This window comes from Pseudomonas sp. S2_F07 (assembly GCF_054668325.1).
Map to the genome: position 1 here is coordinate 1,372,499 of NZ_CP162758.1, position 57,395 is coordinate 1,429,893.

At 58.4% G+C, this 57,395-nt stretch carries 51 protein-coding genes and 4 pseudogenes (2 of these 55 running past the window's edge); 33 read left to right on the plus strand and 22 right to left on the minus strand.

Going from position 1 to position 57,395, the window contains the following annotated elements; translation table 11 throughout:
• From AB4O40_RS06140 to AB4O40_RS06190, 11 genes and pseudogenes are all read right to left on the minus strand, one after another.
• A protein-coding gene (locus tag AB4O40_RS06140; protein ID WP_056725177.1) for an NTF2 fold immunity protein crosses the window boundary here: on the minus strand, positions 1-9 show its beginning. The gene continues 411 nt to the left of window position 1, outside the view; only the first 9 of its 420 coding nucleotides appear in the window; it begins with the start codon at positions 7-9; its stop codon lies off the left edge, out of view.
• 275 nt (positions 10-284) lie between these two features.
• Entirely contained in the window at positions 285-776 is a 492-nt protein-coding gene (locus AB4O40_RS06145; protein WP_056725175.1) for an SMI1/KNR4 family protein, read from the minus strand.
• Positions 777-833: 57 nt separating this feature from the next.
• Positions 834-1,097, minus strand: a pseudogene (locus tag AB4O40_RS06150) (HNH/ENDO VII family nuclease); the annotation flags it as partial.
• Between the two features lie 47 nt (positions 1,098-1,144).
• On the minus strand, positions 1,145-1,462 hold the full coding sequence (locus tag AB4O40_RS06155; protein WP_056725172.1) for a hypothetical protein: 318 nt from the start codon (positions 1,460-1,462) through the stop codon (positions 1,145-1,147).
• Positions 1,463-1,475: 13 nt separating this feature from the next.
• Positions 1,476-2,621, minus strand: a pseudogene (locus AB4O40_RS06160) (RHS repeat domain-containing protein); the annotation flags it as partial.
• Positions 2,622-2,999: 378 nt separating this feature from the next.
• Positions 3,000-3,596, minus strand: coding sequence for a hypothetical protein (locus tag AB4O40_RS06165; protein ID WP_409079348.1), 597 nt, complete (start codon positions 3,594-3,596; stop codon positions 3,000-3,002).
• Between the two features lie 341 nt (positions 3,597-3,937).
• Positions 3,938-4,549 carry a hypothetical protein gene (locus AB4O40_RS06170; protein ID WP_409079349.1) on the minus strand — a complete coding sequence of 204 codons (612 nt, stop codon included), beginning with the start codon at positions 4,547-4,549 and terminating at the stop codon, positions 3,938-3,940.
• Between the two features lie 8 nt (positions 4,550-4,557).
• On the minus strand, positions 4,558-8,784 hold the full coding sequence (locus AB4O40_RS06175; RefSeq protein WP_460055413.1) for an RHS repeat-associated core domain-containing protein: 4,227 nt from the start codon (positions 8,782-8,784) through the stop codon (positions 4,558-4,560).
• Positions 8,785-8,787: 3 nt separating this feature from the next.
• A complete protein-coding gene (locus AB4O40_RS06180) occupies positions 8,788-9,255 on the minus strand; it encodes a DcrB-related protein (RefSeq protein WP_414917624.1) in 468 nt (155 codons plus the stop codon).
• Between the two features lie 39 nt (positions 9,256-9,294).
• Positions 9,295-9,879, minus strand: a complete 585-nt coding sequence (locus tag AB4O40_RS06185; RefSeq protein ID WP_414917627.1) for a DcrB/PsbP domain-containing protein — start codon at positions 9,877-9,879, stop codon at positions 9,295-9,297.
• 11 nt (positions 9,880-9,890) lie between these two features.
• On the minus strand, positions 9,891-11,741 hold the full coding sequence (locus AB4O40_RS06190) for a type VI secretion system Vgr family protein (protein ID WP_460055410.1): 1,851 nt from the start codon (positions 11,739-11,741) through the stop codon (positions 9,891-9,893).
• A gap of 719 nt (positions 11,742-12,460) precedes the next feature.
• Between AB4O40_RS06190 and AB4O40_RS06195 the strand changes: the two genes are divergently transcribed.
• The 5 genes from AB4O40_RS06195 (at position 12,461) to AB4O40_RS06215 (ending at position 15,779) form a co-directional block, all read left to right on the plus strand.
• Positions 12,461-13,921, plus strand: coding sequence for a DUF6861 domain-containing protein (locus tag AB4O40_RS06195; protein WP_056723996.1), 1,461 nt, complete (start codon positions 12,461-12,463; stop codon positions 13,919-13,921).
• Between the two features lie 8 nt (positions 13,922-13,929).
• Positions 13,930-14,259 carry a hypothetical protein gene (locus AB4O40_RS06200; RefSeq protein WP_046820293.1) on the plus strand — a complete coding sequence of 110 codons (330 nt, stop codon included), beginning with the start codon at positions 13,930-13,932 and terminating at the stop codon, positions 14,257-14,259.
• Positions 14,260-14,321: 62 nt separating this feature from the next.
• Complete coding sequence (locus AB4O40_RS06205; protein ID WP_052760685.1) at positions 14,322-14,552, plus strand: hypothetical protein; 231 nt, start codon at positions 14,322-14,324, stop codon at positions 14,550-14,552.
• Positions 14,539-14,802 (plus strand): hypothetical protein, encoded by a 264-nt coding sequence (locus AB4O40_RS06210; protein WP_056723995.1) that lies wholly within the window; start codon positions 14,539-14,541, stop codon positions 14,800-14,802. The genes AB4O40_RS06205 and AB4O40_RS06210 overlap by 14 nt, the downstream gene beginning before the upstream one ends.
• Before the next feature lie 68 nt (positions 14,803-14,870).
• Entirely contained in the window at positions 14,871-15,779 is a 909-nt protein-coding gene (locus AB4O40_RS06215; protein WP_317850376.1) for an immunity protein Tsi6 family protein, read from the plus strand.
• Positions 15,780-16,204: 425 nt separating this feature from the next.
• Here the strand turns inward: AB4O40_RS06215 and AB4O40_RS06220 are convergent, their stop codons facing one another.
• From AB4O40_RS06220 to AB4O40_RS06235, 4 genes are read right to left on the minus strand one after another with little or no spacing between them, the layout of a single operon-like run.
• Positions 16,205-16,678, minus strand: a complete 474-nt coding sequence (locus tag AB4O40_RS06220) for a hypothetical protein (protein ID WP_056723993.1) — start codon at positions 16,676-16,678, stop codon at positions 16,205-16,207.
• A gap of 39 nt (positions 16,679-16,717) precedes the next feature.
• On the minus strand, positions 16,718-16,996 hold the full coding sequence (locus AB4O40_RS06225; RefSeq protein WP_223542075.1) for a hypothetical protein: 279 nt from the start codon (positions 16,994-16,996) through the stop codon (positions 16,718-16,720).
• Positions 16,997-17,042: 46 nt separating this feature from the next.
• On the minus strand, positions 17,043-17,585 hold the full coding sequence (locus AB4O40_RS06230; RefSeq protein WP_056723989.1) for a CbrC family protein: 543 nt from the start codon (positions 17,583-17,585) through the stop codon (positions 17,043-17,045).
• Between the two features lie 28 nt (positions 17,586-17,613).
• Positions 17,614-18,141: a DUF4303 domain-containing protein gene (locus tag AB4O40_RS06235; protein ID WP_414917618.1), complete on the minus strand. Its 528-nt coding sequence runs from the start codon at positions 18,139-18,141 to the stop codon at positions 17,614-17,616.
• Between the two features lie 125 nt (positions 18,142-18,266).
• On the opposite strand from AB4O40_RS06235, the gene AB4O40_RS06240 reads away from it, so the two are divergent.
• On the plus strand, positions 18,267-18,401 hold the full coding sequence (locus tag AB4O40_RS06240; RefSeq protein WP_409079352.1) for a DUF6966 domain-containing protein: 135 nt from the start codon (positions 18,267-18,269) through the stop codon (positions 18,399-18,401).
• A gap of 35 nt (positions 18,402-18,436) precedes the next feature.
• Here AB4O40_RS06240 and AB4O40_RS06245 read toward each other — a convergent pair whose 3' ends face one another.
• Positions 18,437-20,602 carry a M48 family metallopeptidase gene (locus AB4O40_RS06245; RefSeq protein ID WP_460055402.1) on the minus strand — a complete coding sequence of 722 codons (2,166 nt, stop codon included), beginning with the start codon at positions 20,600-20,602 and terminating at the stop codon, positions 18,437-18,439.
• A 701-nt stretch (positions 20,603-21,303) separates the two neighbouring features.
• On the opposite strand from AB4O40_RS06245, the gene AB4O40_RS06250 reads away from it, so the two are divergent.
• From AB4O40_RS06250 to tssA, 15 genes are all read left to right on the plus strand, one after another.
• Complete coding sequence (locus AB4O40_RS06250; RefSeq protein WP_056723983.1) at positions 21,304-22,056, plus strand: hypothetical protein; 753 nt, start codon at positions 21,304-21,306, stop codon at positions 22,054-22,056.
• 68 nt (positions 22,057-22,124) lie between these two features.
• Positions 22,125-22,658 carry a type VI secretion system contractile sheath small subunit gene (gene tssB / locus AB4O40_RS06255; protein WP_007978739.1) on the plus strand — a complete coding sequence of 178 codons (534 nt, stop codon included), beginning with the start codon at positions 22,125-22,127 and terminating at the stop codon, positions 22,656-22,658.
• A gap of 10 nt (positions 22,659-22,668) precedes the next feature.
• Positions 22,669-24,171, plus strand: coding sequence for a type VI secretion system contractile sheath large subunit (tssC, locus tag AB4O40_RS06260; protein ID WP_056723981.1), 1,503 nt, complete (start codon positions 22,669-22,671; stop codon positions 24,169-24,171).
• A 25-nt stretch (positions 24,172-24,196) separates the two neighbouring features.
• Positions 24,197-24,679 carry a type VI secretion system baseplate subunit TssE gene (gene tssE / locus AB4O40_RS06265; RefSeq protein ID WP_034150988.1) on the plus strand — a complete coding sequence of 161 codons (483 nt, stop codon included), beginning with the start codon at positions 24,197-24,199 and terminating at the stop codon, positions 24,677-24,679.
• Entirely contained in the window at positions 24,679-26,511 is a 1,833-nt protein-coding gene (gene tssF, locus AB4O40_RS06270; RefSeq protein WP_414917616.1) for a type VI secretion system baseplate subunit TssF, read from the plus strand. Before tssE ends, tssF begins: the two co-directional genes overlap by 1 nt.
• Entirely contained in the window at positions 26,475-27,545 is a 1,071-nt protein-coding gene (gene tssG, locus AB4O40_RS06275) for a type VI secretion system baseplate subunit TssG (RefSeq protein ID WP_056723977.1), read from the plus strand. The genes tssF and tssG overlap by 37 nt, the downstream gene beginning before the upstream one ends.
• The gene (gene tssH / locus AB4O40_RS06280; protein ID WP_056723975.1) at positions 27,542-30,145 is read left to right on the plus strand and encodes a type VI secretion system ATPase TssH; all 2,604 of its coding nucleotides are present in this window, start codon (positions 27,542-27,544) and stop codon (positions 30,143-30,145) included. Before tssG ends, tssH begins: the two co-directional genes overlap by 4 nt.
• 23 nt (positions 30,146-30,168) lie before the next feature.
• Positions 30,169-30,924, plus strand: a complete 756-nt coding sequence (gene tssJ / locus AB4O40_RS06285) for a type VI secretion system lipoprotein TssJ (RefSeq protein ID WP_082562940.1) — start codon at positions 30,169-30,171, stop codon at positions 30,922-30,924.
• Positions 30,921-32,264 (plus strand): type VI secretion system baseplate subunit TssK, encoded by a 1,344-nt coding sequence (gene tssK, locus AB4O40_RS06290; RefSeq protein ID WP_046042543.1) that lies wholly within the window; start codon positions 30,921-30,923, stop codon positions 32,262-32,264. The genes tssJ and tssK overlap by 4 nt, the downstream gene beginning before the upstream one ends.
• Positions 32,261-32,974, plus strand: a complete 714-nt coding sequence (gene icmH / locus AB4O40_RS06295) for a type IVB secretion system protein IcmH/DotU (protein ID WP_409079355.1) — start codon at positions 32,261-32,263, stop codon at positions 32,972-32,974. Before tssK ends, icmH begins: the two co-directional genes overlap by 4 nt.
• Positions 32,975-33,004: 30 nt before the next feature.
• Positions 33,005-36,877, plus strand: coding sequence for a type VI secretion protein IcmF/TssM N-terminal domain-containing protein (locus AB4O40_RS06300; RefSeq protein WP_414917615.1), 3,873 nt, complete (start codon positions 33,005-33,007; stop codon positions 36,875-36,877).
• A gap of 31 nt (positions 36,878-36,908) precedes the next feature.
• Complete coding sequence (gene tagF / locus AB4O40_RS06305) at positions 36,909-37,835, plus strand: type VI secretion system-associated protein TagF (RefSeq protein ID WP_056723967.1); 927 nt, start codon at positions 36,909-36,911, stop codon at positions 37,833-37,835.
• Positions 37,832-40,306 carry a type VI secretion system membrane subunit TssM gene (tssM, locus tag AB4O40_RS06310; RefSeq protein WP_460055389.1) on the plus strand — a complete coding sequence of 825 codons (2,475 nt, stop codon included), beginning with the start codon at positions 37,832-37,834 and terminating at the stop codon, positions 40,304-40,306. The genes tagF and tssM overlap by 4 nt, the downstream gene beginning before the upstream one ends.
• Before the next feature lie 163 nt (positions 40,307-40,469).
• Positions 40,470-40,988, plus strand: a complete 519-nt coding sequence (locus AB4O40_RS06315) for an Hcp family type VI secretion system effector (protein ID WP_034150979.1) — start codon at positions 40,470-40,472, stop codon at positions 40,986-40,988.
• A gap of 94 nt (positions 40,989-41,082) precedes the next feature.
• Positions 41,083-42,180: a type VI secretion system protein TssA gene (tssA, locus tag AB4O40_RS06320; protein ID WP_460055386.1), complete on the plus strand. Its 1,098-nt coding sequence runs from the start codon at positions 41,083-41,085 to the stop codon at positions 42,178-42,180.
• 124 nt (positions 42,181-42,304) lie between these two features.
• Here tssA and AB4O40_RS06325 read toward each other — a convergent pair whose 3' ends face one another.
• On the minus strand, positions 42,305-42,664 hold the full coding sequence (locus AB4O40_RS06325; RefSeq protein ID WP_056723962.1) for a DUF6124 family protein: 360 nt from the start codon (positions 42,662-42,664) through the stop codon (positions 42,305-42,307).
• A gap of 653 nt (positions 42,665-43,317) precedes the next feature.
• Between AB4O40_RS06325 and AB4O40_RS06330 the strand changes: the two genes are divergently transcribed.
• From AB4O40_RS06330 to AB4O40_RS06340, 3 genes and pseudogenes are all read left to right on the plus strand, one after another.
• Complete coding sequence (locus AB4O40_RS06330) at positions 43,318-43,434, plus strand: transposase (RefSeq protein WP_162252412.1); 117 nt, start codon at positions 43,318-43,320, stop codon at positions 43,432-43,434.
• A gap of 51 nt (positions 43,435-43,485) precedes the next feature.
• Positions 43,486-43,686: pseudogene (locus tag AB4O40_RS06335) on the plus strand (IS66 family transposase zinc-finger binding domain-containing protein); the annotation flags it as partial.
• Between the two features lie 15 nt (positions 43,687-43,701).
• Positions 43,702-43,825: pseudogene (locus tag AB4O40_RS06340) on the plus strand (IS30 family transposase); the annotation flags it as partial.
• Between the two features lie 835 nt (positions 43,826-44,660).
• Here AB4O40_RS06340 and AB4O40_RS06345 read toward each other — a convergent pair.
• The 3 genes from AB4O40_RS06345 to AB4O40_RS06355 are packed head-to-tail and all read right to left on the minus strand — an operon-like array spanning position 44,661 to position 46,450.
• Positions 44,661-44,975 (minus strand): hypothetical protein, encoded by a 315-nt coding sequence (locus AB4O40_RS06345; protein ID WP_056723957.1) that lies wholly within the window; start codon positions 44,973-44,975, stop codon positions 44,661-44,663.
• Positions 44,976-44,983: 8 nt separating this feature from the next.
• A complete protein-coding gene (locus AB4O40_RS06350) occupies positions 44,984-46,138 on the minus strand; it encodes a DUF6861 domain-containing protein (RefSeq protein WP_409079357.1) in 1,155 nt (384 codons plus the stop codon).
• Positions 46,139-46,147: 9 nt separating this feature from the next.
• Positions 46,148-46,450 carry a hypothetical protein gene (locus tag AB4O40_RS06355; protein WP_409079358.1) on the minus strand — a complete coding sequence of 101 codons (303 nt, stop codon included), beginning with the start codon at positions 46,448-46,450 and terminating at the stop codon, positions 46,148-46,150.
• 936 nt (positions 46,451-47,386) lie between these two features.
• On the opposite strand from AB4O40_RS06355, the gene AB4O40_RS06360 reads away from it, so the two are divergent.
• The 8 genes from AB4O40_RS06360 (at position 47,387) to AB4O40_RS06395 (ending at position 54,169) form a co-directional block, all read left to right on the plus strand.
• On the plus strand, positions 47,387-47,977 hold the full coding sequence (locus tag AB4O40_RS06360) for an amino acid synthesis family protein (protein ID WP_007978708.1): 591 nt from the start codon (positions 47,387-47,389) through the stop codon (positions 47,975-47,977).
• Positions 47,978-48,021: 44 nt separating this feature from the next.
• Complete coding sequence (locus AB4O40_RS06365) at positions 48,022-48,855, plus strand: alpha/beta fold hydrolase (RefSeq protein WP_056723956.1); 834 nt, start codon at positions 48,022-48,024, stop codon at positions 48,853-48,855.
• The gene (locus tag AB4O40_RS06370; protein WP_056723954.1) at positions 48,852-50,333 is read left to right on the plus strand and encodes an aldehyde dehydrogenase; all 1,482 of its coding nucleotides are present in this window, start codon (positions 48,852-48,854) and stop codon (positions 50,331-50,333) included. The genes AB4O40_RS06365 and AB4O40_RS06370 overlap by 4 nt, the downstream gene beginning before the upstream one ends.
• A gap of 12 nt (positions 50,334-50,345) precedes the next feature.
• On the plus strand, positions 50,346-50,831 hold the full coding sequence (locus AB4O40_RS06375) for a flavin reductase family protein (protein ID WP_056723952.1): 486 nt from the start codon (positions 50,346-50,348) through the stop codon (positions 50,829-50,831).
• Between the two features lie 71 nt (positions 50,832-50,902).
• A complete protein-coding gene (locus tag AB4O40_RS06380; protein WP_056723950.1) occupies positions 50,903-52,354 on the plus strand; it encodes an NAD-dependent succinate-semialdehyde dehydrogenase in 1,452 nt (483 codons plus the stop codon).
• Positions 52,355-52,373: 19 nt separating this feature from the next.
• On the plus strand, positions 52,374-52,763 hold the full coding sequence (locus AB4O40_RS06385; protein WP_008059553.1) for a carboxymuconolactone decarboxylase family protein: 390 nt from the start codon (positions 52,374-52,376) through the stop codon (positions 52,761-52,763).
• An 88-nt stretch (positions 52,764-52,851) separates the two neighbouring features.
• Positions 52,852-53,604 (plus strand): GntR family transcriptional regulator, encoded by a 753-nt coding sequence (locus tag AB4O40_RS06390; RefSeq protein WP_046042558.1) that lies wholly within the window; start codon positions 52,852-52,854, stop codon positions 53,602-53,604.
• Position 53,605: 1 nt separating this feature from the next.
• The gene (locus AB4O40_RS06395; RefSeq protein ID WP_056723948.1) at positions 53,606-54,169 is read left to right on the plus strand and encodes an NUDIX hydrolase; all 564 of its coding nucleotides are present in this window, start codon (positions 53,606-53,608) and stop codon (positions 54,167-54,169) included.
• A 791-nt stretch (positions 54,170-54,960) separates the two neighbouring features.
• Here the strand turns inward: AB4O40_RS06395 and AB4O40_RS06400 are convergent.
• Positions 54,961-55,800: an AraC family transcriptional regulator gene (locus AB4O40_RS06400; RefSeq protein WP_056723946.1), complete on the minus strand. Its 840-nt coding sequence runs from the start codon at positions 55,798-55,800 to the stop codon at positions 54,961-54,963.
• Between the two features lie 94 nt (positions 55,801-55,894).
• On the opposite strand from AB4O40_RS06400, the gene AB4O40_RS06405 reads away from it, so the two are divergent.
• A complete protein-coding gene (locus AB4O40_RS06405; protein WP_409079360.1) occupies positions 55,895-56,815 on the plus strand; it encodes a LysR family transcriptional regulator in 921 nt (306 codons plus the stop codon).
• A gap of 132 nt (positions 56,816-56,947) precedes the next feature.
• Here the strand turns inward: AB4O40_RS06405 and AB4O40_RS06410 are convergent, their stop codons facing one another.
• A protein-coding gene (locus AB4O40_RS06410) for a LysR family transcriptional regulator (protein WP_056723942.1) crosses the window boundary here: on the minus strand, positions 56,948-57,395 show its 3' portion. The gene runs 467 nt beyond the window's last position; the window shows 448 of its 915 coding nt (coding positions 468-915); its start codon lies off the right edge, out of view; it ends in the stop codon at positions 56,948-56,950.

Genomic DNA, 57,395 nt, shown 5'->3' on the forward strand with positions numbered 1-57,395 from the left:
TTTTTCCATAACAAACTCCTACCAAGCACAACAATACAATTGCGAACAGCAGAATAAAAACCAGAAATCCTTTGCCGTGACGGAAGGTGGAGATCAGCTGACCTGTCACCGTTGAAGCGGCTGTGGATGATTGCTGCCTGAGATGAGTACTTCCCTAGTGGTTGGTTTTATAAAACATCGTAATCCAGACCGGTGTTAGTGAAAAAAGCGGAAAATGACAATCATTGTCCGCCTCGCTGTGCAGGTCATCGCGATACCTGTCACAGCTCCTCTGGCCTTCGATTTTACAGGTCGATCTCAGATTCGTCCTTTAACCCCTCAACAAAAGCGTCAAACGAACTTGCGAGCCAACGATAGGCCTTTGCATGATTGGCGGCATAACTACTATTCGAATCAAAGGAATCAGTTGCGTAAAAACACACATCACCATCAGTCAAATCCAGACAGAAAAAGTTACCACCATCGTCAGTCGCAAACGGCAGCAATGTTTTAGGTATCACATTTTTAGAGGTCATCACAGCATAACAGCCGCTTAAATATTTTGTCTCTGCAGCATCCAAAGCACCACTAGCTGCAACTGCTTTAAATTTCTTTAATCGAACAGGCTCATATTCATCACCACTATCCCACCAATCTCTATCTGCAACCCCACCACTATGAGTTAAATAAAAATTTTTAAAGCCTTCAGGCAATGTATGCCCTATCTCATCCTCCAGTAAACTGAGATCAGAGCTATTCACTTTCGGATCGGACTTCGACATTTTCAGTACACCCATCATTGTCTCCTTACTAACAAGTTGTAGAGGCAGCTTTCGGAGTCCGCCCATTCAGCCGGCGGCGTCGTAGCGGAATTCGTCGCTGTCGAGCAACTGACCGATGTCGCGGCTGTGCAGTTGGCCGTTGGCTTCGTACTCGTACTTGATCTCGCCGCGCAGTTTGTCGAGGGAGCGGGTCAACTCGCCGGCCGGGTCGTATTGGTGACGGCGGTGGATCGGGTTGTAGGTGTGCTCGACCCGCAGGTCGGGCTGGATGCCGGGGTTGTGCAGGCGCGAGGCGAACTGCCAGCTCTTGCGACCCATGGCGTCGAAGCCGAAGCATCTGAAGCGACTGAGATCAAATTCCCAGCCACTTAATTAGATAAAACTCATGGAATTTTAGCCAACTCCTTTTCAATCTTGCTTGTATTATTAATATCTCCACCTTTATCCACGTAGGCGTGCCAAGCTGGAACTGCCTTCTTGAATAGCTCGAGGCATTGAGAAGTGACATCTGATTTTTTTATAACCAAATCCATCTTCAAATTACCATCACTATCAAATGGCTCCTTATAAATAAGACCACGCACCTTAAGGAAACTCATTAGAACTGTATACCGCACAACTATCTGCCTCTGATATTCGGCGCTTTTATTTCTAGACATTAGCATCGGTATGCTGCACAAAGTAAAATCCAAATCACTCATTACCAAACTCCTATTACCTTGCACGAATCACTGTCGACACATCAGTTACTTCAATCAATTTTTTGGTACCCGGCTCGCGCACAAAAACTCCACCCGCCTCTCGAATTCTCATTTCTTTTTCCAGCTGCGCAAATTTCGAAGCGGTCAAACTTGTAATTTCTTTCGCCGTGCCGGAGCCATCAGCATTCTTAACAACAAAATCAACTCGACGCCCCTCACCGGTTAACGGGTCCTTGACTATTTTCCCCTCAGCATTACGTAGATACCTTTCGCCGAGAACATTTTTCTTACCGTAACGTTTCTCGAATATTGCTTTGGCTCTAGCCTCTCGAGCAGAGCCAGCCACTTTGTTTGGTATGCATTCCCATCCCCACGGATCAGTCCATGCAGTCGTGTTTGGAGCATAGCTGTAGAGATTGTAACCCCCAAACAATCCTATTGGATCCTGCGTTACAAACCGCCCCACCCCCGGATCGTAATACCGAAACGTGTTGTAGTGCAGCCCCGTCTCATCGTCAAAATACTGCCCCTGAAACCGCAGATTCTGCTCGACATCATTGACCGCCAGCCTTTCAACAGCCCCCCAAGCCTTGTACGTCGCCTGCCAGACAATCTGCCCTTCACGGTCAGTCATCTCCAACGGAGTACCAATCTGATCGGTATGGAAGTAATAGAGCTGCTGCTCTTCCCCCTCTGCCTGATCCACCCGGGCCAACGGCGCATAACTCCCCGGCTCATACAGGTACAGACTGCTCTGCCCCGGACGCTCCTCCCGCAGCATGCGCAGGCCTTGCCATAAGAAGTGTTTCTGCTCGGTCACGCCATTAACAACAGACTGTTTGCCAACCCGTCGCCCCAAACTGTCATACCGATACGCACCGGTACTTTCCAGCTTGCCATTAACCAACGTCTCAGCCCGCACCAAGCGATTTTCACAGTCATACACAAACGTCTGCAGCGTGCCCATGCCACTGCGCTTTTCAACCAGGTTGCCCCACGCATCGTAGGCATATTCCTGGTCCCGCCAGCGTTTAAGGCGGTTGTCCTTGACGTGATCAAACTGGCTGGTGTTGAAGTTCAGCCGGTTCGCCGCGGCGTCGTAGCGGAACTCTTCGCTGTCGATCAGCTGCCCGGTGTCGCGGCTGTGCAGTTGGCCTTTGCCGTCGGTGTGCGTCAGTACCTGGCCGAGGGCGTTGTAGGTGAATGATTCGGCGCTGCCGTCCGGATGATTGATGCGCAGCACCTCGCCGTCGGGTTTGCGTTCCAGCGTGGTGGTCTGACCCAGCGCATCAGTAACGGCGACCAGATGCTGGCGCTCGTCGAAGCGGTACGTGGTGTTTTTACCCGAGCAATCCTGGAAACGTTCGACCTGGGCCAGGGTGTTCCACCACAGGTATTTGGACTTGTGGCTGGCGTCCATGATTGCAATAGAGGAAGCGGCTGAGACAACATTGGTAGCCACTTGTTTTGCGTTAGGTTATAAAAGAGCGAGCAACAGCGAGCACTGACGCTGAGAAATTAAGGCAAAAAAACGTACTCAACCGTAAAAATAGTCAAAAAATCTTTCAAAGTTCTCTTCACCTAGTAGAGGAGAGATTTCATCATTCACTCTCGCAACAAATAATGAGCTCAATCCGTCATCATCAGAAATCTCAAAAATATTAAACTCGCCATACACAATCTCAACTAACTTCGCCAACGCAAAAACAAAATCAGCTAGCGAATCTGAAACTTTAAATGGGGCAACCGCACTACAACTTGCATAAACCGGAGTGTTCTTGACATTTGTTACTGCAATAGCTGGCTTTCCGCCACCAGAATCATCCATTATGACTACAAAAGCGTGGCCCCACTCATTGTTTAACTTGACAGCCGACTCCCCACCAACCCACTTATAGCCGACTTGACCTTTCTCAATCGAGTCAAGACTGAAAAGCTTTAACGGGGTAAATCCTGTTTCGATTTTGACATCCACCGGCTCATAATCATTGTAAAAATCCTCCAACTCAACTGAGCGACCAAGAGTTGAAGGCCACTTCGCGCCAACTTGAGCACGCGACTGAAAACCACCTGACAGGTTATATTTATTATGGACTCTCGCCAACTCAGCCGCTGCATGTCCTATACCATTCATAGCCTTCTCCAAAACGTAAATTATTAACCACAGGAACCTAACTTCGCTACATTTTTGACACGATCGATTAAGCGTCCCGCCCCTGCGTTTGTTTAATAAGGGTTGTGGATGGTCAAGAGTTTGTCCTCCGGCAGGCGCGACGCGAACTGCCAACTCCTGCGCCCATGGCGTAGGAGCTGAGGCAACTGGTGAACGCGCCCCTGAGTGCGTAGAACTTCTGCGGTGCGGGTCATAACGCTGCTGTCAGCATTTAGAGCGAAGGCATTAAAAATGCTCATCAGGATGGGCATTTTTCAAGTGCGAAAAAGCCGACTTCATCGTCATCTACACTCACCTCTAAGTCAGTCCAATCCAAAATCATCCCACGGTGCATATACATAACCTTCATCGATAGCCATAAAATTAAGACCGCTAAGCTTCCTAGACTCGAACTCTTGTTTAAATCTTGAAGAACAAACCATCTGTTTGATTTCCTCACAATAGAACAAATCATAGTCAACATTGCTTTTCATGACGAATGAATCAATACGCTCATACACAGGACCGGGAGCTCGATCTTCCTTGGGCCTCAGTAAACCGTCATCCGTCAGGTCATAAACAGATTCTTCTTGACTCAACACCCATGCTCTAGCTTTTATACAAAAAAAACTATATTTTTTCTCAGGGCTCTTTCCATCTTCCAGTATGACTTCCGCGGGAATTGTCAAAAAATCCGTCTCAAGAGACTCACACAACTCTACAAAATCAACTGAAGCCAGATAATCATTTATCAGAACATCGACTTTTAGCTCTTCAGTATCAGCCTTTACGCTGTAGGCTTTGGCGAAGCTTTTAATATCAGGACTAGCAACTGGGAGATCAAAAACAGGTAAATCTGGAGTCCATATCATCTCAAAAAAATAAGGGATATTTTCCCCATTGGCGTCACCACTCACAACATAAAACTTTTTCATAGTTAATCTCACAAAAGCCCGCCAGTCGCAGGATTGACTTTAAAGGTGCCATTTTGCAGGCCGGCCCTAGCCCAATCTTGAACATTTTTAATGCCGAGAACCAATTGAGTATCACTCAAAGATGGTGCCAATTGGCTAAGGCGCTGGAGTTTTTCCCTAACAGCAGTTGTATATACTTTATGGTTGGTCCAATGCCCGGGAAGATCTATATTTTTGACAGCTTCTTTGCCAGGGAGAAATATGCCGTTAGATGCGCCATCTCCATTGAAACCCATAGATTTCAGTCTATTAAACATAGGCTGGAACGATGGGACTTTCATCAGCTCTTCGGGAATCAAGTGGTGATTTGCCATCCCATCGCCAGATCTCGCCCCCATCGACCTTCCTAGAGCGCTGGAGCACCATCCCAGAGGGTCTATCCAAACAGTTGAGTTTATTGCATAACCATACAGATTGACCCCACCCAACAACCCAATCGGATCCTGCGTAACAAACCGCCCCACCTCCGGATCGTAATACCGAAACGTGTTGTAGTGCAGCCATGTCTCATCGTCAAAATACTGCCCTTGAAACCGCAGGTTCTGCTCGACGTCATTAACGTGTAGACGCTCAACCGCCCCCCAAGCCTTGTACGTCGCCTGCCAGACAATGCTCCCGTCCGCGTCCGTCATCTCCAGCGGCGTACCAATCTGATCGGTATGGAAGTAATAGAGCTGCTGCTCTTCCCCCTCTGCCTGATCCACCCGCGCCAACGGCGCATAACTCCCCGGCTCATACAGGTACAAACTGCTCTGCCCCGGTCGCTCCTCACGCAACATCCGCAAGCCTTGCCACAAGAAGTGCTTCTGCTCGGTCTTGCCGTTGACCTCTGAAACCTTGGCAACCCGTCGCCCCAAACTGTCATACCGATACGAACCGATACTTTCCAGCTTGCCGCTGACCAACGTCTCAGCCCGCACCAACCGATTTTCACAGTCATATCGAAACGTCTGCAGCGTGCCCATGCCACTGCGCTTTTCAACCAGGTTGCCCCACGCATCGTAGGCATATTCCTGGTCCCGCCAGCGTTTAAGGCGGTTGTCCTTGACGTGGTCAAACTGGCTGGTGTTGAAGTTCAGCCGGTTCGCCGCGGCGTCGTAGCGGAACTCTTCGCTGTCGATCAGTTGCCCGGTGTCGCGGCTATGCAACTGGCCGTTGGCTTCGTATTCGTACTTGATCTCGCCACGCAGTTTGTCGAGGGTGCGGGTCAACTCGCCAGCCGGGTCGTACTGGTGACGGCGATGGATCGGGTTGTAGGCGTGCTCCACCAGCAGGTCGGGCTGGATGCCGGGGTTGTGCAGGCGCGAGAGTTTTTCCGCCGGCAGGCGCGAGGCGAACTGCCAGCTCTTGCGGCCCATGGCGTCGTAACCGAAGCAACTGGTGAGGGTGCCCTGAGTGCGCAGGACTTCGCGGTGCAGGTCGTCGCGCTCGATGTCGCTGATCAACTGGCCGTCGAGGTTGAGTTGGTGCAGGTGGCCGCTGCCGTAATACAGGTGATTGAGGTGTTGGCCGGTGGGCAACGTCAGGGTGGTGAGGTTGCTCAGTGGGTCGTATTCGTAGGACAAGGCGCCTTGCGCCGTGGTCTCCTGGATCAGCCTCCCGAGCAGGTCGTAGGAGAACTCCAGCGTTTCTTCGCTGACACCCAGTTGCTTGCCCTGCCCGGTCGGCAGGCGCTGGATCGACAGCAGGCGATCAGCGTCGTCGTACACGTAATCCTGACGGGCATCGCCATTGAGTTTGGCCAGCAGCCGGCCAATGCTGTCGCGCTCGAATTCGGTACGACGCTGTGGTCGTTCGCCGCGTTCGCCGTAGCCGGTTTCGTCGACCTGGGTCAGATGCCCGCCGAGGTTGTAGCTGAAGCGTCGAGTCAGGTTGTCGATGCGTTTTTCTTCGATCAACCGGTCGGACGCATCGTAGGCGAACTGGTACGCCGCGTTGTTTTCGTTGATCAGCGCGGTCAGGCGAATCGCCGGGTCGTATTCGTAGCGGATGCGTTGGCCCTTGGCGTCCTGGCGGCTGCTCGGCAATCCACGGGCGGTGCGCAGCAGGCGCGTGGTCTGGCCTTTGCCGTCGGTGTGCGTCAGTACCTGGCCGAGGGCGTTGTAGGTGAATGATTCGGCGCTGCCGTCCGGATGATTGATGCGCAGCACCTCGCCGTCGGGTTTGCGTTCCAGGGTAGTGGTCTGGCCCAGCGCGTCGGTGACGGCGACCAGATGCTGACGCTCGTCGAAGCGGTAGGTGGTGTTTTTACCCGAGCAATCCTGGAAGCGTTCGACCTGGGCCAGGGTGTTCCACCACAGGTATTTGGACTTGTGGGTCGCGTCGATGATGGTGTGCGGCAGGCCGTCGTCGCTGTTGAGGTATTCGGTTTTATTGCCCAGGGCGTCGACTTCGGCGATCAAGTTGCCCTTGGCGTCGTAGCGGGTCTGCCAGGTGCTGCCGTCGAGGAAGGTCGTTTCTGTGACCAGCGTAGTGCCGAGGTGGTACTTGTATTTGATCTTGCGACCCAGTGGGTCGGTTTCTTCAAGCAAACGCGAAAAGTCGTCGTACTTGAACCCCAACCGGTTGCCATCCGGCAGCTTGAGACCGGTCATGTTGCCCGCTTCGTCGAGGTCGATGGCGTACTGCTCACCGCCGAAGTCGCGACTGGCAATCACGCGGCGATCGTCGTTGTAGTGGATCTGCAGTTCGCGCCCCAGTGCGTCAGTGGCCCACGAGGTGCGCTGCTTGAAGTCGTAGCGGTAGTGAAAGTGTTCGCCATCGCTGGTCCAGTGCTCGACCACTCGCAACTGGTCATCAATGGTTTCCCAGCGGTAATGACAGCTCAGGCCCAGGGCGTTGCTGTGGCTGGCCATCACCCCATCGGCGTAGCTGAAACGGCGCATCGAATCGCTGTTGCGATTGATCACTTCGATGAGTTGGCCGTTGTCGTCATAGCGGTACTGCACCAGGGTTTCAACCGCCAGGTTGTCGACGACGCGCTTGACGTCGGTCAGGCGCCCCAGCGGGTTGTCATAGTGCAGATGCACCCGAACACCGCCAGTGGCGCTGATGTCGGTCAACCGGCCTTCTGTCGTACGGGTGAAATGCAGGTAATGCCCAAGGGCATTTTCCAGGCGCTGCAGCGGAACATCGCTGTTGTCGTCCGGCACCTCGCCGAAGTAGAAGAACAGGTTGTCGAGGGTTTGCAGCAGGTAGTGGCCGCCTTCGGTGCGGACCAGGTGGAGCTGCTCATAGGGGTTATAGATGCGATCGCCTGGCTCCACATCCACAAAGGGCACGCTGCGCCCCTGGTTATCCGTGAGGTAGACGAAGCTGCCGCTTCTGCGCAGGCTTTGCTCCCAAGGCAAGACCCAGCCTTTGCCGAGCACGCTGTCGACGGTCAGATCGCTGGCATAGAAGCGCGACCATTCAATCGGCATGAGCCCCGGCAGCGCAAAGTCGGTTTCTCCCGACTCGAGCAGCAGCTTGCGCCCGCTGGTAAGGTCGACGGGATTGCCGCTCAAACCCCCAATTGCGCGCTCAACGGCCGGACCGATGACAAAGCGACCGGCCAGATAGCTGCCCGCCACGGCCGCTCCAAACTTCAATGCGCAAGGCCCGGCCGCCTTCAGACCTTGTGCCATGCCCAGCCTGAAGATCGGACCAATTGCGCGGCCCATCGAGGCGACAATCATCAGCACGTCGACGGTGACCCGCAGCCAGCCGGGAATTTCTTCGTCGACATCGAGATAGCGCTCAGTTCCGCCGCCAATGAACACATTGTTCGAGCCGCTGGAGATCTTCGCGCCGCAAGTGAGTTTGTCACCCTTGCGCGAAGCCGCCACATTGTTGATGAAAACGTTGGATGAGCCTTCGGCGACCATTACCGGTGCTGGGTGTTTATCACAAATACCCATGCTCAATTTTGCGTGGGCGGCATTACGGCTATTGATGAACACATCCGTCGAGCAGCCTTCGAGCTTGATCCCCCCGGCGGGCGAACTCATTGCCGACCCTATGCTTTCGCCAATCATGGGGACGAAACTGGCAGCCAGCCCTACGGCAATCCCCAGCAGAATTCCGCCGAGCCCCGCCGTGCAGATCGTGAACGCGGCAGCCGTCGCAATCGCAAGCCCGATCACTGCGCCGGCGAGAAAGCCGCCGAGCGCACTGGTGTGTTCAATTTCATCGCCCCAACGCGCAGCTTCGAACATGGGTTACTCCTGTTCGGCGCTGTCGGTGGACACCGTCTCGGCCTGGCGCGGTTTGAAACTTGCCAGCAGCTGCAGCCAATTCTGGTTTTGCGTGGCACTGAAATCAGCCTGGCTGGTGGTGGAAAACACCAGGATGCGACCGGGTTCGATTTCGAACGCTGCCTGCCGTTGGTAAACCGGTCGCCCATCGTTCATGTAGTAGGCATCCACCTGGATGCCGCAAAGCGGTTGCTCCCCGGACAGCGCTGCCGGCTTCTTGCTGAGCAAGGTATAGCCGCGCAGTTTGGCGGCAATGAGTTTTACCTGGCGCTCGATGTAAGCCTTCAGATCCTCTGCCGGCAGCATGTTGTCGCGCGACAGTGTGATGTTCAGCGGCGCAGGAATGCTGTTGCCGAGCACGAACATGTTCACCGTGCGGTCCTGAAAACCTTCCGGCAAAGTGATGGATCCTTCCTGAAGCTGATAGTCCATTGGGCGTGTGTTCCGTAAATACGTAAAAGGGGAAAATGCTTAATCAGCGCTGATGTTTTCGAGCATCGTCTCGAACTCGATCAACCAATCGGCAAGCTCTGCATGTGCGGGATTGATCATCGTCGACATGCTCAACCATTGGCGCTCGTTACCATTGCCGGGCTGGATGACTGCGCTGGTCGCTCTGCCGTGGCGACGCTCCTGTCCCGCCGTGAATATATAATCCAGGGTAATCGCCGGACTGCCTGCCAGCAGGCAATCGCTCTGCCGCACAATGGTGACGTCGGGGTGGTTTTTGCGCAGGTTCTCCACATACAACTGCACCGAGCGTTGCAGCGTCAGCCCTTCAGGTGCAGGACGTCGCTTGACACTGAACGTGACGGGATGACCATGCTTTTCGAGCGTTGTATCAATGTCGCGGAAATTGAAGCCTTGCGGCATTACCAGATTCAGCCCCGCGACTTTCAATTCATTGCGCGCCAATTGCAGCGGTAGCACCGCTACCGGCTCAGGCTCGATGACAGCGGGCGAAGCCTCGGCAGCCTCCTGTAACTGCTGTCGCGCAAGTGTCTCGGCCGCGAGCCGCTTCTCGGAAATACGGTCGTAGATACTGGTCCTGACCATGGTCTGGTTGCTCACTTGTTGATATCGACACGGTCACCGTGGACGTAGGTGTTCTTGCCAAGAATATCGATGGCGTCACCCTTTATTTCGATGCCTTCGGGCGTCAGCTTGATACTGCTGCCACCCACCTGAAGAATGATGTGCTGTTTGGCGCTGACCTGAATGAACTGGTTGTCGACCTGGATCGTCAGCGAGCCTTCCTGGACATTCATCACCGTGTCTTTCTTGATGGTTTCGGTGTGCGTGCCACCGACCGTGATCGTGCGGTTGCTGCCGACACTGTGGATCTCGTCGACCTCGATCTCGGTGTCCATGTTGCGCTCGGCATGCATGATGATCTGTTCGGCACCGGCCTTGTCTTCGAAACGGAAGAAGTTCGCCGTACCGCCGTCGCCCTTCATCGACCGCGTCAGGAACCCGCTCTGGGTCTTGTTCGCCGGCAGCGACCACGGCGGGGTGTTCTGGCTGTTGTAGAGGCTGCCCATGACCAGCGGGCGGTCGGGGTTGCCGTCGAGGAACACCACCACGACTTCATCGCCCACACGGGGAATCTGGATGCTGCCGAAGCCGCCGCTGGCACCCGCCTGGGCGACGCGGACCCAGCAGGAGCTCTTGTCGTTGTGCTCGCCCTTGCGGTCCCAGTGAAACTGCACCTTCACGCGGCCGAGTTCGTCGGTGAAGATTTCCTCCCCCGGCGGACCGACGATGATCGCGGTTTGCGGGCCGGAGATGGTCGGGCGCGGGGTGGTGAGCTGAGGGCGGAAGACGATCTTTTTGCGCACGCAGGCGAAGGTGTTGTAGTAGCTCGCCTGGTGCCCGCTGAGGTAGTTGTTGTGGCCTTCGCTTTCGACGCTCATCAGCAGGAACTGTCGATCATCGGCGGGGCCTTGGTCGTGATCGTAATGCTGCAGCAGTTCGAAGGTGTAGCCGGGTTTCATCGCACGGCAGTTACTGGCGCCATGAAAACTCTTGCCCTTGAGCTCAAGTGCTTCGACCCGCAGCCGCAGCAGCGTTTCGCCTTCGTCGTAGGTGCCGTGAGTGTACTGGCCGGGGAAGTCGTAGATTTCGAAGTCGTCGACATCGCCCTGCTTGTTCAGGCTCTTCATGGCGACCGGCAAGCGATTGGACGGCTGACGATAATCGAAGGTCTGGACCGCCATTTTCCCGGACTGCAACTGGCGATTACCGCTCCATTGCGTAATGGAGTCGGCGGTCTCGGTGACCGATGCCGTGTGGTAGCGGATCTGCGGCTGTTCAGGCAACGGCACCAGCGTGCTGGAGTCGTCGCAGATGATCATGGTGTGGCCTTCGGCGGTGTGCTCGAAGTAGTAGAACATCCCCTCTTCTTCCAGCAGGCGCTGGACAAAGTTGAAGTCCGTTTCACGGTACTGGGTGATGTAGGTGTAATGCTTGAGCGGCTTGCTCAGGCGAAACTCGTGCCGGGAAAACGCGGTGCACAAGGCAAACACCTGGGTGACCACATCTTCCACCGTGCAACCCTGGAAAATGCGCGTGTCGAAGCGGTTCTTCAGCATCGAGAACCAGGGGTTCAGCGTCGCCGTATAGCGAGCCATGCCGCCGTCGCTGCCGATGCTGGCAAACCGCGTGAGATAGCCCGCCAGGTAACGAGGCGTGGCGTCTGCCAGCTCGATTTCCAGAACCACGTGCTGACCCATCATCGACTTCAGCTCGACGTCGGAGTCCTGGCACACCAGCAGCAACTCGAAGTTGTACGCACGGGACAGACCTTCAGTTCCCTTGAAGGACTCAAGCAACAATTGCTGTTCGGGGTTGGCGAGGTTCTTGAACTTGAACAGGCGCCGATTTTGCGGGGAAAGCATTGCGGCAAGGTCCATCAACATGTGTATCTCCTTGAAAACAGTGGAAAGCTACCGCCCTCTCTCAACCACTGCACATAACGAATCAGATAAGAGGGTCAAAACCCTGTTTGCCGCAACATTGAACCAGGCGAACACTTCGCCACCCTATGTTTTCGGTCTGAGGCACGAATCATCTGCAAGTTCTGCCAGAGGCCACCTGCAAAAAATCCTTCATTTTCATCGATTTTTTTAAACACCGAATGAGATCCCTTACACGCCATTGTGCGTCAGGAACTGCGACCGCAAGGCAGTATGAAAGTGCCATTACCCGGCAAAATATTTGAGAAATTTGTCACACTTCTACAAGTTGCACTGGTTCTCGAACGCGGGAAGGAGACACCCATGTCATGCACTGTGTCAACCCGCACGCAGTGCATGCGGGCACTTCCACGCACTTCGAACTCAGTTCGGGATAATCCCTGAAAAATAATTATCGCCACGCTGGCCACCCAGAAACGCCGATATATCAAGGATGAACGGGAAGTTAGGTGCCACTGACTGGCAACTAATGCCTTATTGCCATCATTGCCGAATGTAACGCGAATAACAAAAAATGGGATCCATGTTGAAATTTTCAACTCGCCCCGCAGTCTGAAGCAGGGCTGATAGCCATCACTTTGGCAATGATGTGAAGTCGGATATTCGACAGCTCGACCGCAGCAACAAGGAAGCGCCTTTCCCCCAAGGACAGTGATGAGTAAATGGATCTTTTAGCCAACGTGCCCAGCTGGGCCGATGTCGAACGCAACCTCGACCAGAAATTCAGCGAGCTGAACCAGGGCGTCAACGACGGCTTGCAGAGCGCTCACGACAACTGGAACGGCTTCACCCGGCGTGTCAGCAATGGCGCGAGCCAGGCCTATGGCTACATGGGTGGTCACCGCATCGATGCGGTGCATCAGGCGATGACCCTCTCCTACCCGATCATCCAGATGGACCTCAAGCGCAAGTGGGCCTCGATTGAAATCGAGCAGATCCTGCCGGTGCTGCTGCAACTGGTCAAGGAAGTCTCGATGATTCTCGGCGGCAGCGTAGCGATCGGCACCGTGGCCGGCGGCGCAGCGGGGGCCTTCGCATTCGGCGTCGGCGCTGCCCCCGGAGCCGCTGCCGGGGCCGGTATCGGCTTGCAGGTCGGCAACCTGATTCTCATGGGCCTGGGCCTGTCAGCCATCGCCGAGTATTTTTACCAGGGCCTGCCCGCCTGCCTCTCGACCTTGCAGGAAGGCATCGCCACGGCCTGGCATGCCGAAGAAGGCGTCAAACCGTCCGGCCTGGACCCCAGCGGCGGTTCCGCCGCACTGGTACAGGAACGTATCGAACGCGCGGCACGACAACTGGCTCGCGGACAGGAGCAACTTGTACTGCTGTTGCTCACCGCCATCGTCACCTACCTGACCCGGGGCCAGATGAAAGCGGGCGTGATGAACAGCATGGAAAGCATCGCGACCCGCAGTGCGAAGCTTCAGGCGGAGATATCGAACAAGCAGTTGGCGGGTTGGCTGGCAAGGAATGAGCAGAAGTTGCTGGCTCGGGATGAGTTGCGGGTGAAGGAACCGGCGCCTCTTCAGAAGGCCGAGCCGGAGACAATGCGTGAGTATTACGCCAAGCAGGACCCTGACTTCGTTTCGGTGGAGGATCAGGTCAAGAAGGTCAAAACCTTCCAGACCAAGGGCTTGTCGAACGAGCAAATCGAAGGCTTCCTGAATACGCCTGACGGGGAAAAACTGCTGGGCAAACTGCAAGCGGCTGCCCCTGACGCTGATGCAACAACCATCTACTCACGGGCGTTCGACCAGGTAGCTTCCGGCTCCACCATCCCCGAAGTAAGGTTAATGGATTCGCCCCTTGTGAAAATCGTACCCGAAGGCCAAGGCGTTTCACCTTACTCGCCGTTCTTTACCACTCATGAGGAGCTACAGGCAGCCGCGAACTCCGGGAGGACACTGGCTGATTCGTTCGGATTGCCGTTGAGCAGCGAATCAACCACCTATTCGATCTACGAGATGGCACCATTGAAGCCAACCGAGGTTTTTGTCAGTAAAGTCGCCCCTACATCAGAATTGAGCGGTGCAATCCAGAGAACCGGTGAATCATTCCAATATCTGACACCTAACCGTGCCGAGTGGGGAACACCAAAATTGATCGGAACCACAGCTAACTAGAGCCTCCTATGGATATCGAAAAACTTAAAGAAAAGACCCTGAAGCTACGGGCAGCCATCGATGCATTAAAGGCAAAAGACCCTGCTGCAGCTAAATTGGATCTAGAACTGGCCCCTCTGATGGATTTGGCCGAGCGTGGTCAAATCCGCACACCTATGGAATGGCGGGATATCCCTGGACGCTATCTGTTCACTGAGGAGGGGTTGCAGCAATATGCAGAGCTTGAGCACGCTTTTGCGGAGTTTAAAATCGAACTGATCGGAGGAGAATCCCCGACGCTACGTCGACTGAAAGCCCAGATGGAAGAAAAGAAGAACAGTAATCCGAAACCTACATAAGCACATAAAATGCTGTAGCCCTTTGACTCAAGCAAGGCGTACTGCAACGCGGTAAGGATTGAATGGCTATTCAGAAAGGCGAGCGTTTCGCCAACGAAGACATTATTCCTGGCCACCGCCTTTTCGACGAAACAAATCTGAGAATGCTGGGTGATCTGAACGGCGCTTACGCGAACTTTTACATTGAGCTGATTGGTGGTCGCGACTGGTCATCGTACAAACTCATTAAATCCAGAATGCGCGAAGATAAAAACCGCCAACCACCAGATCAAGGACACGATGAAATTCAGTGACGTTTTCAAAAGCCGTGAACATATGTTTGCCTTAGGCGTCGAGGAGACTACAGGTCGCCTTTACCTGTCGATTCCAGTCAGCAACGGCATGGTCGACTACGAGGAGTATTACCAAATTGACCGGGCAAACTTCGATCTCTTCCAAACGGATCTTGATACGGCCCTGGCGTTTGCCATGAGCTGTCGCCGCAGAGAGCTGGATGACCTGCTGATTGTGCAGCCGGGGGCCAATAGAGGAACGGCTATCTAAGGCAAGCTCGTCACTCCGGACCAATGGACCGCTGTCCTCGAAATCAAAATCCTTGAACGGCTACCTCCATGTCAAAACTACTGAAGCGCTTGAAAACCTTTTTCAGACAAAAGCCCGCTCCTCCACCCGCCCCCACCGAGCAGGTTGTCGATGCAGCCACCTTGACCGAAGTGGACAAGCAACCTTCCCGAGTGGAAAGGAACCTGTCCTGGCTGCCGAGCAATCGTGAGCCAGAGGTTTTTGTACCGTTGATGCCCCCTGCCTGCCCGGACCTGACGCTAGTGGATGCCCTCCTGTTGCAGCGTTATCGGGTATTCGTCATCGCAAATGACCGGGCCGGATGGACATCAGAGGCGATGATAAACCGCGATAAAGCCAGCCAACTGGCTCGTGACTTGTACGGCAAGGGGACAGATATTGGTTATTGTCGAGGTACCGAATCCTCGTTCGAAATCTATTGGCTCATACAATGTGCGGCCATTGTTTCGCTGTTGGCCCATGGACCACAATCGGAACAATTCCTTACCTATAGAAAACATGTTGACTCCAATCGAGACTCTGCCCGGATTGGAGAGCAGGTCCGAATGTTTGATCAATACGTGGCGTCGCGCAGCAATCAAGACGTTGGTACCGAGAGGGACCGCCTCTTGAAAACGCCGACAACTGCCCTCGACTACATTGACAATGCGATCACCATCACCGCCCTGAGATACAACGGCTGTCCAGAATTCCAGATTTATTCAAGCTCGTTAATCCAGTTGCAATTCATCAAGAACGTGTTGCTGGGCGTTGAAAAAGATAAAGCCCGGTTGCACCAATTGACCATCGGCGTTTGGGCCAGCAAAGAGTTTGAAGCCGACGATCCTGAACTTGCTGGCGTACTGGGGGATGCCTTCTACATAGGCATTCAGATCGCACGCGGTCTGAAGATTCAGCTGCCTAACGGGTTGCCACCGGAAAGTCTTCCTCGCACATGAAATTGCTGCGACTTCACGGATAACGCTAAAGGTAACGTAGTGACCGAAACGTGGTACCGCGGCGACAACGGAATCCTATGGATAGCGAATCGTAAGCGTCTGGCGAACACACCGTATTAAGCGTCCGGCAAAGTCATCTACCCAGCCCCGAAAAGCCCAGACAGGGTGTGCACTTAAATTTAAGTTGGCACCAGTTCCAGGTAGTGTGTCAGCGCTACCCAGCGCTTCAGGCTGTAATCGAGGGTTTTGGCGGTTGCCGCACTGTTGGGAACGTATTGGTTCAGCCATCAATGTTGTACTGGGCTTTGTATTGAATCGCCGGGTTCACGCCGATGGCGTTCGCCACCACTTCTTTTTATTCCGATGCAGTGGCCGGCGCTGGTGATTGCGGTTGTCTGCGCAGTGGTTGCCTTGCTGAAATAAGCTTACCGACCGCTCGGCAAGGGCGGTCGCGTTTCGACTTGCTCAAGGCTTACACGGTAGGTGGTGTAAGTGTCGCCGTCTTCAAGGTAAAGGTTGCTCTGGTAATTCGAGACTGCGCCTTTGAGTTTGATGTGCAGGCCGTTGGAGACACGCTGGATTACCACGTCCTTCAAGTCAGTGTCCGAGACCAGGAAGGCCGGGGTCTTGCCGAGGAGCACCTTCATCGTCTCATTATTCCTGCCGTCGCCATTGTTGACGTAGAACCTCAGGTTTTTGGGCTCATCTGGATCCCTGGCATCTTGAACGATGTAGATCGACTGCCCCGGAATGAAGTCTTGCTTCAGGACTACCTCGGAAGGAAATTCCGGTTTGTGCAGGTACGCATAGATGAAAACGCCTACAAGGCAGAGCAAAAAGATAATCAAGAGATACTTTTTAACCCTGACTACAAGAGTTTGCAGTTCGGTCTTGTTCATGGGATTCAACTGTAATCGAAGGTGAATAGCACCAAGCCTTCAATCGGCTCTGTTTGCACCGGCCGTCCGGTAATGGTAGCCATGGCACCCGTCCCGCTCGTTCAGCTCGCCGACAAAGCCCTCGTACGGTTCCAACGGGCTGAGCATGTGCAGCACGCCCGACCACTCGGGGTTTACGGTGCTGATATCTAAGCTGAACAAAGGGTGCAGATGGTTGGCCAGTTCCAGTTGATCGGCGACAAACACGTCTTCAACAGGTGGGAACGGCAGCATGCCGGTGGGGACTTTGGTGAAGTCGGGGGTGTGATCGTCGGTCATCAGAGATTCTTCCTTGTGGGTCGCCACGGATTGAGCACTTTGGGTATCAATGGCTGTCTTGGTAAGCGCCCAGCGTGGCGCAGTGGCGACATTTGAACAGGTAGGCGGTAGGCCCATGATCCTTATCCAGGGCATTTAAGAACGCTCGCCACTGTGGACCGTCCTCCAATCCTGTTGAGTCCTGAACGGCGGCGATGGCTGCTGGGCCCAGTTCAAGCAACTCTGCATGGCCGGCCTTACCGACAAACTCGGCTGCGTCGTCGCAGTGAGTCAACCAGCACTCTTGCTGCCAGCCATTAAAACCAGGCGTGCGCTGGCTGACTTCGGCGATCTGCTCCTCGCTCAGCGTGTCTTCGCCGTCCAGGCCGATACTCTCGTCATCGACAAACGTTGCGCCCAGACGCTGGTGCGCACTCCCGTCGGCAATGCACCAAGGGCAGATGCAGTTTTCGTATTCATCAATGGCGTATACCGGGCCCACATAAATGTAGCCTCGCGCCTGATTGCAGCTCACGCAAGTGGCGTAAGAGGCTTGCACCGAACCGCTACCGACGGGATCGGGATGATAAATAAAGTGGGGCAGTGTCATGTACGCATCCTTGTTAAGTGCATGCCTTTCATTGCTCGACCCACTCTAACCATGTCTTGAATTCGAGGGCTTGCTCGGGGGTATTGAGTTGCGTAATCCAGGCGATTTCTTCCGGCACGCTTTGAGAGTCAGAGACTGCGAATACATAAATGGCGTTCTCAAACGCGCACGTCGTCAGCGGCTTCAAGGCCGCAACACAGTGTTCGAAGACGAGTGCGCGGTGACGTTCAAAATCTTCATCGGGAATCGAATCAGCCAAGTCCCACAACAGGCTCGACAGGACGTTGAAGTGTTCGCCACCGAAGGTTTCGTGGCTCCATTCAGCGGGTGACCATTTGAAATACGCCTGCTCAGCAGGTTCTTCAGCCTGCACGCGCGCCAAGTGATCAGCCGTGTTGAACGACGGCACCAGCGTCCGCGCATCCGCGTCTGAGTACAGCGCAAACCCACAGACATCGGCGGTGGGGTGCGCTTGGCGAAATTGCTCGATGGCCTTCTTGCACGCTACCTGAACATCTCGCTGAAAATGGTCGTTGATCTGGCCCGAGTCGCTCATTCAAAAAAGAACCTCATGAAACCATCCATATCCGTGCCCTCAACATCGCCGACCACTTCCCTGGCCCTGAACAGAAAGGCGGGCGGCCGCTGCCCCAGGATACGGCGTACGCGTTGTTTCATCTGATGTCGCTGTACGGCGGCATGGGCTCAATCAACGACGTTGTTCTGTATGAAAATGCAAAACCCTTGCTGGACGAAAACAACGAACTGCAAGGGCTGCTATCAGATCTTCATCAGCTTTGCGCAGGGAGCCATTGAACCCGGCGCCCCACGCTTGCCAATGCTGAAAGCCTTCAGGCCTGCTCGAATCGCTGCTGCAGCAAGTGCCGCGCAGTGCCTGCATTGAGGTAGGTGCCGATCAGTTCCGCCAATTGCTCATTCTTGAGCTTTTTGTCGTCCCGACAGAACTGAATCAACTGTAACTGGACCCAGCGCTTTTTCTTGTCGAGCTTCGCATCAGGCGAAAAGAACGAGCGCGAGGCCAACTCAGGCATCGGAGCATCGTCTTCCAGCAGCAGATTCAAGTGCAGCCCCTGGCCCATTTGCAGACCAAAATCAGCGACGTGCCGGATCGGCAGTGGTGCCTTGAGGTTGGCAAAAACGAAGTGCTCGGGCGTCAGCAACAACGCGGTCTTGTTCGCCCGCTTGAGCAAGCGCAACGAGAATGGCAGCAGGCATGCCATCAATACGACGAGCACCCCACCAGCAGCCAGTATCATCGATTTGTTACTCCCTGAAGCCTGCGGCAACAGCCACGGCAAGACCAGCAGCCCCAAGCCCAACAACATGAAAAGCGAGAAACAAATCAAGGTAATCCACCCGCGCAATCGTGCGCCTTCATGCAGTCGGACTTCCTCCGTGGCATTGCCGGCATGGCTACGCAACTCCTGCACAACCGCCGCGTCCTGCTCCACGTAGTGGCCGAGGAAGTCCTCGGTAATGCGCGCACGCAATGCCTGGGGGTCGGCGAAATAGTGATCCATCGCGGCGCAGGCTTGTGCCGCGTTGATCGGGCGGGTGCCGCGGCTGACGGCCTCTTCGACCGTGACTTGCAGGGACGCCAGCCGCTCAAGATTGGAGGGATGGGTGTCCGATGGATGCGGCAGGCTGGCTGCCATTTCCTCCTCGGGCAGGGTCAGCGGCTGCGCGGCCAATTCCTGCACGACGCTGGTTGGCAAGTCGTGGGGCGGGACGTACCCGGCACCCGGGTTGGTCGCTTGCGACACACGGGTAAATACACACTGTTGCAACAACGGGTCGATGGCCGAAATACGCACCAGCGCCGAAGCGATGGCAATGTTCCCCGCCAACTGCGCGCCCGCCGCGTCCGCCGCCAGTTCCCGCACGCGGCTCCAATGGTTCACCGCGTGATCGAAACGCTCCATGAAATACTCACCGAGCATGAAGGCCGGCCACAGCGTCGTGCGTTGCAGCACATCGCTTTGCAGCATGGTTTCGGCAATCACGCCGAGACTGCGGCCGATACCCTCGTAGATCGGTACGAAACGCAGGCTGTACTCGGTATCGGCACCGGCGAAGTGCGCCAGTTCGTGACCGATGACCGCGCCGGTTTCTGCCGAATCGAGCAAGCCCAGGTACATCATCGGCACGTGCAGGGTGCGGCCTTTGAGCGCGGTGCCTGACGGCAGCAGGTTGACGTCGCTGGAGGTGACGTAAAAGCCTTCGGTCATGCCCAGCACGATGTGCTCGGGTGCCAACGCGCCGAGTTGATCCGCCAGCTGGCGAACATAGGCCCACAACGCTGGCGCCTGTTGCGGTGTGGCCACCTGGCCCAGAACGTTCATCGGTGTGGACTGGAACATGCGCAGCATGACCGGCAGCTGCTTGCCCATCTGCCAGATCGAATACAGGAAACCGAGCATCAGCATCAACACGATGAGCATCAGCTTGAATTCACCGGCGGCCATTTTCCCCATGTGCCACAGCCCCAGGCCTTCGAAACCGAGAATGGCCGCTACCGCCGCGCCCATGGCGACAATGTGCCCCACCAGCAGATACGGCAACAGGCGACTCACTCGGCTGAAGGTGTGCAGCAATCGTTCACGGGAATGGCTCGCGCGGGCACCGGCCCAACGCAGACCCAGCAGCCCCAGCACGCCGACCAGGGAAGCCAGGAGGCCGAGGGTGATGGCACCCTTGGCCAGGTTGCTCATCACGGCAGCCACCGGTTGCAAGATGGTCAGTTCGTGCTCGGCCTGGGTAACGCGCGATAAAGCCAGGTGGACACCCATGCGTTCACCGTTGATATCGACTGTGGCCGAGCGGGAGAACGGTTTGGCAACCATCGCTTCGAGTTCGACATGCATCTCGCCCAGTTCGGCGTTGATATCAGCGAACTCCTTGATGCTCTCGGTACTGCGTTGTAACTCCCAGGCGCCAAACAAACCAAGGCAAAGCGGCAGGAGAATAAGTACGGCAATGAGTTTCAACGTTCTCATGAGACAGGGCCTCAATAGTCGCGTCGCCTTACATCCGTGGCGCGCATAAATTCCATTTAACAAAGGCCCGGAAGCCCTCACGCTATTGCACGGCCCGACATGAAAGTTATGGGGCGCAGTCGTACCTGGCGCGTTATACAGAAATATCGTCGATATGTAACGCCATAGTGCCCGAACACTCGTTCAGCAATGGAATGGACGCCTCGTATATCCCGGACACCTCGAGATGCCATCACTTCCTTGCCGGTTATATGACACTTATCCTTCAACCTTTTCCTCAGCGGATCATCAAGCGGGCATTGGGTGAACCGGTTCACCTTTTTTCAATTTTTTTCAATTAAAAATTGGATCCATTATTTGCCTGAAACCATTGAATTTATTGGGTTTCAGACACTTCCGCCATTCAGATCCGGCAAATGATGGCAACCAGACATCATTGCGACACGTAACAAAAAAAGAAAAAATCCCCGCCTCGTAGGAACTTTCCTACACATCCTGTTGCCATACACGACGTTACTGGCAACTCGATATCCATATGCCAGCATCGCACTCCCAATGATTCCTGGCAGTGTGATTTTTTGATGTGAAACATCAGCAATCACAACTCGTGAACAGACGTTCAATCGAGAAATTAGTCGCTGCGCACGTACTCCCGTGTATATCCGGGTAGTCGTCGCGCAGTGTTCAAGGACGATGTACCGATGACTCAGACGTTTTTTGATGTTGAAGCATTGATCAAGCTGCGAAGCCAGACCCGGGCCATTTCCGATGCGCTCAAGGCGCAGGCTTCGGACTACCTGGCGACCCTGGCTTTGCTGATCCGTCCGCAAGCGTTTTTCGGTGAGTACCTGCAGGGTGCGCAACGCAGCAGCGGCCGCGAAACCCAGCACCACTTCAAGGAACTCAAGGAGCTCTACGACCGCATCGGCTCGGGTGCTCCGTTCCAGCTGGTCAACGAACTCGAAGTGCCCCTCAACCTGCTCAGCACCACTCCGCAACTGTTTGCGCTGGAGTACGACAAGGTGCTGTCCCAAAGCGGCCAATCCATTCGCATCACCAGCCCCGTGCGCTGGGTGGTGGGCTTCAGTTCGTTCGACCTGGCCCGTTTTCGCACCGTCATCAAAGACCCCAATCGCAGCAGCGCCGAACTGTACCGCTTCGTGGTGCATTACCTGGTGCTGTTCTACTGCCTGAGCAAGTCGCCCGGCATCAGCCGCCTGCTCGAAGGCCTGCGTTTTCCCGTCAGTTTCGAACGCTTGAAGGAGTTCGGCGACCTGCCCTTCTGCGTCATCAGCTCGCCGGTTCGCTCGCAACTGCCCGACGAGGCGGTGATCCGCAGCAGTACCCAGATCGCCGGCAACACCAGCTTCGAAGAGCTGGTGGGTCACGCCAACATCATGGAAATGAACGATGAAATCCGTCAGCGCCTGCTGCTGACGATCGAAGGAATGTAACGCGCCCGGCCAGGCATTGGACCGACACGCAAACGACTTGCAGCGAATTGATCGCACAGGAGATCACGATGGCGAAGAAGGAAAGTACCCAGCACAAACTCGACCGCGTTCGCGCGCCTCGGGTCCATATCACCTACGACGTGGATATCGGTGACGCTCAGGAAAAGAAAGAGCTGCCCTTTGTCGTCGGTGTGCTGGGCGATTTCTCCGGCAACCCGCTGGAGCCGCTGCCGAAGCTCAAGGACCGCAAGTTCATTTTCATCGACCGCGACAACTTCAACGGCGTGCTCAAGGGTATCAAGCCGCGCCTGACCTACCGCGTCGACAACACCTTGGCCAAGAACGGCACGCAGCTGGGCGTCGAGCTCAACTTCAACGCCCTCGAAGACTTCGAACCGCAGAACGTGGTCAAGCAGGTCGAGCCGCTGCGCAAGCTGCTGGAAGTGCGCAACAAGCTGGCGGACCTGCGCAACAAGATGGGCGGCAACGACAAGCTCGAAGAGCTGCTGATGGACGTGTTGCAGAACACCGAGAAGTTGAAAACCCTGGGCAAGGAATTCGGCCGTGAAGCCGCCGTTCCAGCCACCGACGGCAAAGCGTAGGAGCCTGACGATGAACGACAAGCAAACCGTGACTCAACAGGACAGCACGCTGGTTGAAGTGGATAGCTTCACCGCGCAATCCTCGTTGCTCGACAGCATCATTTCGCAAAGCCGCGTGGCCCGCTCCGAGACCGAGCGCACCCGCACCCGCGACCTGATCGGTGAATTGGTCAACCAGATCCTGGAAGGCGAAATGACGCCGAGCAAGGACCTGATCGCCGTGCTCGATGCGCGCATCGCCGAGATCGACGCGATGCTCTCCGAGCAGATGAACGAGATCATGCACGCCAGTGAGTTCCAGCAGCTGGAAGCGTCCTGGCGCGGCCTGAAGTATCAGGTCGACCAGACCGAAACCAGTACCACGCTGAAGATCCACCTGCTCAATGCGTCGAAGAAAGACCTGGTGCGTGACCTCAAGGCCGCTTCCGAATTCGACCAGAGCGCGCTGTTCAAGAAGATCTACGAAGAAGAATACGGCACCTTCGGCGGTGCACCGTTCGGCATGCTGTTGGGTGACTACGAGTTCAACCGCAGCCCGGAAGACATGTACCTGCTCGAAGAGATTTCCCACGTCGCCGCGGCCGCCCACGCACCGTTCATCTCGGCGGCCTCGCCTGAGCTGTTCGGCTGGGATTCGTTCACCGACATGTCCGGACCACGGGACCTGGCGAAGATTTTCGACACCGTCGAATACGCCAAGTGGAAGTCGTTCCGCGCCTCCGAAGACTCCCGTTATGTCGGCCTGACCCTGCCCCACGTGCTCGGTCGCCTGCCTTACGGCCCGGATACCACGCCGGTCGAGGAATTCAACTTCGTCGAAAGCGTCGATGGCCGCGACCACAACAAATACCTGTGGATGAACGCCGCCTACGCGCTGGGCACCCGGGTCACCGATGCGTTTTCCCGTTACGGCTGGTGCGTGGCGATCCGTGGTGTCGAGGGTGGTGGCCTGGTGGAAGGTCTGCCGACCCACACGTTCAAGACCGATGACGGTGAAATCGCCCTCAAGTGCCCGACCGAAATCGCCATCACCGACCGCCGTGAAAAAGAGCTGTCGGACCTCGGTTTTATTCCGCTGGTGCACTGCAAGGGCACCGACTACGCCGCGTTCTTCGGCACCCAGTCGGCGCAGAAGCAGAAGCAGTACAACACCGACATCGCCAATGCCAACGCCCGGCTTTCCGCGCAGTTGCAGTACATCTTCGCCACCTCGCGCATCGCCCACTACATGAAGGCGATCATGCGCGACAAGATCGGCAGCTTCGCCTCGCGCAAGGACGTCGAGCTGTTCCTCAACAAGTGGCTGTCGAGCTACGTGCTGCTGGACGACACCGCGAGCCAGGAAGCCAAGGCCAAGTTCCCGTTGCGCGAAGCCCGCGCCGAGGTGTTCGAGGTGCCGGGCAAGCCGGGGGTGTACAAGGCCGTGACCTACCTGCGCCCGCACTACCAACTGGACGAGCTGACCGCTTCGTTGCGCCTGGTCGCTGAATTGCCGCAATCGACCCGCGGCTGATCGGGCACATTGCCAGGGAGGCACCATGACCAGTCAACACAAGCTGTTGCCATCACTGCTGGACCGATTGCTGGACGATCGTCCGCATCAGTCCATCGAAGCGTCATCGCAGCGCTTGTGTTCGCTGGCCGATTACAAGGCCAGCATCGTTCGCGACCTGGAAATCCTGGTCAACACCCGCCAGTCCCTGGTCGCCAACGAGCTGGACGGTTTCGTCAACCTGAGCGGCAGCATCCTCGACTACGGCATGCCGGATTTCACCAGCCGCAGCGTGCTTGATCCGAAGGATCGCCTGTTGATCCAGCGGCAACTGGAGAAAGCGATCACGGTCGGCGACCGGCGCTTTCGCAGCGTCAAAGTGCAACTGCTCGCCCAACAGACCGGCCAACGCATGCTGACCTTTCGCGTGGACGCGGTCCTGCGCCTGCAAGACGTCACCCGCCAGGTGTCCTTCGACGCGGTGCTGCAGGTCAACACCCAGGAATACAAAGTGCAGAACCTCAACTGATGCTCGACGATCTGCTGCCCTATTACGAAAAGGAACTGTCGCACCTGCGCTTTTTGGGCCAGGAGTTCGCGAGCCAGTACCCGAAAATCGCTTCGCGGTTGCTCATCGAGGGCGATAACTGCGAAGACCCGCATACCGAGCGCTTGATCGAGGCCTTCTCGTTCCTGTCAGCGCGGGTGCACAAAAAACTCGACGACGAGCTGCCGGAAATCGTCGAGTCGTTTCTCGAGGTGCTGTACCCGCATTACCTGCGCCCTACCCCGTCGATGTCGATCGTCGAATTCAATCTGGGCAAGCAGGAAAAAGTCACCGAAGCCTTCCGTGTGCCCCGGCATACCGAACTCAGCGCCAACCCGATCGATGGCGTGGTGTGTAAATTCCGCACCTGCTACCCGGTCGAGCTGTGGCCGGTGTCGGTGCAACAGGCATCGTTTATCGAGATGGAACGCTCGGCGTTCAACGGCCACAGCGCTGACCTGGTCGCGCGCCTGCGCATCGGCCTGGTGGCGACCTCCGACGTGTTGTTCGGCAAGCTGGAACTGGACAGCCTGCGGTTCTTCCTCGACGGCGAAAGCACGTTGATGCTGCAACTGTACGAACTGCTGTTCAACAACCTGGCCAAGGCCACGCTGAGCTTCGAAGATCAGGGGCGCACCCGCGAGGTCGTCTTGCCGGCCAACGCGTTGAAAGCCGTCGGTTACGGTCTGGACGAAGGCCTGGTGGACTACTCCGAGCGCTCGTTCCTCGGCTACCGCCTGCTGCACGAATACTTCACCTTCCCCGACAAATTCATGTTCTTCGACCTGTCGGGTTTTGCGCGGATTCTGGCGGGCAAGGACGTCGAGAAAGTCGAGGTCAATTTCTACTTTTCCGACTACGACCTGAGCGACCGCCTGGCGCGCCTGACGCAAAACATCGGGCGCAATAACTTCAAGCTCAATTGCACGCCGATCATCAACCTGTTCCGCCAGCAGGCCGAGCCGATCAAGTTGACCCACGCCCAGCACGAATACGCAGTGACGCCGGATGTGCGCCTGCAAGGCTCGGCCGAAGTGGTGTCCATCGATCGCGTGCGGCGCGTGCGCAAGGTCGGCGGCATCGATCAGGTCGGCACCTGCCATCCGTTTTTCGAACCCCGTGGCGATCAGGGCCCGGGCCAAAGCTTCTGGATTGCCCGGCGCCGAGCGGTACAGAGCGGCCAGCGCGATGGCTCGAACGTGTTTATCCGGGTGGTGGATCGCGAGCTGGGGTTGATGGAGGCCAACAACGATGCGTTGAGCATCCGCCTGACCTGCAGCAACCGTGACCTGCCCCTGATGTTGCCGTTCGGCGGCGAGCGCGGCGATTTCAATATCCCCGGTAACTCGGTGATCAAGGACATCCGCTGCCTGCGCAAGCCCACCGCCACCGCGCGGGTGCCCTTGGGCAACGGGGTGATCTGGCGGCTGATTTCGCACCTGTCGCTGAACCACATGTCGCTGGTGTCCCGCGGTCGCGAGGTGCTGCTGGAGCTGTTGTCGCTCTACAACTACCGCAACGTGTCGGCGATCCGCAAACAGATCAACGGCATCGTCTCGGTCAGCAGCGAACCTGTGGTCGCGCGCATCGGCCACCCGCGGCCGAACTTCGTGCGCGGCGTCGGCATCACCCTTAATTTCGATGAAAGCCAGTACACCGGCAGCGGTGTGTTTTTGTTCGGCATGGTGCTCGATCACTTCTTTGGTCAGTACTGCTCGATGAACAGCTTTACCCAATTAACCCTTCGCACCTTGCAGCGCGAAAAGAGAGTCGTCCAATGGCCACCGCGAACCGGCGATCAACCCCTGGTCTGATCGACCAGGCACGGGCTGAGCCGCACCGATTCGAGTTTTTCCAGTTGGTGCGCTTGCTTCGCCTGCATTACAGCAGAACCGGGCGCATGGACCTGCAAACCCGACCGCACGAAGACCCTTTGCGTTTTCGCTCGCAGCTGTCGCTCAACTTCCCGGCCAGTGAAGTCAGCGATTTGCAATTCGAGCGTGAAGGCAAGGTGTCCGTGGCCGGCCTGCCGCTGTCCGAGATGCAAGTCACCTTCATGGGGCTGGTCGGGCCGTCGGGCGTGTTGCCGCGTCCGTACACCGAGCTGTTGATCGAGCGGCACATCCAGTACCGGGATGACGCGGCCCATGCGTTCCTCGACATCTTTTCGCACCGCATGACCACGCTGTTCTACGAGGCCTGGCAAAAGTACAAGTTCTACATCGAGTACGAACGCAACGGCACCTCGGATTTCGACCGCTACCTGCTCAACCTGGTGGGTTTCGGCCCCGAAGCGCAGAAGCAGAAATTCGACAAACAAGGCTCGCCCCTGCGCCGTGAATTGTTCAGCTATTTCTCCGGCCTGTTCGCCCAGAAGCCACGCAACGCGTTGAACCTGGAAGTGATGCTGGCTTTCTATTTTTCGCTGCCATTCAAGGTCAAGCCGTTTGCCGGTCGCTGGCTGAAACTCGACGCCAGCCAATGCACGCAACTGGGGCGCAAGAACGCCGTGCTCGGGCAAAGCGCCGTCGCCGGCAATCGGGTCTGGGACTATCAGTCGTGCGTGCGCATCGAGATGGGCCCGCTGGAACTGGCCGACTATCAACGCTTCCAGCCAGGCACCGAGGACTACCGGAAGCTGGTGGAACTGGTGCGTTTCTATGTGGGCGCGGAACTCGATTTCCAGTTGGCGCCAAAGCTCAAACCGCAGTCCGTACCCGTCGCCCGCCTGGGTCGCCAGGGCAATCTTTCGCTGGGCCGGCTCGGCTGGCTCAAACGACCAGGCGTCGACGTGGAACCCTCCCGTTGCGCGCTCTTCCACATTCCTTTTGATGGGATCTCCCTGTGAACCTGAAGTCCCTGTTCGCCAAGCTCAACGACACCAGCCGTACCGCCACCGAAAGCGCCGCGGCACTGTGTCTGTCGGAACACCACTACGATGTCGAAATCGAGCACCTGTTGTTGCAATTGCTCGACGGCCACGACAACGACCTGCCGGCCATCCTGCGTCATTACGACGTGGTGCCTGAGCGCTTGCAGGCGCAGTTGGTGACGGCACTGGGGACGTTCAAGAAGGGCAATACGCGCACCCCGGCGCTGTCGCCGCACCTGACCCGCATGATCGAACAGGCGTGGGTCCTGGCCTCCATCGAGTTCGGCCAGGCACAGATCCGCACCGGTCATCTGTTGCAGGCTTTGCTCGATGACGACGAACTGCGCCGGGTGGTGATCGCGGGGGCGGCCGAGCTGGAGAAGATCAACGCCGACGATTTGCGCGTGAACCTCAACGCCTTGGTGGAAGGCAGCGCCGAATCGGCCCTGGCCAAACCGCTGGGCACTGCAGAAGCCGCCAACACCAGCCCGGTCAAAGGCAACGGCAAGACACCGGCCCTCGATCAGTACACCATCAACCTCACGCAAAGCGCTCGCGAAGGCCGGATCGATCCGGTACTGGGTCGCGAGTTCGAGGTGCGGCAGATGGTCGACATCCTCACCCGCCGCCGCCAGAACAACCCGATCCTCACCGGTGAGGCTGGCGTCGGCAAAACCGCCGTGGTCGAAGGCCTGGCCCTGCGCATCATCCAGGGTGACGTGCCGTCGGTGCTCAAAGGTGTCGCCATCCATACCCTGGACCTGGGCTTGTTGCAAGCCGGTGCCGGGGTGAAAGGCGAATTCGAAAACCGCCTCAAGTCAGTCATCGAAGAAACCAAGCGCAGCCTGCACCCGATCATTCTGTTCATCGACGAAGCGCACACCCTGATCGGTTCGGGCGGCCAGGCCGGGCAGAACGATGCCGCCAACCTGCTCAAGCCAGCCCTGGCTCGCGGCGAATTGCGCACCATCGCGGCGACCACCTGGGCCGAGTACAAGAAGTACTTCGAGAAAGATGCCGCCCTCGCCCGTCGCTTCCAGGTGGTGAAGGTCGAAGAGCCGGACGAAGACAAGGCGATCCACATGCTGCGCGGCCTGCTGGCCAAGATGCAGGAACATCACAAAGTCACGGTGATGGACGAAGCGCTGGTGCAGGCCGTGCGCCTGTCCAATCGCTACATCACCGGGCGCCAACTGCCGGACAAAGCCGTCAGTGTGCTGGACACCGCTTGCGCCCGGGTCGCCCTGGGGCAATCGGCACAGCCGGGGCCGCTGGAAGACTGCAAGCGCCAGATCGACAATCTGCAGGCGGAGATCTCGGTACTGCAACAGGAAGCCGCCAAAGGCAGCGACCATGCCCGCCGCCTGACCGCCCTCAACACCGAACTGCTGAGCGAACAGCAGGCCCGCGATGCCCTCGAACAGCAATGGCAACGCGAGCTGCAACTGGTGGAAAAACTCGGCGCCCTCAGCCATCCGGAAAATCAGGCACCGGATACCCAGGAGATTGCCGCGGTGCGCGCCGAACTGGCCAGCGTCCAGGGTGAGCAACCGCTGGTGCATGCCCTGGTGGATGGCGGCACCATCGGTGAAGTGATCTCCGGCTGGACCGGCATCCCGCTGGGCAAGATGCTGCGCGACGAAATCGACACCGTGCAGCGCCTGCCGGCATTGCTGGGCGAACGGGTGCTCGGCCAGGACCACGCACTGCAGGAAATCGGCAAGCGCATCAAGATTTCCCGCGCACGCATGGAAGACCCGAACAAACCGATCGGCGTGTTCCTGTTGCTCGGCCCGAGCGGCGTCGGCAAGACCGAAACCGCACTGGCGCTGGCCGACACCCTGTACGGCGGCGAGCGTAACGTCATCACCATCAACATGTCCGAGTACCAGGAAGCCCACACCGTCTCCAGTCTCAAGGGTTCGCCTCCGGGTTATGTCGGCTATGGCGAGGGCGGCGTGCTGACCGAAGCCGTGCGGCGCAAGCCTTACAGCGTGGTACTGCTCGATGAAGTGGAAAAGGCCCACCCGGACGTGCTCGAACTGTTTTTCCAGGTGTTCGACAAAGGCGTGCTGGATGACGGCGAAGGTCGCGAGATCAACTTCCGCAACACCGTGATCATCCTCACGTCCAACACCGGCACCGACCGCATCATGCAGTGGTGCCTCAATGCCCAGCCGCAACCGACGCCGGAAGATATCGTCGAAGGGCTGCGTGACGAATTGAACCAGGTGTTCAAGCCGGCCTTCCTCGGCCGCCTGACCATCGTCCCCTACTACCCGGTCAAGGACGCGATTCTGGAGCGCATCGTCGCACTCAAGCTTGCGCGCATTCGCCAGCGCTTCGAGCGTAATCATCAGGCTGTCCTGAGCTATGACGAGGCGCTGGTCAAGGCCATTGCCTCGCGCTGCACGGAAGTCGACAGCGGCGCCCGCAACATCGACAACATTCTGTCCAAGACCCTGATGCCGGAACTGGCGCAGCGGGTGCTGGAGCGCATGGCGCAGGACAAACCGATTCAGAGTTTGAACATCGAGTTGGGCAGCGACGGCGATTTCGCCTATCGCCTGAACTGATCGGGCATTTACAGGTAGTGGTCATGGACAAGAGATATTCAGGGAAGCGTCCCGCGAAAACGGCATTGGCCAAATGCCTGACGGCGGTGGCGATGATGGCGGTACTGAGCGCCTGTGGCGTCACCGACCGGGTCGGCAAGCGCGTGGACGACACGTGGGCCGGCGACATGCTGTTCGACGACAACGAGAAAGTCATCCTGACGTCCGACGGCGGTAACCAGCTCAATCCCGACGCGTCCGGCAAACCGCTTTCGGTGGTGCTGCGCGTGTACCAGCTGACGTCGCTGGAGCGCTTTGCCTCGGTGGATGCCGACTCGCTGTGGGACGACCCGCAAAAGGCTCTCGGTAATACGCTGATCGAAAACCGCGAAATCACCCTGTTGCCGGGCATGGGGCAAGTCGACAAGTGGCCGCTGAACAAGGCGGCAGGCTATGTCGGTGTCGCGGCTTTTTTCCGCACCGACGAGAACAGCCACTGGAAGGTCGCGTTTGATGCCAACTCCCTGCGCAAGGACGGCATCTGGTTCTCCTCCGACGGTCTGCGGGTGCTGGTGGACAACAACACCGTGTCCGCCGTCAGCGGTGTCGATGTCCTGGACAAACCCAAGACCCAGGAGCAACTGGCCAAGGCCACCGCCCAGCCCGACCCGTCTGCCGAACCGACACTGACCGAACGTGTTCAGGACGCCGTGGTGCAAAAGGTCCAGGACAAAGCCGTTGGCTCTGCGCAAAAAGCCGTGGACTCGAAATTGAATTCATTATTGGAAGGCGCTCAATGAGTAAGCAAAGCCGGGTGATGTGGTCCGAAGGCATGTTCCTTTTGCCACAACATTTCCAGTATCAGGATGAGTTCCACCAGCATCAGCTGGCGCAGGCGACCCTGCGCAACACGCCTTTTCACTGGGGCGTGCAGTTGCTGGAAGTGGACGAGGAAGCCCTCGCCACCGGCTCCCTGCAACTCAAGCGGCTGAAGCTGGTGTTCCCCGACGGCAGCCTGTTCGACGCACCGCAGCACGACCCGCTGCCGGCGGCTCGTGACTTGAAGGATTTGCTCAAGGGTAACGACCTGAAGGTCTACGCCGCGCTGAAGCTGCCGGAGCCCTTCGGCCTGAATTACGTCGAAGACGGCCAGGAACAAAAGACCGGGCGACGCTTTCGCAAGCAGTTCGACACCTTGCCGGACCTCAACGAAGGCGACCTGGAAAACGAAATCACCAGCCTGCGCCTGAACGTGGTGATGCTGATCGACGGCGACAACCTCGATGGCTACACCTGGTGCCCGATTGCCCGGCTGTCGCGCAACAACATCGGTGGCTTCAACCTCGACGGGCATTTTGTGCACCCGACGCTGCACCTGGGCACCCACGACACCCTGATCGGACTGGGCAAGCGTTTGCTCGGCGCCCTGCAATCCAAGAGCAAGGCGCTGTCGGGCCGTCGCCGCGAGCGCGCGGACCAGATCGCCGAGTTCGGCTCCAGTGACGTGACCCTGTTCTGGCTGTTGAACACGGTGAACCGTGCCCACCCGGCCCTGGCCCACCTGCTTGCGCATCCACGCCTGCACCCCGAGCGCTTGTATCTGTTCCTGGCCGAACTCGCCGGCGGCTTGCTGACGTTCTCGCTGGACACCCAGCTCAACGACATCCCCGAGTACGACCACCACGACCCGGCGGCCTCGCTGGTCAAGCTCGACGAAATGATTCGCGTGCTGCTCGACAACGTGGTGCCGAACCAGTGTGTGGTGATCAACCTGACCCAGACCAAACCCTCGTACTGGCAAGGGCAGTTGCACGACCCACGACTGGCGGAGGCGGACTTCTACATCTCCGTGCACGCCGACATGCCGGGGGCGAGCCTGCTGGAACTGGTGCCACGAGCGTTCAAGGTCGGCTCGCCGGAAGACATCGAAGTGGTGGTCAATAGCGCCATGCCAGGCGTGACCCTCAATCACTCGACACGCCTGCCCAATGCGATTCCGGTGCGACTGGACAATCACTACTTCTCCATCGAACCCCATGGCCGGGTGTACGAGCGAATGATGAGTGCCCAGGCCATCTCTTTCTATGCGCCCAGCGCGTTCACCAACCTCAAGCTTGAACTGATGGCGGTACTCAAATGACCGAAGCCGTACTGCAAGGCGCCGTTGCGGCCGCCCGTGAAAAACCGACCCTCAAAGATCTGGTGCAGGATTTCATCAGCATGGCGCTGATCGTGCGCAAGGGTCGCCAGGTGACTTCGGTCAGCGCCTTCGAGGCGAGCGTCGACACCTTCTTCAAGGCGCTGGAACGCGATGCCCGTGGCGCCAACTACAGCGTTGAACAGGTGAAAGACACCCAGTACGCCCTGTGTGCCTTCCTCGATGAAAGCGTGTTGCGCTCCGGGGACAACGAGTTGCGCCGGCACTTTGAATTGCAGCCGCTGCAGTTCCGCTATTTCGGCGTGCACCTGGCCGGCGAAGGTTTCTTCGAAAAAATCGATGCACTGCGTGGCGACGTCAAACAGAACCTCGACGTGCTCGAGGTTTACCACCTGTGCCTGGCCCTGGGTTTCGAAGGCAAGTTCAGCCTCGGGCAAAAGGACCAGCTGCGTTACCTGGCCAATACCCTGGGCCAGGACATCGCGCGCTTTCGCAAGACCCCCAAGGCCCTCTCGCCTGACTGGGCGTTGCCCGACCAGGTCTCGCAGATGCTGCGCCATGAGGTGCCCCTCTGGCTCTACCTGGCGCTGATTGCGCTGGTCTGCGCGGGTGTCTACCTGACGCTGGACTGGTTGCTGGGCAAAGACCTGGCCGCATTGTCCGAACAAATCAGCCAGCTGTTCAGTGCCTGAAAACAGGTCAGGTAATCGAGTCAGGAAGACATGAAGACATTATTGCGCTCGTTGAAAAGTTTTTGGTTCCTCGTTCCCGTCCTGTGGCTGGCGAGCCTGGCGGTCTGCTGGTTCGTGGCCCCGCACGTGAGCTGGCTGCGCGGTTATGCGCTGGAGGCAATGGCGATCGTCAGCGCCTTCTACCTGCTGATCATTGTGCTGCGTCAGTACAAGCGCATCCGCGCCGAGCACAACCTTGAAAACCTGGTGCAGATCGAAGTCGATCGTTCGCTCAAATCCACTGGTGAATTCCGCGATCAGCAAGTGCTGCGCGAACGCCTCAAGCATGCCATCGCCATGCTGCGCGCCGACCGTTCGGCCGGTGGCGGCGGTTCGTCGGCGCTTTACGATTTGCCGTGGTACCTGGTCATCGGCATGTCGGCAGCGGGCAAGACCTCGTTGCTGACCCGTTCGGGCCTGTCCGCAAGCATTGCCAGCAGCGCCAATGACACCGAAAGCGGCACCCAGCATTGCGATTGGTATTTCAGCCCCGAGGCCGTGATGATCGACACGGCCGGTCGCTACCTGCGGGACGACCCGTCGGCCAGCGAATTCGCCGCCTTCCTGCGCATGCTGAAAAAGCAGCGCAGCAAGGCCGCGGTCAACGGTCTGGTGTTGGTGGTGAGCCTGCCGGAACTGCTGGCGTGCAGCGCCGCCGAGCGCAACGAACTGGCCGCCCAACTGGTGTCGCGCATCGAGGAATACAACGATTGCCTGGACGCCAGTCCGCCGATCTACCTGATGCTGAGCAAGACCGATCAACTGCCGGGCTTCAGCCAGGCATTTGAAGGCCTGGACCTGAACGAGCGCCAGCAACCGCTGGGCATGACCTTCGGCTTGTCCGAGATCCGCAACCAGGGCTTGCGCCCGGTGCTGGATGCCAAGCTGGCCAACCTGCACGGCCATATTCGCCGTCACGTCGACGCCCAGATGATTGCCTTGGGCGCCGATGCCAACAGCGCCCTGCTGAACTTCCCGAACTATTTCGCCGAGCTGTCGGGGGTGCTGGAGCAGTTTCTCCAGCACTTCGCCGAGACCGGTCGCAGCGGTGCGCCACTGTTGCTGCGCGGGCTGTATTTCACCAGCGCCTTGCAGACCGACCAGCAGTTGAGCCAGGTGTATGAAGACGACCTGGCCGAGTCGTTTGCATTGCAAGCGGAACATGAGCAACCGCAGCCAAGCAGCGGCAAGAAAATCAGCGACCGCAGCTACTTCATCACCGATACGTTCCGTCGGGTGATCTTCCCCGACCGTGACCTGACCCTCTATCAGTCGCGCCTGGGCAAGAACACCTCCGCCAGCCCTGCCCTGCTGGGCCTGGCGGTACTGGCCGGGGTTGCGTTCATTGGCTGGCAAGGCCTGTCGTTCCAGAACAACCGCCAATGGCTGGCCACATTGCGCGGGCAACTGACCGAGCTGCAACAGTCCCCGGAGCGTGCCGGGTTGCTCGCTTCGGGCCAAGGCCTGGAACTGCTGCGCGAGCAACTCTCGGCCATCGAGAAGCACCGTGCCAAAGGCGTGCCGCTGCAACTTGGCGCAGGCCTTTATCGTGGTGATGACATCTACCGCGTCGCGCAGGCCGCCTACTTGCAGCAACTGCGTACCCAGGCGCTGGAACCGGTCACCTTGCAACTGCAATTGCAGATGCGCGCCTTCAATGAGTTCGCCAAGACCATGGATGCGCAGAACAGCTTTGTGCCTGCGTCAAACAAAGCCGACTCGCTCAAGGCCCGCGTGCAGGGCCAGAAACTGCCGGTGCGCTTGAACAACCTGCCGCGCAGTGGCGGTGATGTTGCCAGCCGCCTGACCGGTGCCGCCAAGGGTGCCGCCAACAAGGCACGGGGGGACGCGCTGACGGCACTGCGCAACCCTGCCACCGCGAGCGATGCCGCTGATTTATCGGCGACCACCGGTGGGCTTTCGCTGTCCGAGGAAATGCTCGGCCGGCTGGATGAGCGGCAAGTCGCGTCCATCATCGAGTCCTACAACGCGCTGAAGCTCTACCTGATGCTCACGCAACCGGGCACCCATCCAGACCCTGAATTCGTCGGCGCTGCATTGCCGGTGGCCTGGGCCAATACCGCCAGTGCCGACAATCCTGTCAGCACGGCGGTGATTCAGGACAACTCGCCGGTCTATGTGCAATTGCTCAAGAATGGCCAGGCACCGACCTTGTCGCGCAACGAGCAGCTCATCAGCGAAACCCGCAACAGCCTCAAGTCCTTCATGATTTCCAGCTCGCTGGTGGACCGTGAATACCTGCGCCTGCAACTCGAATCCGGCCGTCAGTTCCCGGCCGTTGGCTTGAGCGACCTGGTGCCAATGCCCGGCCGCCAGTTGCTGTACGGCACCGAAGCGGTTCCGGCGATTTTCACCCGCCAGGGCTGGGAGCAATTCGTCAAGCCAGAGCTGATCAAACTGGTGTCGGGCAACCTGCAAAACGAATCGGACTGGGTGCTCGACGGCGAAGGCGCCGACAGCATCGTGCAGAAGGCCAACTTCATCCGTGAATTCATGACGCGCTACAAGCGCGACTACACGCAAGCCTGGTACACCCTCATCGACAGCGTCGGTATTCGCCATTTCACCGACATGGCCAATGCGACCCAGCAACTGTCGCTGCTCAGCGACGTGCAGAACTCGCCGGTGAAAATCCTCCTGGCGGCGGTCAACGACAACACCCAATGGGATGTCCCTGCCCCTCGCGAAACCCTGCCAGCGGGCATCAAGCCCGATGACGGATTCTGGAGCAGCGTCACCGGGATTTTCGACGGGAAAAATGCATCGCCAAGCACGTTGACTTCACCTTTGCCAGCGGTCGACGACGGCAGCCTGGCCAAGCGCTTCGAGCCAGTGTCGCGGGTGTTTGCGGTGCAAAACGCCGAAGGCGCCGACAGCACGATCATGGACCGTTACCTCGCGGCCCTGCGCAAACTCAAGGTGCGGATGAACAATATCCAGCGCTCCCAGGACGTTGGCAAAAGCAGCAAGCAGCTAATCAGCGAAACCCTCGAAGGGCTGCCAAGTGAAGTGACCAGTGTGCGCAACTATGTCGAGACCACCGTCGACACCAGCCAGGGCGGTCTGTCCACTTCGTTGCAAGGCCTGTTCAGCTCGCCGATCCAGTTTGCCTGGGAAACCCTGCGCGACCCGGCTGGCCAGCAGATTGCCAAAGCCTGGGCACAGCAGATTGCCAAGCCGTGGGAACAGGTCATGGCGCACCGTTACCCGATTGCGCCCGGCAGCCGCAACGAAGCGTCGGTCAAGGATCTGCAGCGTTTCGTCGACCCCGAATCCGGGCTGCTGCCGAACTTCAAGCGCAACGAAATCGGCAATCTGTCCGGTGGCGAAGGCCTGGGGATGAGCAGCAACAGCAAGGCAACGCCGCTGGTCAACCCGAACATGGTCAACAGCATCGACAAGGCCAGCTCGTTGGGCCAGGTGATCGCCAGCCTGTCTGACCGCGACAACGGCTTCGAGATCATGCTCGAACCTTCCGCCAACCTGACCGACATCATCTTCACCCTCGACGGCCAGGTGCAGCACTACCGCAACGGCAAGACCAGCTGGAGCCGCTTCTCGTGGCCGGGCACGACCACCACGCCGGGTGCTCGCCTGGATGTGGTCACCCTTTCCGGCGAACGCATCACGGTGTTCGACTACCCGGGCCGTTGGGGCCTGCTGCGGATGAACGACAGCGCGCGGGTCAACGATCTGGACGGTATCCAGCAACGCTTCAGCTGGAACACCAGCAGTGGTCCGGTCAGCCTCGCCGTGCGCAACTACGGCGGCGTCAAGCTGACGGACCTGGCCAACGTCAAGGCATTGAGCGCGCTCAACGCCAAAGAAGGTCAAGCGCTGTGAGCCGCCGAACCTTGAGCCTGGGAACCGCCCAATGATCGGTTGTTTCGGCAAGGTGCCCGCGAGCCCGGACTTCGTCAGCCTGCAAGGTGCGGGCGACGACGTCTGCGAGTTCGATAGCTGGCTGCAAGGCGCGCTGGCCGCCCTGCAGCATCGCGAAGACTGGCGCGAACTGTTCGACGGGTTGCCGCTGTGCTTTTTCAGCTACCGCGCACGCAGCGGCAACTGGTTGCTGGGCGGGCTGATCAGCTCGAGGGATTCGAGTGGACGGCGCTATCCGTTTTTCATTTTCCAGACCCTCAAGGCCAGCGAAGCCGAGCCTCTGGTCAATCCGTTCACCCTCGGCGAATTGTTCAGCGGGCAGATCAGGCCGTTGCTGCACTTGGCCGTCCAGGGCGAAAGCACCTCGGTGCTGTTCGACCGCATCAAGGCCCTGCGCCCGTTGCAAGGCCAGGACTTCGAGTTGTTCCGGCGCGTGCATGACAAGTTCCTGGTGAACTTCAACCTGCGCGATATCAGCACCGCGCTCGAAGGCGCCTACCCGGAATTCGTCACCAACGCCGTGTTGACCCGGCTTCAAGCCCTCAGGCGGCACCTGGCTCATGCGACGCCCATCGGCATCGCCCTGCCCTTGCCGGCGGAACGGGGCTTGAAAAATCCGACCGCCGATCTGTGGGTCACCTGGCTGACACAAATGACCCCGGAACGTGCCGTGCCGCAGATCAGCCTGCTGGCGGACGACTTCATGCGTCCCCGGCTGATCTGTTTTGCATCGCGCCAGACCAGCGACGCCTACCGCGTGCTGACAGGCATCAGTGACCGTTCGCAGAGCTACGACGTACTGGCGTCCTTCGATGCCTTTGACGAGCACCACCGCACACACGCCTTTCCCGAAATCGACCGCCCTCTGGGTGACGTTATCGACCGTTTTGTCGATGCCCTGGATTCGAAGCCTGTATGAACAAGATCAAGTATTACTTCTTGCGCTATCAACCCTACATCCTGGGGGTGTGCTTTTTCCTCACGATCTTCGTGGTGTGGGGCCTCGGGCGTGCATTTGATTTCAGTTCGCTTAACAGCCTGCTGACCGGCATCGCTGTGTTCCTGGTGCTGTCCGCCGGTTATGTGCTGCTGCTCTATCGGGGCGTGTCCCGGCATCACAACCTCGAAGGCCTGCTGCGCGAGGATGCCGATCAGGCGGTGTTGAACGCGAGCCCGGCGGATCGCGAAGAAGTCAGCCTGTTGCGCGAGCGTCTGTTGCAGAGTATCGAGCGCTTGCACAGCAACAAGCCACGGGGCAGCAACCCCAAGGATGCGCTGTATGCCCTGCCCTGGTACCTGGTGGTCGGTCAGCCAGCAGCGGGCAAAAGCACCATGCTCTACCAGTCGGGCCTCAACTTCCCTTACGCCGAGCGTGAGGGCGTGCGAGTCGCCGGCCTGGGTGGCACCCGCAATTGCGACTGGTTCTTCAGCTCCGAAGCGGTGCTGCTGGACACCGCCGGCCGCTACATGAACAATCAGGAAGAGGCCGGCAAATGGCGCGCGTTCCTCCAACTGCTGCGCCAGCATCGCCAGCGCCGGCCGCTCAATGGCCTGATCGTCACCGTCAGCATCCACGACATCCTGCAAGCCTCGCTCGAAGATCAGGAGCGCATCGCCAAGCGCCTGCGCGAACGCATCCAGGAAACCCATGCCCTGCTGGAAGTGCGCCTGCCGGTGTACCTGGTGTTCACCAAGTGCGACCTGGTGCCGGGTTTTGCGCCCTTCTATCGCCAACTCGATGAAACCGCACGCGGCGAAGTCATGGGCAAGACTTTCTCCCACAAGGGCTATGAGCAGGCCGACTGGGGGCAGCGTTTCGGCGTCGCGATGGACGAGCTGGTCAGCTATTGGCACCAGGTGGCGAGCCAGCAGTTGGTCACTCAAGACATCCAGATCACCCGGCAGGATTCGGCGGTGTATCGGTTTCCGCTGGAACTGGCAGCCCTCAAGCCACGGCTTCAGCTGTTCGTCGATGCCCTGTTGCGCGCCAACCCTTATCAAAGTGCGGAACTGCTGCGCGGCTTCTATTTCACCAGTGCACTGGACGCAGACCAGCCGGAACTGGGCGGACACGCACGGCAAGTGACGGAGCGCTTTTCCCTGGAAGGTGATCGGGAGATCGCCAACGGTCACGCGCAGCCGCGCCCGTTGTTCATCAACAGTCTGTTCCGCAAGGTCATCATTCCCGACCAGCATCTGGTGGCGCTGTACACCACCAACCACCGCGAGCGTCGGCGCCGGGCGACCTGGATCGGCGGTGCCGCACTGGTCGCTGTGCTGCTGTGCAGCCTGTTGGGCTGGTCATACGTCAACAACAAAAACACCTTGCAAAGCCTCTCGGCAGAACTGACCCAGGCTGGCATCGACAACCGTTCTGTACCCGCTCAGTACACCGATTGGCAAACCCTCGATCGCCTGCGCTTCTGGACCGCGCACTACTACGCGCAGCATCACGACGAAGGTGTGCCGCTGCGCATGCGCCTGGGGCTCTATCAAGGCCACAAGGTAGAACCACTGGTGCGCAGCCGCTACTTCGACCGCCTGGAAAGCGTGATGCTCAAGCCCACGGCCGACAACCTGACCCGCTCGTTGTATTTGCTGACCACGCTCAAGGTCTATCAGCGCAACGCCAAAGAGTTGATGCCCGTGACCGGCGTGGACAGCGTCGAACCCAAGGCCCTGCCCAATGACAACCGGGCGCAATCCATCGCCGGTTTCGGCAAGGCAACGCTGGACACCTACGTCATGTTGTCCCGTGCACAACGGGAAAAGGCCGACCCGGCGTTCCTGAAAGCGAAAATCCCGGATTACTGGTACCCGGCGATTGCCCGTCAGGTCGGCAATGCCAGTGTCGCCGCTTCGGACTATGAGTTCGCCAGCCGTCAGATCAATTTCTACAGCGACCAGATCCACGAGCCGGACGTGCCGCGGATCCTCGACAACGCGTTCCTGATCTCCAGCTCGCGAAACTACATCAACAGCCTGCTGACCCAGTCGTTGCGCTCGATCGAAACCATCACGCTGGAGTCGGACACCCTGTTCGCTTTCGCCCGTGCGGACTTCCAGAGCCTGAAGACTGAAGGCCAGAGCCAGCTCAGCGCGATCGCCGGCAAACTGCTCAGCACCCCGAACATCGGAAAAATCATTATCGCCGGGCACGCCGACCAGCTCGGCGATCCCCAGGGCAACCTGCAGGTTTCCAAACAGCGGGCACAAACCATCAAGACCTACCTGGTGGGCAAAGGCGTACCCGGCGAGCTGGTCGAAGCCGTCGGCGAAGGCAGCAACAAGCCCTTGGTCAAGTGCGACATGCAGCAGCCAAGGGCCCTGCTGATCCGCTGCCTTGAGCCTAACCGGCGAGTAGAAATCGAAGTGCGGGCACTCAACTGAGCATGCGCGCCTTGTGAAGAAATACCGGTATCCGGGTCATCTCGACGAGAGGCCCGGGCCGGCATAAGACACCTCTGTTGATTGTTTCGAAGAGGTTAAAACGAAGGGCTGCGACCTGTTTGCAGGTGACATCCCTTTAAATGAAGGTAAGGAGAAAATAGAAATGGCATTTGACGCATACATCCAGATCGACGGCATTCCAGGTGAAGTTCTGGACGACAAACACAAGGATTGGATCGAAGTGCTGGGCTACGAGTACGGCGCAACCCAGGCGACTTCCGCGACGGCCAGCTCATCGGGCGGTGCTTCGTCGGAGCGTGTTGCGTTGAGCGACTTCAGCATCCGCAAAGCCGTGGACAAGGCTTCCGCCAAGCTGTTCGAAGCCTGCTGCAAAGGCACGCACATCGCCAAGATCCAGTTGAACGTGAACCGTGCCGGTGGTGACAAGGTCACCTACCTGACCATCAACCTGGAAGAAGTCGTGGTGTCGTCGGTCAAAGCAGTCGCCGGTGGCAGCCAGAACGGTGAAGACAAATCGGTTGGCGATCTGCCGATCGAAGAAATCAGCTTCAACTTCGCCCGCATCAAGACCACCTACACCCAGCAGAGCCGTGCCGATGGCCAGGGCGGCGGTAACGTCACCGGTGGCTGGGATCGCACCGCGAACAAGGTTTTCGCATAACACCGTTGCAATGACGGGCCGCGCACGCGGCTCGTTTTCGGCACCGTGCCTGCCCGGCGGGCGCGGTGTTCTTTTAGTCTGATCAGAGTTTCCCATGTCTGAATTTCTCAACGACCTTTCGCTGGCCGAACTGACCGCGCCCATCAATGAGGGGAGCGGCGAAGACCTGAGCTTTTCCACCTTGTTCGATCAGGTGAAAGAAGCACGGCGAGCAGACCCCGATTACCTGACCCAGGGTGACTGGCAAACCGATCTGAAGTCATCCGACTGGGATCTGACCCTCACCCTGGCAGCCCAGGGCCTGGCTCGACAGAGCAAGGACCTGATGCTCGTCGCCTGGCTCAGCGAAGCCCTGGCGCACAAGTACCATTTCACCGGTATCACCTTCGGTCTGACCCTGGCCGAACGCCTGCTGGACAATTTCTGGACCGGCCTCTTCCCTTCCCTCGAGGATGGGGTCGATGAACGCGCTGCCCGCCTGGCGTGGATGAAAACCACCCTGACGGATGTGGTGGGCGGACTGCCGATCACCCAGGGCCAACAGTACGGCCTGCTGCGTTATGACGAATCCCGGCATGTCGAAAACCTGGCGTTGCAGAACCCCCAGGCCATGCGCGCCGCCCTCGACGAAGGCAAGATCAACGCCGAGGTGTTCCAGCGTTCGGTGGTGCTGACCGACTCCGATCACCTGCGCCAGAAAGCCAGCGAAATCGCCGCCAGCCTGAAGGCCTGCCAGCAACTGCAGAGCACTGCCGACAGGCTGTTCGGCCACGACGCGCCGAGTTTTGCCGGGCTCCATGACGTGCTGTCCCGCGCCGGGCAACTGGCCGAGAAACTGCTAAAGGATCGCGGTATCGAACTGAACCCGGCCCCTGTCGCGCCCACCCCGACCGTCGCCGAAAGCGCTGGCGCACAACCTGCAGGTGCCGCAATGACCCAGACCCGGCAAGACATCCCCGTCACGCCGCTGCGCACCACTCCGCAAACCCGCGACGAAGCGTTCACCCTGCTGGCTGGCATCGCGCAGTTCTTCAAGCAGACCGAACCCCAGAGCCCCGTCCCCTACCTGATCGAACGCGCGATCAAATGGGGCAACATGCCGCTCGAGGGTTGGCTCAATGATGTGATCAAGGACAGCAATGTGGTGGACAACATTCGCGATGTGCTGGGGACCAAGGAGGCGAAGTCCTGATGAGCTATCAGCACAAACGCTGAAAAACCTGTGGCGAGGGGGCTTGCCCCCGTTGGCTGCGCAGCAGCCCAAAAAAACCGCCGCGCATCACCGTGAGCAACCCACTCTCTCAAGTGAACCGAACCTACGCAGGCGGATCAATCTGATCCAGCACCCGATTCGCCGTGATCTCCGCCAACATCACACTGTTGGAAATCCCCAGCAGCGCATTGCGCGACTCTCCATCCAGATGATCCACCAACTGGTGGACCATCACATCCACCGAGGCCAACGTCTCCACCAGGTAAACCACCAAGGTTTCGGTATCGACCTGCGGGTCGACGGCAAACAGAGTGCTGACCGTACGCGGCGTGGCTTTGATATCGGCAGTCGAGGGGAAGTGGAAATCGAGGGCGCGCTCGGCGGCTTCGTTGAGTTTGTTTGAGTCGGGTTCGTACGGGGATGCCGGATCGGTGTCCGGCGGGTTGGGGGTGACCTTGAACATTGGCTCTTCCTCATAAGAGTGAGGCTACAACCCGTTCGCTGCTAAACGATGGGGAGGCAGCTGTGCGCAGGTTAGCAGACCGATGAGCCAAGAAATCGGCGCGCCGAAGCGCCCTGCGCACAGCCACCATCAAGTGCAGGTATGGGATACCTGTTTGATAGAGACATCATGCGTCTTGACATCAACGGGCTGCTAAACCCGATCACTGATGGGCAGTGATGCGAATCAAGTTACCGAGCGGGCCCCAGGCGCACAAGCCGGCGGATTCTGGCGTAACCGTAGGCAACGGCGCAAGGTCTTGTAGCTTTCATCAAGTAAGCCTGACGACCTTTATACAGCCACGCCCCTCGAGTTTTTCAACTTGAAAAATTACAACGTGGGTGCTTGCACGGTGGCAACTACCTGATCACAGCCCGACACGAAATAACCCCTAACCGCCTGGCCGGAGTATCACGCTTGAAGCCGGTGAACAGGTGGTGAAGGTACCTTCAGCGACTCTGGATATCCCGTAGGTCACTGTAAACGGCAACCTGTAGGTGAATGGCGACGTCAAGTAAGCGTGCGGCCAAGTCATCTACCGAACTCCAGCATCAGGGGCGATGGTGTCCGCATATTTTTAAGCGGACGCGATCGCCCTTATCACCATGATTTTCATGCGCCAACGAAGCTCTTACCCCAAACCATTCAAAGCCCAGGTCGTCCAGGAATGCCTGCAACCCGGGGCGACGATTTCCAGCGTAGCCATCATCACGGCATCAGCGCCAACGTGATCCGCAAGTGGCTACCGATTTACCGGGATCAATCACCCGCAACATTGCCGGCTTTCGTTGCAGTTCCCACGCACTGTGATCCATCACGAGCCGGACAACACTCAGTGCGCTTGCGGCTGCCAGCTTCAGCGCATCGGTGAAGACGTCAGCGAGAAGCTGGACTACACGCCGGGCGTGTTCACCGTCGAACAGCACGTTCGGGGGAAATGGGCCTGCCGGCAGTGCGAAACACTGATCCAGGCGCCGGCGCCGAATTTACAGTAGTGGCCCAAGGGTACGGACTTGTCGGTACACAGCCAGGAAGCTTTTGGACGCCATTTCCTACCAAATGAATATTCGCCCTCGTAAACGCTTCGGTTATAAATGTCCAATTGAAGTCATTACAGAGGTGGCGGACATGACTCCCACTTCCGTTCAACAGCTGTGTTGCGGCCAACTCTTGCAACCGCCATGCCTCATCGAACAGCGCCGGGAAGGTCTAATGGTTGGCTCGGAAACAGGCGATAAATAACAAATCAAAAACGACTACCACATTTTTGGGAGGAAGGCATCGGTACGGTACCTGTGCCAGCGACCGATCATCCAAGATGCAAGACACCGGTAGGTCGTTTATTTTGTCAAATCAAGGAGCCTTGTCTAGCATCTGTTGGATAATCTTGTATGCCTTCGTATTCCTACTGTCGGTAATTTCAACATAGAACTTACTATAGGCTTTCGAGAGATCGTCATATTGTTGCAGATCTGTATCAGCGATACAGCCGATAGCCTGGGATATCTCGAGGTTCGAGTTTTTCCTGAATCATCTCATTTTCGGCTGCTGAAATTAAAGGTTCCATCTGTATGTACAAAGCTAGTACAGAGCGATCTGTCAACTTGTAAAATTCAAGCTTTTTACATAAATCCAGAGCTGCTTGTTTCAATAATGACGTATCCAAATGCATTCCTAATTGTCGACTTCGACAATGAGTTTTGCGGCTTTTGCTCGATGTGAGCGTGGGAAGCGAATAGCCAAGATTGGTTGTCGAGATACTGCAGGTCGTTCGTTTGCATCTACGGTGCCCGAGGCAAGATAAATGGCGATGCTGGGGGAATCGTTTCCTTTGCCAGCGATACATCATTCAAGACGCAAGATCACCGTTAGCCGCTTTTTCGAGACAGTTGGCTGATCCCAAATATCATACTGGCTGTAGCAGTCGCGGCAAGGCACGCAAACGATTCAAGCATTCTTATAATCTGCTTTTTCTTAACATCTCTTGTAACATTTTGAAGGCCTCTGAATTTCTACCATCATTCAGTTCAATAAAGAAATTATTATAGGCTTTCGAAAGATCAGAGTATTGCTCTAAATTTGACTCGACAAAGGTACGGTATCCAGGAATATCTCTCGCTTGCATTTTTTCCTTGATCATTCCACGTTCAGCTGCTGATATTAAATGTTCAAGCTGTTGATATAAGGCTAGCGCGGCCGAATCTTTGTCTTTGTAAAAATCCAATTTCTCACGAAGATCAATAGCGCTCTGTTTTAAAGCTAGAATATTCATGGCAATTCCTAATTATCGATTTCGCCGATGAGTTTAGCAGATGACCACTCATTTCTGTTAGGTACTAAATACTGCGCCGCTTCCCCAGTTCTTGTGATTTTACCTCCGAACTCTACCGTTGGCGCGACCTTACTAACAAAAACATCGGTAGGCTCGAGTGGTGTGATTTCAAAAATTGAATATCTAGCGTCTTCACTGAGGACCGGTAGGCCGAGCGAATCGGCTAAAGTTTTATCACTTCTAGCTGCAGCCTTTAACTCATCCATGGTGGTGAAAAAAGGCGAGTAGTCGGAAATTCCTTCTGCGCCCTGAGGTACGACCTTCACCAGCGGCGTTGACATACGAGTTGTTACTGGCACAGTGCTTCCTGAGGCGATCTGATTAAGAGCCCTGTTGTAAAGCGCTTCAGCAGTCAGTGTCGGGTCTGCTGCAATTAGTTTGGCTGAGTATTTCTGCCCCTCTGCGCTAAGCAAATAGTCATCGACTTGCTGGTCACTCAATCCTACTGGCTTGAATGTTTTAGCAAGCTCTCGCTGTTTTTCGACTGCCACGAATTTCGGATCCTGCTGAGCATAGAACTCACGCATCTCCTTTTCCTTCGCAAGCCTCCCCAGCGAGGTCACTCCCCTAATCTGTAGCTCCGGATGCTCCAAAAGTAGTTTTTCGTTTTTCGTGAGCCATACAGCAAACGGCTTGTTGGAAATCTCTGATCGAAGCTTGGCACTTCTCGTCGCAATACTTTCCAGGCTGTTGACCACACCCGCTTTCATCTGCCCTCGGGTGAGATAGGTGACAATTGCCGTCAGTAGCAGCAACACCAATTGCTCTTGCCCTTGGGCCAACTGTCTGGCTGCGCGTTCTTTGCGTTCCTGGATCATCGCCGCTGAACCGCCAGTCGGGTCGAGGCCTGGATTTTTCAAGCCGTCTTCCGCTTGCCACGCGGTACAGAGACCTTCAAATATCGTGGATAGGCAGGGCCCGATTCCCGCCGAGAAATAACCGGTGATGGCGTACAACCCCAGCGCTGCCATGATCAAATTACCGACCTGCAATCCGACACCGGCGCCGATTGCTGCGCCAGGCACTGCGCCAGCACCAAAGGCAAGCGAGCCAACCGCTCCACCCAGAGCTGCGCCGATCGTCACGCTACCGCCCACGATCATCACAACTTCCTACAACAGTTTGAGCAACACCGGCAGAATTTCGTTGATATTGATCGACGCCCATTTGCGGCTGATGTTCATCTGCATAATGGGGACAGATAGGGCCATCGCGTGGCGGACGTTATCGATCCGATGCCCGCCCACGTACCCGTAGGCTTGAGTGGCGCCGTTGCTGACGCGGCGGGTAAAGCCGTTCCAGCCGTCGTGGGCGCTTTGGAAGCCGTTATCAACGCCCTCATTCAACGCATTGAATTTCTGGTCGAAATTTCGTTCGATGTCGTCCCAGCTGGGCAGGTTGGTTAAAAGATCCATTTACTTGTGACGTCCTTGAAAGGAGGCGGGGCTGCCACACTTGTTGATAGCTCGGCCGGGTATGGCAGGTTGCCCATTTATGGCCGCGAATGCTCGAAAGCATTTTCAAACGGGGGCTATTTTTCTCATCGGCTTTACAAAGGGCAATGATGTCAAACAGGCATTATGGGTATTTACTTACTGTTCAAATGCTCGCAACCCCTGTGCGGCAGGGGTTCAAGGCCGTTCTGATGCGCGCGTTTTCTTTTGAATTTCCTCGAGAGGGGGAATTGGGCGGATGATCGTGATCAGCTGGTGAGCGTAATGTCGGCTGCTCTTATAAAGCGGTGTACGTAAAATGCGCATAGATGATCTGTTCGATACGCACATGCCAAAGGGTGTCCTCACGCGCCTGCCCACACAACGGGGGGGTGAAATCGAGCAGTTGCTTATACATAAGTGACAACCGGTTTAATCACGCAAGACGTGATGCCCGGGCGCATACCAATCTCATGCAGCGGCATGGTGTTTATATCGATTTCACGCTCTGGTAGTGCATCAGTTGATCTTCGATGTTGCTGTGCATGGGCCAGGCGATGGCCAACTCGATGATCATACCGCTCTGTTCCTGCTTACCAACCCGGATTACCTACGGCTGACCTGCAGCGAGGATCAAAAGCCAGGTGTCGGGCGAAAAACTATGCCCGCTCGCGATTTTTTTCGCGCAAGGCATCAACTTAACGCTGCTTCACCTCTGACCCCTTTCCTTACCCTTCTCTTCCCTCTCATGCCGGGCCTGTGCCCGGCGTAAACCCGTGCCCGCCGTTTGTCCGCTGCTGCCCACTGCGCGAACTTTTACCTGCCATCCAGCCAGAAACTCCGTTCAGGGACTTGTGCTATCGGTATTATGGTATACCATCAGACGCACAGACACCCAAAACCTCTACGGAGCAGCTCATGAGTTTCGAAATCCGCAAGATCGTCAGCTATGTCGAAGAAACCTTTATTGAAGGCGGCAAAGCCACCGATAAGCCCGTGACCATGGTCGGTCTGGCCGTGGTGATGAAAAACCCCTGGCTGGGCAACGGTTTCGTCGAAGACCTGAAACCGCAGATCCGCGCCAACTGCTCCGACCTCGGCGCGCTGATGGTCGAGCGTCTGGTGGGCATCATTGGCGGTGCCGAGAAAATCGAGGCCTACGGCAAGGCTGCGGTGGTCGGCGCCGATGGCGAAATCGAACACGCTTCGGCGGTGATCCACACCCTGCGCTTCGGTAACCACTACCGCGAAGCGGTCAAGGCCAAGAGTTACCTGAGTTTCACCAACAAGCGCGGCGGCCCGGGCACTTCGATCCAGATCCCGATGATGCACAAGGACGACGAAGGCCTTCGCTCGCACTACATCACTTTGGAAATGCAGATCGAAGATGCACCCCGTGCCGACGAAATCGTCGTGGTCCTGGGCTGCGCCGACGGCGGCCGCCTGCACCCGCGCATCGGCAACCGCTACATCGACCTGGAAGAACTGGCAGCCGAAAAAGCCCAGTAACCGGCCAGCAGAACGACAACAAGAAGGCATTGCAGGAGCGCTCCATGATTCGGCTCACCGCTGAACTCACCCCGGCTGGCACCAGTTACCTGGCGACCGGCCAAGGCCAGCCCGTGGTCTTGATCCACGGCGTGGGCCTGAACAAAGAAATGTGGGGCGGCCAGATCGTTGGCCTGGCCACGAAGTACCGCGTCATCGCCTACGACATGCTCGGCCATGGCGCCAGCCCACGCCCGGAAAGCGGTACGCCGCTGCTCGGCTATGCCGACCAATTGCTGGAGCTGCTCGACCATCTGCAATTGCCCAAGGCCACGGTGATCGGTTTTTCCATGGGCGGGCTGGTGGCGCGGGCGTTTGCCCTGCACTACCCGCAACGCCTGGAGGGCCTGGTGGTGCTCAACAGCGTGTTCAACCGCAGCGCCGAACAGCGCGCCGGGGTCATCGCCCGCACCAGCCAGGCCGCCGAACACGGGCCGGACGCCAATGCCGAAGCGGCGCTGTCGCGCTGGTTCAGCCGTGAATACCAGGCCGCGAATCCGGCGCAGATCGCCGCGATTCGCCAGACCCTGGCCGGTAATGATCCGCAGGGTTACCTGACCACTTATGAACTGTTCGCCACTCAGGACATGTACCGCGCCGACGACCTGGCCAGCATCCGGGTGCCGACGTTGATCGCCACCGGCGAACTGGACCCCGGCTCGACCCCGGAAATGGCCAGGCAACTGGCCGAACGCATTCCCGGTGCGACCGTTGCCGTGCTCGCCGAGCAACGGCATATGATGCCGGTAGAGTCGCCGCGCCTGGTCAACCAGCTGTTGCTGGAGTTTCTGCAGACCGCGCACTCCCAACAAAACCAGATCAAGGGGATCGTTGCATGACACTCGCACGCTTCCAGATGTGCATCGGCGGTGAATGGGTCGATGCCCTGTCCGGCAAGACCTTCGAAAGCCTCAACCCGGCGCTGGCCGAACCTTGGGCCGAATTGCCCGATGCCGACGAAGCCGATGTCGAGCGCGCCGTACAAGCCGCGCAAACCGCGTTCGACAGCCCGGCCTGGCGCGGTTTGACCGCCACCGCTCGTGGCAAACTGCTGCGACGCCTGGGCGACCTGATCGCCGAAAACAAAGAACAACTGGCGCAGCTGGAAAGCCGCGACAACGGCAAGCTGATCCGCGAAACCCGTGGCCAGGTTGGTTATCTGCCAGAGTTCTTCCACTACACCGCAGGCCTGGCGGACAAGCTCGAAGGCGGCACCCTGCCGCTGGACAAGCCAGATCTGTTTGCCTACACCGTGCACGAAGCCATGGGCGTGGTCGCCGCAATCATTCCGTGGAACAGCCCGCTGTACCTGACCGCGATCAAACTTGCCCCGGCCCTCGCGGCGGGCAACACCATCGTGATCAAGCCGTCGGAACACGCCTCGGCAACGATTCTTGAACTGGCGCGTCTGGCGCTGGAAGCCGGGATTCCACCGGGCGTAGTCAACGTTGTCACCGGTTACGGCCCGAGCACCGGTGCCGCCCTCACCCGCCATCCGCTGATCCGCAAGATCGCCTTCACCGGCGGCGCGGCCACGGCGCGGCATGTGGTGCGCAGCAGCGCGGAGAACTTCGCCAAGCTGTCGCTGGAACTGGGGGGCAAATCGCCGAACATCATCTTCGCCGACGCCGACCTCGACAGCGCGATCAACGGCGCCATCGCCGGGATCTACGCCGCCTCCGGGCAGAGCTGTGTGTCCGGTTCGCGCTTGCTGGTGCAGGACGAAATCTACGATGAGTTCGTCGGCCGCCTGGTGGAACGCGCCCAGCGCATCCGCATCGGCAACCCCCAGGACGACAGCAGCGAAATGGGCCCGATGGCCACCGCGCAGCAACTGGCCGTGGTCGAAGGCCTGGTGGCCGATGCCATCGCCGAAGGTGCGCGTCTGCGTCTGGGTGGCAAGCGTCCGGAGAATCTGGGCGACGGTTGGTTCTACGAGCCGACGCTGTTCGAATGCGACCGCAACTCGATGAAGATCATGCAGGAAGAAGTCTTTGGCCCGGTGGCCTCGGTCATCCGGTTCAAGGACGAAGCCGAAGCGCTGGCGATTGCCAACGACTCGCAGTTCGGCCTCGCCGCCGGCATCTGGACCCGAGATTTGGGCCGTGCCCATCGCCTGGCCCGGGACGTGCGTTCGGGGATCATCTGGGTCAACACCTACCGCGCGGTCTCGGCCATGGCGCCGATCGGCGGCTTCAAGAACAGCGGCTATGGACGCGAAAGCGGCATCGATTCGGTGCTGGCCTACACCGAGCTGAAAACGGTGTGGATCAACCTGTCCCAGGCACCGATGCCTGATCCCTTCGTGATGCGCTAGGAGTCCTGGAAAATGATCGAACCCGGCATTTACAAAGACGTCATGAGCTCGTTCCCGTCCGGGGTCACGGTGGTCACCACCCTGGACCCGGAAGGCGGCATCGTCGGCATCACCGCCAGCGCCTTCAGTGCGCTGTCGATCGATCCGGCACTGGTGCTGTTCTGCCCCAACTACGGCTCCGACACCTATCCGGTGCTGCGCGACAGCAAGCAGTTCGCGATTCACTTGCTGTCCGCCGAGCAGACCGCCGAAGCCTATGCCTTCGCCGGTAAAGGCAAGGACAAGGCCAAAGGTATCGAGTGGCACTTGAGCGATTTGGGTAACCCGATCCTCGCCAAGGCGACGGCGATCATCGAGTGCGAACTGTGGCGCGAATACGACGGCGGTGATCACGCGATCATCGTCGGCGCGGTGAAGAACCTGATCCTGCCCGCGCAACCGGTCACGCCGATGATCTACCACAAAGGCAAGCTGGGGCCGCTGCCCACCCTGGCCTGATGGTTGAACACAATCCCCCTGTGGGAGCGGGCTTGCTCCCACAGGGTCCACCACTTTACTCGGGAGCCGGCATGAGCCCAGCAGCCTCGTTACTGTTCCGCCAGCAGGCCTACATCAACGGCCAATGGCTGGACGCGCCGGATGGCGCCTGTCAGGACATCTTCAACCCGGCCACCGGTGAACTCATCGGCCGGGTGCCGAACCTCGGTGCCGAGCACGCGCGCCAGGCTATCGAGGCCGCCAACAAAGCCTGGCCGGCCTGGCGCGCACTGACCGCCAAGGAGCGCAGCAATACGCTCAAGCGCTGGCATGCCTTGATGCTGGAGAACGCCGACGCCCTGGCTGAAATCCTCACCCTCGAACAAGGCAAGCCACTGACTGAGGCCAAGGGTGAAATCCTCTATGCCGCGAGCTTCATCGAGTGGTTCGCCGAAGAGGCCAAGCGCATCTACGGCGACACCATTCCCAGCCACAAGGGTGATGCGCGCATTGTGGTCAGCAAGGAGCCGATTGGCGTCGTCGCGGCCATCACGCCGTGGAACTTCCCGGCGGCGATGATCACCCGCAAGGCCGGCCCGGCGCTGGCGGCCGGTTGCCCGTGCATCGTCAAGCCGGCCCCGGAAACGCCGTTCTCGGCGCTGGCCATGGCCGCACTGGCGGAACAGGCCGGCATTCCAGCGGGCATCTTCAACGTGGTCACTGGCGATGCCATTGCCATCGGTGGTGAGCTGACTTCAAGCCCTCTCGTGCGCAAGTTGTCGTTCACCGGCTCCACCGGGATCGGAAAATTGCTGATGGCCCAGTGCGCGCCGACCCTGAAAAAAGTCTCGCTGGAACTGGGCGGCAACGCGCCATTCATCGTCTTCGACGACGCCGATCTGGAGCGTGCCGTCGATGGCGCGCTGATCGCCAAATTCCGCAACGCCGGGCAGACCTGCGTCTGCGTCAACCGCTTCCTGGTGCAAGACGGCATCCACGACGCCTTTGTCGCGCGCCTGGCCGAGCGGGTTTCGCAGCTCAAGGTCGGCAGCGGTTTCGATGATGCCGTCACCCAAGGGCCGCTGATCAACGAGCGTGCCGTGGCCAAGGTCGAAGACCACGTGCAAGACGCACTGGCCCACGGTGCACAACTGCTGTGCGGCGGCGAGCGCCATGCATTGGGTAACGGCTTCTTCCAGCCGACCGTGCTTATCGGCGTCACCACGCAGATGAAGGTCGCACGGGATGAAACCTTTGGCCCGCTGGCCGCCGTGTTTCGCTTCAACACCGAGGCCCAGGCCGTCGAGATGGCCAACGACACCGAATTCGGCCTGGCCGCCTACTGCTACACCCGCGACCTGGGCCGCGCCTGGCGCATGAGCGAGGCACTGGAATACGGCATGGTCGGGATCAACGAAGGGCTGATTTCCACCGAAGTCGCACCGTTCGGCGGCATCAAATCTTCAGGCTTGGGCCGTGAAGGTTCCAAGTACGGCATCGAGGATTACCTGGAACTCAAATACACCTTGATGGGCGGCCTCTGAGCCCACGGGAGCGACGCAAATGAGCAACGAAAAATACGAAAAAGGCCTGAAGATCCGCACCCAGGTGCTGGGCGAGGCCTACGTCAACCGTTCCATCGAGAACGCCGACGACTTCACTCGACCGTTGCAGGAAATGGTCACCGAATATTGTTGGGGTCATGTCTGGGGTCGTGAGGGTTTGTCGCTCAAGGAGCGCAGCATGATCAACCTGGCGATGATCTCGGCCCTCAACCGGCCCCATGAACTCAAGCTGCATGTGCGCGGTGCCTTGCGTAACGGCCTGAGTCGTGAGCAAATACGCGAAATATTGCTTCAGGTCGGCATTTATTGCGGTGTCCCCGCTGCCGTAGACAGTTTCCGGCTCGCCCGTGAAGCCTTCGCCGAAGCCGATGCCGAGGCCTCCAGTTAACCCTTGGCTGTTTGATCTGACCGGGCACCCAGATTCCCGTAATCGAAGTGTTCTTTTTGCATGGACAGCCACAATCAGAGCGGACCCCATGAAACGCCTGCCACTCGACGACAGCTTCAAGGTCAATCGCAACCCCGTTACCCTGCGCGAAATCGTGCTGGATAAACTGCGAAGCGCCATCATGAACTTCCAGCTCCTGCCGGGAGACCGTCTGGTCGAACGCGATCTGTGCGATCGCCTGGGCGTCAGCCGTACTTCCGTGCGCGAAGCCTTGCGTCATCTTGAATCCGAAGGCCTGGTGGAATTCGCCGACGCCAAGGGCCCGCGTGTCGCGATCATCACCCTGGCCGATGCCGTGGACATCTACGAGCTGCGCTGCGTGCTCGAAGGGCTGATCGTTCAGCTGTTCACCCTGCGCGCCAAGGCCAAGGACATCAAGGCCCTGGAAAAAGCCCTGGAAGAAAACCGCAAGGCGTTGAAAGACGGCGAGCTGCAACAGGTCATCGACTCGGTGCAGGGTTTCTACGACGTGCTGCTCGAAGGCTCGGGCAACCATGTCGCGGCCACTCAACTGCGCCAGTTGCAGGCACGCATCAGCTACCTGCGCGCAACCTCGGTGTCCCAGGAAAACCGTCGCGGCGCCAGCAACCAGGAAATGGAACGCATGGTCGAGGCGATCAAGGGCGGTGACCCGCTGGCCGCCCACCAGGCATGCGTCGACCATGTGCGTGCAGCCGCTGCCGTGGCCCTGGACTACCTCAAGCGCAAGCAGGAAGAAACCGGCGACATCCCGGCGATCACCCAGCCCATCGCGCTGAAAGAACCGCGCATAGGTCGCTGACATGTTCAGCCCGAGCTTTTGCCCCAAGTGCGGCAGCGCAGACCTTAGGTCACAGTTGCCGCCGGGCGATACGCACGAGCGCCTGATGTGCCGCGGCTGCGGCTACATCCATTACGTCAATCCGAAGATCATTGCCGGCTGCATCATCGAGCAGGACGGCAAGTACCTGTTGTGCCAGCGCGCCATTCCACCGCGCCCCGGCACCTGGACCCTGCCGGCGGGCTTCATGGAAAGCGGTGAGACCACCGAGCAGGCGGCCTTGCGCGAAGTCTGGGAAGAAAGCGGCGTGCGTGCGGAAATCGTCTCGCCCTATTCGATCTTCAGCGTGCCGCAGATCAGCGAGGTGTACATCATCTTCCGCGCCATCGCGCTGGAGATCACCGGGCAGTACGGGCCGGAAACCCTCGACTACCAGTTCTTCGCGCCTGAGGATATTCCCTGGGACAGCATCTACTACCCGGCGATCCGGCAGATTCTTGAGCGCTATATCGAGGAGCGCCAGGCCGGGGTGTATGGCATCTACATGGGTAATGATGACAGCGGGAAGATTCACTTTATTCGCTGATGCTGCGGGTTTTGACCGTGTACATATCCGTTTCTTTGGTAACGGCCGCTTAAGGTTCCGCCCTTACGGCGGGTCACTTGGAAAAGCCTGCGCGGCCCGGCGCAAAGTAACCAAACGCTCTTGCCCCTGACATTCGGCCTCACGAGGGGGCGTGCACCGCAACAGCGCCCGAGGCGGCCTACCGGCCTGGTTCTGATGTGTGCGTGTTTCCCTGTAGGAGCTGTCGAGTGCAACGAGGCTGCGATCTTTTGATTTTTGACAATGTCGAAGGGTGCGGAAAATCAAGATCAAAAGATCGCAGCCTGCGGCAGCTCCTACAGGGGGGAATGCGTTTAGCCGAAAGAGATTGGTCGGCCATAAGGCCGCCATCGTCGGAACGCCGCCCGGACCAAGCTCGCTCCCACAGAAAAGCAAAGGCAGATCGGCGTACACAGACGCTCTTCACCACTCATCAGGCCGAGCGTTAGCTCGCCTGCAGCTCTTGACCTTGATCCACCCGCCCCCTCGGAAGGCTGAGTGGAGGTGTTCATCCGGGGACTGGCGCGCAGCGCCGTTCGACGCAGTCGAACTCATTGCATGTAGGTCGAAGCGAAGCCGACCGGAGGGCAATGCCCCCGGATGAATACCGCAGCGAAGGAACCCCGAGCCCAGGCGAGGGGCCGTACGTTCGGGGCGAGACCTTTGGTTCCTTTGGGCTGGGCCGGCACTCCGGCGTTTGCCAAAGGGACTCGCCGTAAGGGCGAAACCATAAGTCGCCGTTACCGCAGCAACGGATATGTACTCAACCAAAACTACAAACCAAGACGAAACTGCTTCGGAGTAATCCCGAACTGCTTGCGAAACGCCCGAATGAAATTACTCGGTTGCCGATACCCCAACCGCTCGGCAATCCGCTCGATCGGCTGATCCCCCGCCGTCAACCAGTGCCGCGCCATCTCCAGGCTGTCACTGCGGGTATGCTGCACCGCCGCAGTCTGCCAGTGACGCAACATACTCTGATGCAAAAACCCGTTGGCCCCGAGCAGAGGCTCATCGAGACTGGCAGCCGGCAGGCTCAGGCACGGATGTGAACCCTCCAGCACCTCGACACCAGCGCTACGCAACCATTGCCCGGCAGCCTGTTGCGGTGTCAGTTGGACCGCGATGAACACCTCGGCCGGCGCTCGCCCCAAACGTCGGGCGATGTTGCGCACCAACGTCAGGGTCGCCGCATCGAGGCCGAAAAAATGTGGCTGACGGTCAGCACTGCGCAAGTGCAAACGAGCCTGCCCGTCACCCTCCTCCAATTCCGCCACCACGTAATTGGTTACCCGCGGCAGGAAATCGGTGAAACACGCCAGGCTCGCCCGCAGGGTCGCGGCGGAGTCCAGCAGAATGTTCAACCCCCGCAGCGTAGTGGTCGCCATGCCGTTGACCAGATCGCAACCAAACGACACCCCCGCGCCCGCACGTTCGCATTCACTCCACAGGCGTTCGACCAGATGCACGGGCACATGCAGGTCCTGCCCTTCGAGCAATGACAGGCAGATGCCGGCCCGTTCCAGCAGTTGGTCCTGACACAGGCCGGACTGCCGGGCATGGCTGAGAATGGTGCGGGTGAAGGCGCTGGAAATGAACAGTTGAGGGGTCATGGCAGGTTACGGCGAGAAGACAGGCGTGTACTTATGCCAGCCTCTGTGCTATCGATCCAATGCATTAAAAGTATCCGCCGAATGCAGGAGACGCATGATGGACCTACGACAACTCCGCCACCTTGTCGCCCTGGCCGATTACCGCAACTTCGGCCGGGCCGCCGAGGCGATCAACCTCAGCCAACCCGCCTTCAGTCGCAGCATCCAGACCCTGGAGCGCGACCTCGACTGCGCGCTGGTAGAACGCAGCAGTCGCGAATTCCGCCTGACTGGCCAGGGTGAACTGGTGCTGCAACACGCCCGGCGCCTGCTCGCCGGCAGCCAGGCCTTGCACAACGAACTGACGCAATACAACGGCCTGACCGGTGGCGAGTTGCACTTCGGCTGCGGCCCGTACCCGGCCCAGGTGCTGGTGCCCGAGGCGCTGGCGGAATTCATCCAGGCGCACCCGGCGATCCGCATCAGTTTCCACCAGGGCGACTGGGAGCAACTGGCGGTCTGGCTTCGTGAGCAGCAGATCGAATTCCTGGTGGCCGACGCGCGGTACTTCACCGGCGACCCGCAATACCAGGTTCAGCTGCTGCGCCCTCGACGCGGGCGGTTCTTTTGCCGTGTCGGTCATCCCTTGGTGCAGCAGCAGAACCCGACCCTGCGCGCCCTGCTCGACTACGCGGTGGTCGGCACGCGGATACCGCCGATGATCCGCAAGATCCTCGCCGACGTGCAGGGCGAGGCGGACTTCAACCCGAGCGTGGAATGCGCGCAATTCGATGCGATCCGCCGTGTGGTGATGCGCTCCGACGCGGTAGGTATCGCCACCGTGGAGGCCTTGGCCGAACTGGTCGATCAGGGCCTGATCCACCTGCTGGAGTTTGCCGATGTGCCCAAGGACGATCCCGGCCTGCAATTGCACTACGGCATTGTCAGCCGTGCCGGGCATTCCCTGACACCGGCCGCGCTGGCGATGGTCGATGCGGTGCTGACGGTTGACCGGCGCTTGCTGGCGTCGAATTAGTCGAGCAACCAATGCCCCCTGTGGGAGCGAGCTTGCTCGCGATGGGGCCGTGTCAGTCGACATCGTTTTGAATGACACACCGCTATCGCGAGCAAGCTCGCTCCCACAGGGTTTGGCGTTGCTGTCTCCACATCATGCACGCCGCGCCAGCGCTTGCAATGCCCGGGGCTCACCGAGGGCGCGCAGCAAGCAATGCATCGCCTCCTCGCGGCTGCGCTCGAAGCGATAGCGCGACTCGATGTACAGCGCCAGTTTCAATTCCACCGGTTCGTCCAGGGGCAGCGGCACGTGTTGCAGGCCCAGCACGTTGGCGACCCGGCTTGGCAGGCTGATGCCGAACGGCTGGCGATCGGCGATCAGCTTCGCGGCCAGGGTGCTTTGGGTGCTCATCGCCACATTCCGCCTCAGGCCTTTCAAACCAAGCTGCAAGTCCACCGGGCTGAGCCCGTCGCGGCGGCTGGATACCTGGATCTGCGGCTGCTCCAGATACGCCTGCAGGGTGCGCGGCGGTTCCTTGAGCGCAGCGCCATAGGCGAACACGTAATGGTCGGCGGGCAGTGCCTGTTTGTGCAGGCCGGCA

Bases quoted from the DNA above. Each gene is read 5' to 3' on its own strand.
- icmH (WP_409079355.1), top strand. From the start codon at position 32,261: ATGACCGAAGCCGTACTGCAAGGCGCCGTTGCGGCCGCCCGTGAAAAA.
- AB4O40_RS06375 (WP_056723952.1), top strand. From the start codon at position 50,346: ATGATCGAACCCGGCATTTACAAAGACGTCATGAGCTCGTTCCCGTCC.
- AB4O40_RS06225 (WP_223542075.1), bottom strand. From the start codon at position 16,996: ATGACCGACGATCACACCCCCGACTTCACCAAAGTCCCCACCGGCATG.
- tssK (WP_046042543.1), top strand. From the start codon at position 30,921: ATGAGTAAGCAAAGCCGGGTGATGTGGTCCGAAGGCATGTTCCTTTTG.
- tssB (WP_007978739.1), top strand. From the start codon at position 22,125: ATGGCGAAGAAGGAAAGTACCCAGCACAAACTCGACCGCGTTCGCGCG.
- AB4O40_RS06210 (WP_056723995.1), top strand. From the start codon at position 14,539: ATGAAATTCAGTGACGTTTTCAAAAGCCGTGAACATATGTTTGCCTTA.
- AB4O40_RS06390 (WP_046042558.1), top strand. From the start codon at position 52,852: ATGAAACGCCTGCCACTCGACGACAGCTTCAAGGTCAATCGCAACCCC.
- AB4O40_RS06400 (WP_056723946.1), bottom strand. From the start codon at position 55,800: ATGACCCCTCAACTGTTCATTTCCAGCGCCTTCACCCGCACCATTCTC.
- tssF (WP_414917616.1), top strand. From the start codon at position 24,679: ATGCTCGACGATCTGCTGCCCTATTACGAAAAGGAACTGTCGCACCTG.
- tssE (WP_034150988.1), top strand. From the start codon at position 24,197: ATGACCAGTCAACACAAGCTGTTGCCATCACTGCTGGACCGATTGCTG.
- AB4O40_RS06180 (WP_414917624.1), bottom strand. From the start codon at position 9,255: ATGGACTATCAGCTTCAGGAAGGATCCATCACTTTGCCGGAAGGTTTT.
- AB4O40_RS06405 (WP_409079360.1), top strand. From the start codon at position 55,895: ATGATGGACCTACGACAACTCCGCCACCTTGTCGCCCTGGCCGATTAC.
- AB4O40_RS06165 (WP_409079348.1), bottom strand. From the start codon at position 3,596: ATGAATGGTATAGGACATGCAGCGGCTGAGTTGGCGAGAGTCCATAAT.
- AB4O40_RS06360 (WP_007978708.1), top strand. From the start codon at position 47,387: ATGAGTTTCGAAATCCGCAAGATCGTCAGCTATGTCGAAGAAACCTTT.
- tssM (WP_460055389.1), top strand. From the start codon at position 37,832: ATGAACAAGATCAAGTATTACTTCTTGCGCTATCAACCCTACATCCTG.
- AB4O40_RS06345 (WP_056723957.1), bottom strand. From the start codon at position 44,975: ATGAATATTCTAGCTTTAAAACAGAGCGCTATTGATCTTCGTGAGAAA.
- AB4O40_RS06155 (WP_056725172.1), bottom strand. From the start codon at position 1,462: ATGAGTGATTTGGATTTTACTTTGTGCAGCATACCGATGCTAATGTCT.
- AB4O40_RS06250 (WP_056723983.1), top strand. From the start codon at position 21,304: ATGACTCAGACGTTTTTTGATGTTGAAGCATTGATCAAGCTGCGAAGC.
- AB4O40_RS06175 (WP_460055413.1), bottom strand. From the start codon at position 8,784: ATGTTCGAAGCTGCGCGTTGGGGCGATGAAATTGAACACACCAGTGCG.
- AB4O40_RS06195 (WP_056723996.1), top strand. From the start codon at position 12,461: ATGGATCTTTTAGCCAACGTGCCCAGCTGGGCCGATGTCGAACGCAAC.
- AB4O40_RS06370 (WP_056723954.1), top strand. From the start codon at position 48,852: ATGACACTCGCACGCTTCCAGATGTGCATCGGCGGTGAATGGGTCGAT.
- AB4O40_RS06315 (WP_034150979.1), top strand. From the start codon at position 40,470: ATGGCATTTGACGCATACATCCAGATCGACGGCATTCCAGGTGAAGTT.
- tssA (WP_460055386.1), top strand. From the start codon at position 41,083: ATGTCTGAATTTCTCAACGACCTTTCGCTGGCCGAACTGACCGCGCCC.
- AB4O40_RS06350 (WP_409079357.1), bottom strand. From the start codon at position 46,138: ATGATCGTGGGCGGTAGCGTGACGATCGGCGCAGCTCTGGGTGGAGCG.
- AB4O40_RS06170 (WP_409079349.1), bottom strand. From the start codon at position 4,549: ATGAAAAAGTTTTATGTTGTGAGTGGTGACGCCAATGGGGAAAATATC.
- AB4O40_RS06385 (WP_008059553.1), top strand. From the start codon at position 52,374: ATGAGCAACGAAAAATACGAAAAAGGCCTGAAGATCCGCACCCAGGTG.
- AB4O40_RS06145 (WP_056725175.1), bottom strand. From the start codon at position 776: ATGGGTGTACTGAAAATGTCGAAGTCCGATCCGAAAGTGAATAGCTCT.
- AB4O40_RS06380 (WP_056723950.1), top strand. From the start codon at position 50,903: ATGAGCCCAGCAGCCTCGTTACTGTTCCGCCAGCAGGCCTACATCAAC.
- AB4O40_RS06325 (WP_056723962.1), bottom strand. From the start codon at position 42,664: ATGTTCAAGGTCACCCCCAACCCGCCGGACACCGATCCGGCATCCCCG.
- tssG (WP_056723977.1), top strand. From the start codon at position 26,475: ATGGCCACCGCGAACCGGCGATCAACCCCTGGTCTGATCGACCAGGCA.
- AB4O40_RS06235 (WP_414917618.1), bottom strand. From the start codon at position 18,141: ATGAGCGACTCGGGCCAGATCAACGACCATTTTCAGCGAGATGTTCAG.
- tssJ (WP_082562940.1), top strand. From the start codon at position 30,169: ATGGACAAGAGATATTCAGGGAAGCGTCCCGCGAAAACGGCATTGGCC.
- AB4O40_RS06330 (WP_162252412.1), top strand. From the start codon at position 43,318: ATGCGCCAACGAAGCTCTTACCCCAAACCATTCAAAGCCCAGGTCGTC.
- AB4O40_RS06215 (WP_317850376.1), top strand. From the start codon at position 14,871: ATGTCAAAACTACTGAAGCGCTTGAAAACCTTTTTCAGACAAAAGCCC.
- AB4O40_RS06200 (WP_046820293.1), top strand. From the start codon at position 13,930: ATGGATATCGAAAAACTTAAAGAAAAGACCCTGAAGCTACGGGCAGCC.
- AB4O40_RS06245 (WP_460055402.1), bottom strand. From the start codon at position 20,602: ATGAGAACGTTGAAACTCATTGCCGTACTTATTCTCCTGCCGCTTTGC.
- AB4O40_RS06220 (WP_056723993.1), bottom strand. From the start codon at position 16,678: ATGAACAAGACCGAACTGCAAACTCTTGTAGTCAGGGTTAAAAAGTAT.
- tagF (WP_056723967.1), top strand. From the start codon at position 36,909: ATGATCGGTTGTTTCGGCAAGGTGCCCGCGAGCCCGGACTTCGTCAGC.
- AB4O40_RS06300 (WP_414917615.1), top strand. From the start codon at position 33,005: ATGAAGACATTATTGCGCTCGTTGAAAAGTTTTTGGTTCCTCGTTCCC.
- tssC (WP_056723981.1), top strand. From the start codon at position 22,669: ATGAACGACAAGCAAACCGTGACTCAACAGGACAGCACGCTGGTTGAA.
- AB4O40_RS06355 (WP_409079358.1), bottom strand. From the start codon at position 46,450: ATGGATCTTTTAACCAACCTGCCCAGCTGGGACGACATCGAACGAAAT.
- AB4O40_RS06230 (WP_056723989.1), bottom strand. From the start codon at position 17,585: ATGACACTGCCCCACTTTATTTATCATCCCGATCCCGTCGGTAGCGGT.
- AB4O40_RS06185 (WP_414917627.1), bottom strand. From the start codon at position 9,879: ATGGTCAGGACCAGTATCTACGACCGTATTTCCGAGAAGCGGCTCGCG.
- AB4O40_RS06190 (WP_460055410.1), bottom strand. From the start codon at position 11,741: ATGTTGATGGACCTTGCCGCAATGCTTTCCCCGCAAAATCGGCGCCTG.
- AB4O40_RS06365 (WP_056723956.1), top strand. From the start codon at position 48,022: ATGATTCGGCTCACCGCTGAACTCACCCCGGCTGGCACCAGTTACCTG.
- AB4O40_RS06395 (WP_056723948.1), top strand. From the start codon at position 53,606: ATGTTCAGCCCGAGCTTTTGCCCCAAGTGCGGCAGCGCAGACCTTAGG.
- AB4O40_RS06205 (WP_052760685.1), top strand. From the start codon at position 14,322: ATGGCTATTCAGAAAGGCGAGCGTTTCGCCAACGAAGACATTATTCCT.
- AB4O40_RS06240 (WP_409079352.1), top strand. From the start codon at position 18,267: ATGTCGCTGTACGGCGGCATGGGCTCAATCAACGACGTTGTTCTGTAT.